The sequence below is a fragment of the Streptomyces sp. GL_148 genome (genome assembly GCF_057834205.1).
The window spans coordinates 4,979,586-5,035,648 of sequence record NZ_CM174396.1 but is presented as its reverse complement, the minus strand read 5'-3'; the positions used below and the strand labels follow the sequence as shown (position 1 = coordinate 5,035,648).

52 protein-coding genes, 3 rRNA genes and 2 pseudogenes (2 of these 57 cut by a window edge) are annotated in these 56,063 nt (G+C 69.9%); 23 read left to right on the top strand and 34 right to left on the bottom strand.

All coding sequences use genetic code 11. The features are described from left to right. From AC3IYI_RS23245 to AC3IYI_RS23230, 4 genes and pseudogenes are all read right to left on the bottom strand, one after another. A protein-coding gene (locus AC3IYI_RS23245) for a calcium-binding protein (protein ID WP_489411629.1) crosses the window boundary here: on the bottom strand, positions 1 to 111 show its 5' end (the start). It extends 270 nt beyond the left edge of the window; 111 of the gene's 381 nt are visible here — the first part of the coding sequence; it begins with the start codon at positions 109 to 111; the stop codon falls past the left edge of the window. 30 nt (positions 112 to 141) lie between these two features. Then, positions 142 to 768, bottom strand: a pseudogene (locus AC3IYI_RS23240) (delta-60 repeat domain-containing protein); the annotation flags it as partial. A 68-nt stretch (positions 769 to 836) separates the two neighbouring features. Beyond that, a pseudogene (locus AC3IYI_RS23235) lies at positions 837 to 1,622 on the bottom strand (delta-60 repeat domain-containing protein); the annotation flags it as partial. 445 nt (positions 1,623 to 2,067) lie between these two features. After that, positions 2,068 to 2,964, bottom strand: a complete 897-nt coding sequence (locus AC3IYI_RS23230; protein ID WP_489411628.1) for an NADP-dependent oxidoreductase — start codon at positions 2,962 to 2,964, stop codon at positions 2,068 to 2,070. A gap of 169 nt (positions 2,965 to 3,133) precedes the next feature. Here AC3IYI_RS23230 and AC3IYI_RS23225 point away from each other — a divergent pair, with 169 nt between their 5' ends. Further along, the gene (locus AC3IYI_RS23225) at positions 3,134 to 3,556 is read left to right on the top strand and encodes a winged helix-turn-helix transcriptional regulator (protein WP_489405587.1); all 423 of its coding nucleotides are present in this window, start codon (positions 3,134 to 3,136) and stop codon (positions 3,554 to 3,556) included. A gap of 115 nt (positions 3,557 to 3,671) precedes the next feature. Beyond that, positions 3,672 to 4,421, top strand: a complete 750-nt coding sequence (locus tag AC3IYI_RS23220) for a Mut7-C RNAse domain-containing protein (RefSeq protein ID WP_489405586.1) — start codon at positions 3,672 to 3,674, stop codon at positions 4,419 to 4,421. A gap of 119 nt (positions 4,422 to 4,540) precedes the next feature. Here AC3IYI_RS23220 and AC3IYI_RS23215 read toward each other — a convergent pair whose 3' ends face one another. Continuing rightward, on the bottom strand, positions 4,541 to 5,053 hold the full coding sequence (locus AC3IYI_RS23215) for a hypothetical protein (protein WP_489405585.1): 513 nt from the start codon (positions 5,051 to 5,053) through the stop codon (positions 4,541 to 4,543). Between the two features lie 193 nt (positions 5,054 to 5,246). Here AC3IYI_RS23215 and AC3IYI_RS23210 point away from each other — a divergent pair, with 193 nt between their 5' ends. Then, positions 5,247 to 6,008: an SDR family oxidoreductase gene (locus AC3IYI_RS23210; protein WP_489405584.1), complete on the top strand. Its 762-nt coding sequence runs from the start codon at positions 5,247 to 5,249 to the stop codon at positions 6,006 to 6,008. A 12-nt stretch (positions 6,009 to 6,020) separates the two neighbouring features. On the opposite strand, the gene AC3IYI_RS23205 is transcribed toward AC3IYI_RS23210, so the two are convergent. Continuing rightward, entirely contained in the window at positions 6,021 to 6,725 is a 705-nt protein-coding gene (locus AC3IYI_RS23205; RefSeq protein WP_489405583.1) for a polysaccharide deacetylase family protein, read from the bottom strand. A 225-nt stretch (positions 6,726 to 6,950) separates the two neighbouring features. Here AC3IYI_RS23205 and AC3IYI_RS23200 point away from each other — a divergent pair, with 225 nt between their 5' ends. Continuing rightward, the gene (locus AC3IYI_RS23200) at positions 6,951 to 7,520 is read left to right on the top strand and encodes a Uma2 family endonuclease (RefSeq protein WP_489405582.1); all 570 of its coding nucleotides are present in this window, start codon (positions 6,951 to 6,953) and stop codon (positions 7,518 to 7,520) included. A 189-nt stretch (positions 7,521 to 7,709) separates the two neighbouring features. Continuing rightward, positions 7,710 to 8,543, top strand: a complete 834-nt coding sequence (locus AC3IYI_RS23195) for a hypothetical protein (RefSeq protein WP_489405581.1) — start codon at positions 7,710 to 7,712, stop codon at positions 8,541 to 8,543. A gap of 49 nt (positions 8,544 to 8,592) precedes the next feature. Here AC3IYI_RS23195 and AC3IYI_RS23190 read toward each other — a convergent pair whose 3' ends face one another. Next, on the bottom strand, positions 8,593 to 9,786 hold the full coding sequence (locus AC3IYI_RS23190) for an RtcB family protein (RefSeq protein ID WP_489405580.1): 1,194 nt from the start codon (positions 9,784 to 9,786) through the stop codon (positions 8,593 to 8,595). Between the two features lie 171 nt (positions 9,787 to 9,957). On the opposite strand from AC3IYI_RS23190, the gene AC3IYI_RS23185 reads away from it, so the two are divergent. From AC3IYI_RS23185 to AC3IYI_RS23175, 3 genes are all read left to right on the top strand, one after another. Next, positions 9,958 to 10,827: a DUF3558 domain-containing protein gene (locus tag AC3IYI_RS23185; RefSeq protein WP_489405579.1), complete on the top strand. Its 870-nt coding sequence runs from the start codon at positions 9,958 to 9,960 to the stop codon at positions 10,825 to 10,827. Positions 10,828 to 10,973: 146 nt separating this feature from the next. Then, a complete protein-coding gene (locus AC3IYI_RS23180) occupies positions 10,974 to 11,783 on the top strand; it encodes a DUF3558 family protein (RefSeq protein WP_489405578.1) in 810 nt (269 codons plus the stop codon). A gap of 133 nt (positions 11,784 to 11,916) precedes the next feature. Beyond that, positions 11,917 to 13,326: a DUF2637 domain-containing protein gene (locus tag AC3IYI_RS23175; protein ID WP_489405577.1), complete on the top strand. Its 1,410-nt coding sequence runs from the start codon at positions 11,917 to 11,919 to the stop codon at positions 13,324 to 13,326. An 85-nt stretch (positions 13,327 to 13,411) separates the two neighbouring features. Here AC3IYI_RS23175 and lysS read toward each other — a convergent pair whose 3' ends face one another. Next, complete coding sequence (gene lysS / locus AC3IYI_RS23170) at positions 13,412 to 15,151, bottom strand: lysine--tRNA ligase (RefSeq protein WP_489405576.1); 1,740 nt, start codon at positions 15,149 to 15,151, stop codon at positions 13,412 to 13,414. A 201-nt stretch (positions 15,152 to 15,352) separates the two neighbouring features. Here lysS and argS point away from each other — a divergent pair, with 201 nt between their 5' ends. Beyond that, a complete protein-coding gene (gene argS / locus AC3IYI_RS23165) occupies positions 15,353 to 17,137 on the top strand; it encodes an arginine--tRNA ligase (RefSeq protein ID WP_489405575.1) in 1,785 nt (594 codons plus the stop codon). Positions 17,138 to 17,232: 95 nt separating this feature from the next. Further along, positions 17,233 to 17,433: a hypothetical protein gene (locus AC3IYI_RS23160; protein ID WP_489405574.1), complete on the top strand. Its 201-nt coding sequence runs from the start codon at positions 17,233 to 17,235 to the stop codon at positions 17,431 to 17,433. A 44-nt stretch (positions 17,434 to 17,477) separates the two neighbouring features. Here the strand turns inward: AC3IYI_RS23160 and AC3IYI_RS23155 are convergent, their stop codons facing one another. Continuing rightward, positions 17,478 to 17,708: a FitA-like ribbon-helix-helix domain-containing protein gene (locus tag AC3IYI_RS23155; protein ID WP_489405573.1), complete on the bottom strand. Its 231-nt coding sequence runs from the start codon at positions 17,706 to 17,708 to the stop codon at positions 17,478 to 17,480. A gap of 151 nt (positions 17,709 to 17,859) precedes the next feature. On the opposite strand from AC3IYI_RS23155, the gene AC3IYI_RS23150 reads away from it, so the two are divergent. The 4 genes from AC3IYI_RS23150 (at position 17,860) to AC3IYI_RS23135 (ending at position 20,230) form a co-directional block, all read left to right on the top strand. Beyond that, positions 17,860 to 18,654, top strand: coding sequence for a VOC family protein (locus AC3IYI_RS23150; protein ID WP_489411627.1), 795 nt, complete (start codon positions 17,860 to 17,862; stop codon positions 18,652 to 18,654). Positions 18,655 to 18,774: 120 nt separating this feature from the next. After that, positions 18,775 to 19,230, top strand: coding sequence for a DUF3995 domain-containing protein (locus tag AC3IYI_RS23145; protein WP_489405572.1), 456 nt, complete (start codon positions 18,775 to 18,777; stop codon positions 19,228 to 19,230). Then, positions 19,227 to 19,769: an RNA polymerase sigma factor gene (locus tag AC3IYI_RS23140; protein ID WP_489405571.1), complete on the top strand. Its 543-nt coding sequence runs from the start codon at positions 19,227 to 19,229 to the stop codon at positions 19,767 to 19,769. Before AC3IYI_RS23145 ends, AC3IYI_RS23140 begins: the two co-directional genes overlap by 4 nt. Beyond that, on the top strand, positions 19,766 to 20,230 hold the full coding sequence (locus AC3IYI_RS23135; RefSeq protein ID WP_489405570.1) for a hypothetical protein: 465 nt from the start codon (positions 19,766 to 19,768) through the stop codon (positions 20,228 to 20,230). The genes AC3IYI_RS23140 and AC3IYI_RS23135 overlap by 4 nt, the downstream gene beginning before the upstream one ends. Here the strand turns inward: AC3IYI_RS23135 and AC3IYI_RS23130 are convergent. The 3 genes from AC3IYI_RS23130 to AC3IYI_RS23120 are packed head-to-tail and all read right to left on the bottom strand — an operon-like array spanning position 20,211 to position 23,452. Next, positions 20,211 to 22,652: an ATP-binding protein gene (locus AC3IYI_RS23130; RefSeq protein WP_489405569.1), complete on the bottom strand. Its 2,442-nt coding sequence runs from the start codon at positions 22,650 to 22,652 to the stop codon at positions 20,211 to 20,213. The two genes, AC3IYI_RS23135 and AC3IYI_RS23130, sit on opposite strands and share 20 nt — an antisense overlap. Next, positions 22,649 to 23,020, bottom strand: coding sequence for a hypothetical protein (locus tag AC3IYI_RS23125; RefSeq protein WP_489405568.1), 372 nt, complete (start codon positions 23,018 to 23,020; stop codon positions 22,649 to 22,651). Before AC3IYI_RS23125 ends, AC3IYI_RS23130 begins: the two co-directional genes overlap by 4 nt. A 36-nt stretch (positions 23,021 to 23,056) precedes the next feature. Further along, positions 23,057 to 23,452 carry an ATP-binding protein gene (locus tag AC3IYI_RS23120; protein WP_489405567.1) on the bottom strand — a complete coding sequence of 132 codons (396 nt, stop codon included), beginning with the start codon at positions 23,450 to 23,452 and terminating at the stop codon, positions 23,057 to 23,059. 152 nt (positions 23,453 to 23,604) lie between these two features. On the opposite strand from AC3IYI_RS23120, the gene AC3IYI_RS23115 reads away from it, so the two are divergent. Further along, positions 23,605 to 24,390, top strand: coding sequence for a helix-turn-helix domain-containing protein (locus AC3IYI_RS23115; RefSeq protein ID WP_489405566.1), 786 nt, complete (start codon positions 23,605 to 23,607; stop codon positions 24,388 to 24,390). Then, entirely contained in the window at positions 24,387 to 24,635 is a 249-nt protein-coding gene (locus tag AC3IYI_RS23110) for a DUF397 domain-containing protein (protein ID WP_489405565.1), read from the top strand. The genes AC3IYI_RS23115 and AC3IYI_RS23110 overlap by 4 nt, the downstream gene beginning before the upstream one ends. Positions 24,636 to 24,659: 24 nt before the next feature. Here AC3IYI_RS23110 and AC3IYI_RS23105 read toward each other — a convergent pair whose 3' ends face one another. Both AC3IYI_RS23105 and AC3IYI_RS23100 read right to left on the bottom strand, forming a co-directional pair. After that, positions 24,660 to 25,508, bottom strand: a complete 849-nt coding sequence (locus AC3IYI_RS23105; RefSeq protein ID WP_489405564.1) for an alpha/beta fold hydrolase — start codon at positions 25,506 to 25,508, stop codon at positions 24,660 to 24,662. 64 nt (positions 25,509 to 25,572) lie between these two features. Then, entirely contained in the window at positions 25,573 to 26,349 is a 777-nt protein-coding gene (locus tag AC3IYI_RS23100) for a TetR/AcrR family transcriptional regulator (protein WP_489405563.1), read from the bottom strand. Positions 26,350 to 26,471: 122 nt separating this feature from the next. Between AC3IYI_RS23100 and AC3IYI_RS23095 the strand changes: the two genes are divergently transcribed. Together AC3IYI_RS23095 and AC3IYI_RS23090 are read left to right on the top strand one after the other, a co-directional pair. Further along, positions 26,472 to 27,431, top strand: coding sequence for an ABC transporter ATP-binding protein (locus AC3IYI_RS23095; RefSeq protein WP_489405562.1), 960 nt, complete (start codon positions 26,472 to 26,474; stop codon positions 27,429 to 27,431). Between the two features lie 32 nt (positions 27,432 to 27,463). After that, entirely contained in the window at positions 27,464 to 28,228 is a 765-nt protein-coding gene (locus tag AC3IYI_RS23090; protein WP_489411626.1) for an ABC transporter permease, read from the top strand. Between the two features lie 99 nt (positions 28,229 to 28,327). Here AC3IYI_RS23090 and AC3IYI_RS23085 read toward each other — a convergent pair whose 3' ends face one another. Then, entirely contained in the window at positions 28,328 to 28,597 is a 270-nt protein-coding gene (locus AC3IYI_RS23085; protein ID WP_489405561.1) for a DUF1876 domain-containing protein, read from the bottom strand. Positions 28,598 to 28,696: 99 nt separating this feature from the next. On the opposite strand from AC3IYI_RS23085, the gene AC3IYI_RS23080 reads away from it, so the two are divergent. Further along, the gene (locus AC3IYI_RS23080) at positions 28,697 to 29,278 is read left to right on the top strand and encodes a MepB family protein (protein WP_489405560.1); all 582 of its coding nucleotides are present in this window, start codon (positions 28,697 to 28,699) and stop codon (positions 29,276 to 29,278) included. Between the two features lie 31 nt (positions 29,279 to 29,309). On the opposite strand, the gene hemB is transcribed toward AC3IYI_RS23080, so the two are convergent. From hemB to AC3IYI_RS23045, 7 genes are all read right to left on the bottom strand, one after another. Further along, the gene (hemB, locus tag AC3IYI_RS23075; RefSeq protein WP_489405559.1) at positions 29,310 to 30,311 is read right to left on the bottom strand and encodes a porphobilinogen synthase; all 1,002 of its coding nucleotides are present in this window, start codon (positions 30,309 to 30,311) and stop codon (positions 29,310 to 29,312) included. Positions 30,312 to 30,425: 114 nt separating this feature from the next. Beyond that, on the bottom strand, positions 30,426 to 31,727 hold the full coding sequence (locus tag AC3IYI_RS23070; protein ID WP_489405558.1) for a HEAT repeat domain-containing protein: 1,302 nt from the start codon (positions 31,725 to 31,727) through the stop codon (positions 30,426 to 30,428). A 73-nt stretch (positions 31,728 to 31,800) separates the two neighbouring features. Continuing rightward, complete coding sequence (locus tag AC3IYI_RS23065; protein WP_489405557.1) at positions 31,801 to 33,468, bottom strand: bifunctional uroporphyrinogen-III C-methyltransferase/uroporphyrinogen-III synthase; 1,668 nt, start codon at positions 33,466 to 33,468, stop codon at positions 31,801 to 31,803. Beyond that, positions 33,465 to 34,433, bottom strand: coding sequence for a hydroxymethylbilane synthase (gene hemC, locus AC3IYI_RS23060; protein ID WP_489405556.1), 969 nt, complete (start codon positions 34,431 to 34,433; stop codon positions 33,465 to 33,467). Before hemC ends, AC3IYI_RS23065 begins: the two co-directional genes overlap by 4 nt. After that, positions 34,430 to 36,304: a glutamyl-tRNA reductase gene (locus AC3IYI_RS23055; RefSeq protein WP_489405555.1), complete on the bottom strand. Its 1,875-nt coding sequence runs from the start codon at positions 36,302 to 36,304 to the stop codon at positions 34,430 to 34,432. Before AC3IYI_RS23055 ends, hemC begins: the two co-directional genes overlap by 4 nt. After that, on the bottom strand, positions 36,301 to 37,119 hold the full coding sequence (locus AC3IYI_RS23050; RefSeq protein WP_243340123.1) for a redox-sensing transcriptional repressor Rex: 819 nt from the start codon (positions 37,117 to 37,119) through the stop codon (positions 36,301 to 36,303). Before AC3IYI_RS23050 ends, AC3IYI_RS23055 begins: the two co-directional genes overlap by 4 nt. Positions 37,120 to 37,392: 273 nt before the next feature. Continuing rightward, on the bottom strand, positions 37,393 to 37,671 hold the full coding sequence (locus AC3IYI_RS23045) for a glutaredoxin family protein (RefSeq protein ID WP_489405554.1): 279 nt from the start codon (positions 37,669 to 37,671) through the stop codon (positions 37,393 to 37,395). A gap of 116 nt (positions 37,672 to 37,787) precedes the next feature. Here AC3IYI_RS23045 and AC3IYI_RS23040 point away from each other — a divergent pair, with 116 nt between their 5' ends. The 3 genes from AC3IYI_RS23040 (at position 37,788) to AC3IYI_RS23030 (ending at position 41,477) form a co-directional block, all read left to right on the top strand. Beyond that, a complete protein-coding gene (locus AC3IYI_RS23040) occupies positions 37,788 to 38,798 on the top strand; it encodes an HAD family hydrolase (protein ID WP_489405553.1) in 1,011 nt (336 codons plus the stop codon). Positions 38,799 to 39,159: 361 nt separating this feature from the next. Then, on the top strand, positions 39,160 to 39,978 hold the full coding sequence (locus AC3IYI_RS23035; protein ID WP_243340126.1) for an ECF subfamily RNA polymerase sigma factor, BldN family: 819 nt from the start codon (positions 39,160 to 39,162) through the stop codon (positions 39,976 to 39,978). A 287-nt stretch (positions 39,979 to 40,265) separates the two neighbouring features. Beyond that, a complete protein-coding gene (locus AC3IYI_RS23030) occupies positions 40,266 to 41,477 on the top strand; it encodes a DUF5667 domain-containing protein (protein WP_489405552.1) in 1,212 nt (403 codons plus the stop codon). Positions 41,478 to 41,557: 80 nt separating this feature from the next. On the opposite strand, the gene AC3IYI_RS23025 is transcribed toward AC3IYI_RS23030, so the two are convergent. From AC3IYI_RS23025 to AC3IYI_RS22975, 11 genes are all read right to left on the bottom strand, one after another. Next, entirely contained in the window at positions 41,558 to 42,553 is a 996-nt protein-coding gene (locus AC3IYI_RS23025; protein ID WP_489405551.1) for a lysophospholipid acyltransferase family protein, read from the bottom strand. Further along, complete coding sequence (locus tag AC3IYI_RS23020) at positions 42,553 to 43,608, bottom strand: NAD-dependent epimerase/dehydratase family protein (protein ID WP_489405550.1); 1,056 nt, start codon at positions 43,606 to 43,608, stop codon at positions 42,553 to 42,555. The genes AC3IYI_RS23025 and AC3IYI_RS23020 overlap by 1 nt, the downstream gene beginning before the upstream one ends. A gap of 95 nt (positions 43,609 to 43,703) precedes the next feature. Then, positions 43,704 to 43,802 (bottom strand): 30S ribosomal protein bS22, encoded by a 99-nt coding sequence (locus AC3IYI_RS23015; RefSeq protein WP_003948845.1) that lies wholly within the window; start codon positions 43,800 to 43,802, stop codon positions 43,704 to 43,706. A 141-nt stretch (positions 43,803 to 43,943) separates the two neighbouring features. After that, entirely contained in the window at positions 43,944 to 44,153 is a 210-nt protein-coding gene (locus AC3IYI_RS23010) for a helix-turn-helix domain-containing protein (RefSeq protein WP_162688852.1), read from the bottom strand. 114 nt (positions 44,154 to 44,267) lie between these two features. Beyond that, positions 44,268 to 45,098, bottom strand: coding sequence for a phosphatase (locus AC3IYI_RS23005; RefSeq protein ID WP_489405549.1), 831 nt, complete (start codon positions 45,096 to 45,098; stop codon positions 44,268 to 44,270). Between the two features lie 98 nt (positions 45,099 to 45,196). Then, positions 45,197 to 46,369 carry an acetoin utilization protein AcuC gene (locus tag AC3IYI_RS23000; RefSeq protein WP_489405548.1) on the bottom strand — a complete coding sequence of 391 codons (1,173 nt, stop codon included), beginning with the start codon at positions 46,367 to 46,369 and terminating at the stop codon, positions 45,197 to 45,199. Then, positions 46,320 to 47,540, bottom strand: coding sequence for an MFS transporter (locus AC3IYI_RS22995; protein WP_489405547.1), 1,221 nt, complete (start codon positions 47,538 to 47,540; stop codon positions 46,320 to 46,322). Before AC3IYI_RS22995 ends, AC3IYI_RS23000 begins: the two co-directional genes overlap by 50 nt. A 59-nt stretch (positions 47,541 to 47,599) precedes the next feature. Further along, on the bottom strand, positions 47,600 to 48,298 hold the full coding sequence (locus AC3IYI_RS22990; RefSeq protein ID WP_489405546.1) for an HAD family hydrolase: 699 nt from the start codon (positions 48,296 to 48,298) through the stop codon (positions 47,600 to 47,602). A gap of 177 nt (positions 48,299 to 48,475) precedes the next feature. After that, positions 48,476 to 48,593: ribosomal RNA gene (gene rrf, locus AC3IYI_RS22985) — 5S ribosomal RNA — on the bottom strand. Positions 48,594 to 48,667: 74 nt separating this feature from the next. Continuing rightward, a 23S ribosomal RNA gene (locus AC3IYI_RS22980) occupies positions 48,668 to 51,791 on the bottom strand. A 286-nt stretch (positions 51,792 to 52,077) separates the two neighbouring features. After that, positions 52,078 to 53,602: ribosomal RNA gene (locus tag AC3IYI_RS22975) — 16S ribosomal RNA — on the bottom strand. The 16S, 23S and 5S rRNA genes sit together here, the layout of an rRNA operon. A gap of 925 nt (positions 53,603 to 54,527) precedes the next feature. On the opposite strand from AC3IYI_RS22975, the gene trpS reads away from it, so the two are divergent. Next, positions 54,528 to 55,526 carry a tryptophan--tRNA ligase gene (trpS, locus tag AC3IYI_RS22970; protein ID WP_489405545.1) on the top strand — a complete coding sequence of 333 codons (999 nt, stop codon included), beginning with the start codon at positions 54,528 to 54,530 and terminating at the stop codon, positions 55,524 to 55,526. Positions 55,527 to 55,588: 62 nt separating this feature from the next. On the opposite strand, the gene proC is transcribed toward trpS, so the two are convergent. Further along, on the bottom strand, positions 55,589 to 56,063 hold the 3' portion of the coding sequence (gene proC, locus AC3IYI_RS22965; protein ID WP_266956141.1) for a pyrroline-5-carboxylate reductase. 335 nt of this gene lie beyond the right edge of the window; the window shows 475 of its 810 coding nt (coding positions 336-810); its start codon lies off the right edge, out of view; the stop codon is at positions 55,589 to 55,591.

Sequence of the window (56,063 nt, the reverse complement as noted above, 5' to 3'; positions counted from 1 at the left end):
GTCGTTGAAGTAGCCCCCGGTCAGGGTGTCGGCGCCGCTGGTGCCGATGATCGTGCAGCCCCGCGCGTTGTTGACCGTGCTGGTCGCCGTCGCCGTGTTGTTGGCGGGCACCGGATCGGTTTGCGCGGCAGCGGCCGTGGCCGTGTCGGACAGGGTGCCCGTGGCCCGGGGTTCGGCGACCACCGTCACCGTGGCCCGGGCACCCGGGGCGAGGGAGCCCAGAGCGCAGCCGGCGCTGGTGGACGTGGTGGTGCAGGTGCCCTGGCCGGGCGTGGCGGACAGCAGGGAGCCGGGTCCGGTGAGGGTGTCGGTCAGCGTGACGCCGGTGGCCGCCGTCGTGGTGCTCGTATTGGTCACCGTCACCGTGTAGGTGGCCTGGTCGCCGATGCTCACGGAGGCAGGTCCGGTCTTGGTGACGGACAGGTTCACTCCGGGCGGGGGCGGCGGGGTCGCGGCGACCTGGTAGCGGACCAGTCCGCGTTCGTCGCCGGTGTTGCCGGAGAGGACGATCTTGCCGTCGGACTGCAGCGCCACCGCACTGGCGGTGTCGAAGAAGCCCAGGTACACGTCGGTGGTCACCTTGCCGCCGGTTCCGAAACCGCCGTCCAGGGTGCCGTCGGTGTTGTAGCGGGCCACCGCGAAGTCGGTCTGGCTGATGCCCGCGGCGACGATCTTGCCGTCGGACTGCAGCTCCAGGTCGGAGCTGCCGTCCAGGGTGCCGGCTGCGAAGTCGGTCGTGACCTTGCCGTCGCCGCTGAAGCCGCTGTCGAGGCTGCCGTTGGTGTGGTAGCGGGCAGCGCGAAGTCGAAGGCGCTGCTCCCGGCTACGACGACCTTTCCGTCGGGCTGCAGCTTCACCCCACCGGCCACGTCGGCCTCGGCGAAGGCAGTGGTCACCCTGCCGTCACCGTCGAAGCCGGTGTCGAGGCTGCCGTTCGCGTTGTAGCGGGCGACCGCGAAGTCGGAGGCGTTCGCTGGGTAGTTGTACCCGGCACGACCTGCGACGACGATCTTGTCGTCCGCCGGCGACAACGCCACGTCGAAGGCGGTCGCGGAGCCGCCCGCGAAGGCGGTGGTGACCTCGCCGTCGCCGTCGAACCCGGTGTCGGCGCTGCCGTCGGGGTTGTAGCGCGCCACCGCCACCTCGGCCCCGCTCATTCCGGCGGCGACGATCTTCCCGTCGGTCCGCACCGCTACCGCGTAGGCCTCCTGCGAGGTGCCCGTTCCGAAGTCGGTGAGCACGGTGCCGTCGCCGCCGAAGCCGGTGTCGAGGCTGCCGTCGGTGTTGTAGCGGACCACCGTGAACGCGTACCAGCCGCTCACGGGATCCACGCTGCGGCCGACCACGACGATCTTGCCGTCCGGCTGCACCGCCACCCCGTTGGCCACGTCCTCGTTCTCGTTGCCGCCGCTCACGTCGGTGAGGACCCGACCGGCGTCGCCGAAGGTGGCGTCGAGGCTGCCGTTGGTGTTGTACCGGGCCAGCGCGAAGTCGGCCGCGCCGCCCGGCGCAGGTTCAGCGAGACCGACGGTGACGATCTTGCCGTCCGGCTGCAACGCCATGTCACGGCTCTCGTCGTATCCGCCGAAGTCGGTGACGACCTTGCCGTCGCCGTCGAAGGTCGGATCGAGGTCGCCCGGCGGGCGAAGTCGGCCGCGCCGCCCGGCGCAGGTTCAGCGAGACCGACGGTGACGATCTTGCCGTCCGGCTGCAACGCCATGTCGCGGCTCTCGTCGTATCCGCCGAAGTCGGTGACGACCTTGCCGTCGCCGTCGAAGGTCGGATCGAGGTCGCCCGGCGCGGCGAGAGCCGCTCCCGGCAGGGTCAGGACCAACGCCAGGCCGGTGGCGGCCGCAACCCCGGTTCGCTCCAGCGTTCTTCTCAGACCGGCAGTGAATGTGGACATGGAGGCCTTTCGTCTGCACGCCGCCGGCGCCCGGCCGGCCGCCGCCTTCAGTGACGGGCCACAGCCTGTTGGCACCTGCCCGGCCGAGCAGCTACGGCAGGCCACCCTGAGCCCACTGGCTGCCCCGATCCACCCGCACGGGTGAGGCCCCCGGGGTGACCTCAGGCCGTCAGGACGATGCGGCCCCGCGTGCCGGGGTCCGCGAGGTGGGCGTGGGCCTTGGGGGCCTCCGCCAGGGGGAAGGTCCGCGCCACCCGGAGCGTCAGCTCCCCCGCGTCCACCAGCGCCACCAGACGGGCCAGGTGCGCACCGTCCGCCGCGACTTCCTGTTCCACCACGCGGACGCCCCGCTCCGCCGCCGGGGCCGCGCCGGGGATCAGGCCGACGTAGGCGCCGCCGTCGCGGACGAAGGCCAGGGCCGGACCACCGAGGACCGCCGTGTCCACGACGCCGTCCACGGGGGCGGCCGGAGCCGAGCCGCGCGGGACGAAGTGGGCCGCGCCCAGGGACCGTACGAGTGCCTCGTCATCGGGTCCCGCCAGGGCCGTCACCACGTAGCCGGCCCGCGCCGCCAGTTGGACCGCGAGCCCGCCGACCGCCCCCGCCGCGCCCGTGACCAGGACCGTGGCCCCGGCCGGGAGTTCCAGCAGGTCCACCGCGCGGGCCGCGGTCAGGCCGCTCAGCGGCAGCGCCGCCGCCGTCACCCGGTCGACCGAGACCGGGGCCGGAGCGAGCGCCGACGCGTCGAGCACCGCGTACTGCGCGTGCGTGCCGAGCGGCTTCACCGTCCCGTAGTGCAGGCCGACCACCTCATCGGACACCGCCCAGCCGTCCACGTCCGCGCCGAGCTCGTCGATCTCGCCCGCCAGGTCCCAGCCGAAGCCGAGGCGCTGCCCCTCGCCGCCGAAGACCCCGGCCCGTACCGCGCCGTCGACCGGGTTCAGACCGGCCGCCCGGACCCGTACGCGGACCTGCCCGGCGGCCGGCCGCGGGACCGGCACCTGTACGACCTCGACCTGCTCGGGACCGCCGAAGCCTGCGGCCACTGCCGCCAGCATCGTCGTCGGGCCGTTCGTCCGCTTGGTCTCGCTCATGGCCATCGCCTCTTCCGCAGGCTCGTTCTCCGGTTCCGGTGTTCCCGGTGAGAACTAACCTAGGGAGAGTTACTCTCGATTCGTAAGTACGTACCTCGGAGTGCGTACCCGACCCGGAAGTGGGGCAGCACCCATGGCCACCCGTACCGCCGAGGCCCGCCGCGAAGAGGCCCGCGCCGCCTACGACGCCTTCCTCAAGGAGTGCCCCACCAGCCAGCTCCTGGCCCGCATCAGCGACAAGTGGGTCGGCCTCATCGTCAGCGCGCTCACCGAGGCCGAGAACCGGACCATGCGCTACAGCGAGCTCGGCCGCAGGATCCCCGGCGTCAGCCAGAAGATGCTGACCCAGACCCTGCGCTCCCTGGAGCGCGACGGCCTCGTCGACCGCACCGTCACGCCTACCGTCCCGGCCCGGGTCGACTACCGGCTCACCGACCTCGGCGGCAACCTCGGCTGCCTGCTCAGCTCCGTGAAGGAGTGGGCCGAGAACCACTTCGACGAGGTCAACGCCCACCGCGAGCTGCACGACGCGGCCGCCGCGGCGGTGGACGCGTAGGACCACCGGCCGTACGGGACCGGGCTCCCGGCCCGTACGGGCCCCGCCGTACGCGCCTGCGCGCGGCCGGGTAAATCCGCCGCGGGCCCCCGCCCCGCGATGGCATGCTGGGCCCGTGAACGGACCCGGTATTCAGCTCACCCTCGCCCCCGAACTGCACGTGTTCGCCGCGCCCGCGCGCCGCGGCACCCGCGTACCGACGACCACCGACGGCGTCTCCAGCCTCGGCCACGTCGTCGAATCGGCCGGCGTCCCGCTCACCGAAGTCGGCCGGATCCTCGTCGACGGCGCCGAGACGCCCCTCGCCCACGTGCCCCGGGCCGGCGAATCCGTGGAGGTCTTCGGCGTCGACCGCCCCCAGCACCTCCCCGGCGTCCCCGGGACCACACCGCTGCGCTTCCTCCTCGACGTCCACCTCGGCACCCTCGCCCGCCGCCTGCGACTGCTGGGCGTGGACGCGGCGTACGAGAACGAGGACATCGGCGACCCCGCCCTGGCCACCCGCTCCGCCGCCGAGCAGCGCGTCCTGCTCTCCCGCGACCGCGGACTGCTGCGCCGCCGCGAGCTGTTCGCCGGCGCGTACGTCTACAGCACCAACCCCGACGAGCAGGTCCGCGACATCCTGGGCCGGTTCGCCCCGGCCCTCGCGCCGTGGACCCGCTGCACCGCGTGCAACGGCACCCTGCGCGAGGCCGACAAGGACAGCGTCGGCGACAGGCTGGAGGGCGGCACGCAGCGCTCGTACGACGTCTTCGCACAGTGCGGCGACTGCGAGCGCGTCTACTGGCGCGGCGCCCACCACGCCCGGCTGGAGCGGATCGTCGACGAGGCCGTGGCCGAGTTCGGCGGCATCGGCACCCCGTAGCCGCGCACGCGCCGGGACCGGTACGGGGCCTGCGCCGCAGACGCAGACGCAGGCGCAGCCGCGCCGGGACCCGTAGGCGGCCTACGGGCCACTCCGCAGCCGGGCAATCCGCAGCCGCGTCAGAACGCGTACGTGTCCCCCGTGTCCAGGGCCAGCACCACGTGCTCGTTGTTGGTGTGGTTCCGGTCGGTGGCGCCGCCGTTCCACCACGTGTCGACCCGCACCACCACCTCCGCGGCCGGCTCCTTCAGCCGCAGCACCAGCCCGATGTGCCGCCCCCGTCCGCGCAGCGGCAGCTCCCCGGTCTCGCACACCACCTCGCGCAGCCCGGCCCGCGCGCAGCCCTCCGCCAGCTCCTGTCGGTCCGCGAGGTCGGCCGACAGGCGCAGCCGTAGGGTCGCGTTCACCAGGGCGGACGGCCCCTCGTTCTCCGGGACCAGCAGGATCCGCAGCCGGCCCCCGGTCAGGGCGACCCGCCCGTGATAGGCCACATCGGCCTCGGCCTCGGCCTCCGGCCCGGCCCCGGCCTCGGGCCCGGACCCGGCGCGGGCGCTCCCCACACCGCTGCCCAGCCCGCCGAGCAGCACCAGCAGCCCGGCCATCACCACACTCCGTACGGCACCTCGGCGCACGAGACCACCTCCACGCGCGGACGCTAGCCCTCCCACCCGTCTGATGGTCGGACCATCACACGAATGAGGGCGAGCCTTCGTCCACCTCGCCCGCACGGCCGTGATCACGCACGCCCCGCGCGGCCGGTGACCTGCGCGGCGACCCGCCTATGCTGGCCAGTACTCACCCCGTACGACCGCACGAGGAGCCAGCATGAGCACGGCCACCCGAACCGCCGTAGTCACCGGCGCGAGCAGCGGCATCGGCGCGGCCACCGCCCGGCAGCTCGCCGCGGCCGGCTACCACGTCGTCCTCACCGCCCGCCGCAAGGACCGCATCGAGGCCCTCGCCGCCGAGCTCACGGCCGCCGGCCACGAGGCGACCGCCCACGCCCTCGACGTCACCGACCGCGCCGCCGTCAACGCCCTCGCCGCCTCGCTCCAGCGCTGCGACGTGCTCGTCAACAACGCCGGCGGCGCCATCGGAGCCGACCCCGTCGCCACCGGCGACCCCGCCGACTGGCGCACGATGTACGAGGTCAACGTCATCGGCACGCTCCACGTCACCCAGGCCCTGCTCCCGGCCCTGACCGCCTCGGGCGACGGCACGGTGGTCATCCTGTCCTCCACCGCCGGCCACGCCACGTACGAGGGCGGCGCCGGCTACGTGGCCGCCAAGAACGGCGCCCGCGTCCTCGCCGAGACCCTCCGCCTGGAGATCGTCGGCCAGCCCGTCCGCGTCATCGAGATCGCCCCCGGCCTGGTCAAGACCGAGGAGTTCGCGAAGACCCGCTTCCGCGGCGACGCCGAACGGGCGGAGAAGGTCTACGCCGGCGTGGCCGAGCCCCTCTCCGCCGACGACGTGGCCGACACCATCACCTGGGCGGTGACCCGTCCCAGCCACGTCAACATCGACCTCCTGGTGGTCCGCCCCCGCGCCCAGGCCTCGAACACGAAGCTCCACCGCGAGCTGTAGCCCCCACGGGCCCTACTTCACCAGCCCGGCACTCTTCAGGTGCGGCATCAAGGCCGCCGGCTTCAGCCCGGCGGCCTTCGCCGCGTCCAGGGCCCGCTTCAGGTCCGCGCCGAGCGTCGGCGTGAAGTGCAGCAGCACGATGTCGCCGGCCTGCAACTGCGGCGTGGCCGGCGTCTCGCCCCACGTCGTGAAGTCGTGCGTCCACGTAATGAGCGCCTTGACCCCGCACGCCTTGGCGGCCAGCCGCACGTCGTCGTTGACGGCCCCGTACGGCGGCCGCAGCAGCTTCGGCTCTCGCCCGAAGGCCGCGGCGACCTGCTCCCCGGCCCCGCACACCTCGGCGTCCTTCCCGGCGGCGTCGAGAGCGGTCAGATCAGGGTGATTGACGGTGTGGTTCTCCACGTTCACCGCCCGCCCCTGCGCGACCAGCCCGGTGAAGTACTGGGCGTCGTACGAGAACGCCCCCGGCAGCAGGAACAGCGAAGCGGGAACCCGCTGCTCGACAAGCGTCTGCGCAACAACGGGATCGTGCACCCACCCGTCATCAATGGTGATGAACACGACCTTCTCACCGGTCGGCACATGCGACACGACGGGCGGCAGCCCCACGCCCCGCGAGCCCGAGACAGCGGCCGGAGCCTCAGCCTCGGACCCGACGGCACCAGCAGCCTGAGCTCCGCCAACGGTGAGCGACAACGACGCGAACGCGGCAAGCACCGCACGAGATCTCCACATGCCGCACACCTTGGTCTAGACCAACTCCCAGCGTCAAGACCCCGGACGCCGACTCCCTCCAGCCGAACCCACCTACGCCTTAACGGAGTTGACGATTCCGGCCCCCCGGCGGGCCGGATGTGCCCGTACGGGTGAAGTCGAGCGAAATGTCGACGCCCAGGACCACACCCCGGCAGCGTGAGCCGCCAGAAGGAGGTACCCACGCCCATGCCCCACCACAGGACCCCGATCGCGGAAGCCGCCGACCGCCTCTCCAGGGAACTCCCCGGACACCGAGTGGAGATCCTCCAGGGGAGGCTCACTGCGGCACCACCACCAGCCGACGGGCGGCACGCCCGGACCCTGACCCGGCTCACCGCGGCCCTCCATGAAGCCGGGACCGAGAAGGCCGGCCTGGAAATCCTCCAGGGCATCCGCATTTCACTCCCCACCGGCGAGGACGACTACGCGGTCCCGGATTTCTCCCTCGTCGAGGCCGACTTCCTTGACCACGAGATCACGAAGAACCGCTTCCGACCCGACGCCTTCCGCATGATCCTGGAGGTCACCTCCTCGAACTGGGCGAACGACACCAGCACCAAGGTGGAGAGCTACGCCCGGGCCGATGTTCCCGTCTACGTCATCGCCGACCGCCGACACGACGAAGTCGTGATCTACACGGACCCCCGCGCCACGAGCTACCGCCTGCGCAGAACCTTCAAGCGCGGCATGACGCTCCCCCTCCCCGACCACCTCGGGGTGTCCCTCGAACTACCGGTGGACATGCTCCTCGACTGACGGCTCCACGCAGCCGGATTCATCACCCTTCAGCCACATGTGACACTCCACCATACGTTCGAGTGAAGCCTTCCCGAGCGCCCCAAGTCACCTGTATTCACGCCTAGGTTCGGCAGCAACAGAAACGGCCCCCGCCCGGGATGGCAGTCCCGGGCGAGGGCCTCACCGACAAGGAAGAGTGACTTCCTCATGGCTGACCAGGACCCTAGCGCCCCCGCGCGCTTCATGGACCTCCAAGACCCCCGCTACGCCTACATGTTCGGCTTCCTCCAGGCCGACGGACACCTGTCCCAGCAGAGTCGACAGCGCGGCCGCCTCGCGGTGGAGCTGAACGTGCGAGACATCCACATCCTCCGCGAGTTCCAGCAGCTCACGCCCTACAACAGCTCCATCACCGAGCGCGTCCGCAGCACGAACTTCGCCGAGACGATCCACTCGGCAACCTGGTCCGTCCACTCCCTCGAAGCCCGGACCATCGTCAACGAGCTCGGCATCCCCTACGGGAAGAAGTCGCTGACCATCAGGCCACCACGCACGGACTTCTCGCGTCCCGATTATCTCCGCGGAATCATCGACGCGGACGGGTCCCTCGGCTGGACCGCCCAGGGATGGCCCTACCTCTCCCTGGTTTCGGCGAGTACGGCCATCGCCGCCTACCTGTGCCACTACGGCAAAAAGCTCACGGGAACAGAGCGCACCACGTCACGCAACACGCGAGACGGCGTCTACAACGTCTGCTACTACAAGGAGACAGCGCAGCAGCTTGCCGCACACCTCTACTACGACGGCTGCCTCGCCCTCGACCACAAGAAGGCCAAGGCGGACGCAGTCCAAGGCTGGGTCCGCCCTGCGGATATGAAAATCGCCCCACCGCGACGCCGCTGGACCGTGCGGGACGACCAGGAACTGGTCCGCCTCAATGACCCGGCTGCAGCAGCAGCCACCCTGGATCGGACCGAACAGAGCTGTGCGATGCGGCTCTGGCGGATGCGCAGCGGCCGCGTCATCACCCCACCGCAGTAGACGAGGGCACCGCGAGAGGGGCACCGCATGTGCGGTGCCCCTCTCGGGTTCAACCCTTGATGCAGACGACCTGTCGAAGCTTGGCGACAACCTCCACGAGGTCCCTCTGCTGCTCCATGACCTGCTCGATCGGCTTGTACGCCGCCGGGATCTCGTCCACGACGCCCGAGTCCTTGCGGCACTCCACACCCTTGGTCTGGTCCGCCAGATCCTGTGCCGTGTACCGCTTCTTGGCCGCCGTCCGGCTCATCCGCCGTCCCGCTCCGTGCGAGGCCGAGTTGAAGGCGGCCTTGTTGCCGAGGCCCTTCACGATGTACGTACCGGTGGCCATCGAGCCCGGGATGATCCCGTACTCGCCGCTGCCGGCGCGGATGGCGCCCTTACGGGTGACCAGGAGGTCCACTCCGTCGTACCGCTCCTCCGCCACGTAGTTGTGGTGACAGCTGATCTCCTGCTCGAAGGAGACCTTGGCCTTCCGGAACTGCCGCCGGACGACTTCCTTCATGAGGCTCATCATCACCGCGCGGTTGTACTTGGCGTACTCCTGCGCCCAGTAGAGGTCATGCCGGTAGGCGGCCATCTCCGGCGTCGCCGAAAGGAAGACCGCTAGGTCCCGGTCGACCAGCCCTTGGTTGTGCGAGAGCCCTCGCGCGATGCCGATGTGATGATCAGCGAGTTGGTTGCCGATTCCCCGGGAACCGGAGTGCAGGGTCAGCCACACAGCCCCCTCATCATCGATGTTGATCTCCTGGTGGTGGTTGCCCGATCCGAGCGTCCCCATTTGTCGCAGCGCCCGCTCCCGCCGGAACTTCACCGCATCCGCGACATAGTCGAACCGCTCCCACAGATCCCCGAACCCCCGGTCCGAGAACCCGTACAGCCGCCCCGGATCCACCGCCTCCCGGTGCATCCCCGCCCCCACCGGGATCGCCTTCTCGATCTGCGAGCGCAGTCCCGACAGGTCCCCCGGGAGGTCGTTCGCGGTCAGTGAGGTCTTCACCGCCGACATGCCGCAGCCGATGTCCACGCCCACCGCCGCCGGACAGACCGCGTCCTTCATGGCGATGACCGAGCCGACCGTCGCGCCCTTGCCGTAGTGCACGTCCGGCATGACGGCGAGGCCCTTGATCCAGGGAAGGCCGGCGGTGTTCTGGAGCTGGCGCATCGCGCTGTCCTCCACCGACGCCGGGTCGGTCCACATCCGGATCGGGACGTTCGCCCCGGGCACCTCTACATACGACATTTTGGCCTCAACACCCCGTTAACCGCAGAAAAGTCTCCATACGCAAAAAGCCTCGCTCATAGCCTCAAATACGACATGAGACCGGCGCCGGCACCAGCGTGTGCGATAGACATTGTGTCCATCCGCGCCCAAGCCGCGGCAACGCATTTTCCCGAAGGGAGCCGGTGGAACGTGCAGCGCAAGACGGTACGAGTACGTGGAGTCCTGCCAGCCGTCGCGATGCTCGCCGCCCTCACGGCCGGCCTCACCGCCTGTACCGACGGCGGCGGCGGAATCGGAACCACCAGCGACGAGAAGCCCGGCACGAACGCCGGTCCGGGCGCCCAGCCCGGCAAGTACCGCAGCCTGCCCATGCCCTGCAAGGCCGCCGACTCCAAGAAGCTCAAGGCGATGCTCCCGGCCGCCGAAGGCCTCACGCCCGAGGCCCTCGAAGCCCTCTACGCCGGGGTCGCGGACGCCTCGTACGACGCCGACCGGCGCGTCGGCTGCCGCTGGACCGCGCAGACGCCGACCGAGACCCGGCTGCTGTCGGTGGACTTCGAGCGCGTGGTCTCGTACGACCGGGCCACCACGAGCGACGACGACAAGGCGCGGCAGGTCTACGGCCGCCAGCTCACCGCCGCCAACCTGCCCGCCCCGGTGCCGTCGGCGAGCCCGACACCCTCCGGGTCCGGGGCGCCGACACCCGGGGCCCCCGGCGCGACGCCGAGCCCCGCACCCACGCCGAGCACGGGTGCGAGCAGCGCCGGCCCGGGTGCGAGTGCGAGTGCGAGCACCAGCCCCTCCGCCCCGCCCGAGCTCGGCTCCCGCGTCCTCGAAGGGCTCGGCGACGAGGCCTTCCTCGACGACGACCTCGCCGCGGCCGGCGCCACCGCAGCGCAGGCCCGCACGGTCCGCATTGTGTTCCGTACCTCGAATGTCATCGTCACCGTCGAGTACAGCGTCCAGCCCGCGCTCCCCGGCACGGTCCCGCCGAGCGGTGAAACCCAGGACAGGGCACGGCAGTTGGCGCAGGCGCTCGTGGAGCGGTTCGACGACTAGCCGGTCCCGTCCCAGGGGGGCGTGCGGGCCCGTCGTGACGGCGCGCACAGCAGCCGGGCGCCGGGTCGGGCTACCGTTGCTCGGGTCCCGCGCCCGTAAGAGGGGCCACACGAGCCCGCACGAAGACCCACAACGTTGAAGGAATCATGCACCGATCAGCCTCGCGCCTCACCCGCGTCCTCGCCTGCGCAGCCGTCCCGGTGATCCTCACGGTCGCCGGCTGCTCGTCCGACTCGGGCGAGAAGTCGGGCGCCGACAGCGGCAAGAAGTCCGGAGCGTCCTCGTCCGCCCAGCCGAGCTCCAAGCCCTCCAAGGAGGCGCTGGAGAAGGCCGTCTACGCCACGCTGCCGGAGCCGTGCAAGGTGGTCGCCGCGAAGACCATCGAGACGATCGTCCCGAAGGCGAAGGACGCGGGCGGCACCGCCGCCAAGTCCAACGACCTCACCAGCCGTGCCACCTGCACCTGGAACGGTCTGGACGAGGCCGGCCTGAAGGGCTCGCAGTACCGCTGGCTCTCGATCTCCCTGGTCCGCTACGACTCCCTCGCCTCGGTCGGCACCGGCACCAAGCGCGCCGAGGACGAGTACGCCAAGCAGGTCGAGAAGGCGAAGGCCATCGAGGGCGCGGAGAACGTGAAGCCGCAGGAGGCGGGCGACATCGGCGACCAGGCCACGTCCGTCACCTTCACCACCAAGAAGGACGGCGACTTCTTCAACACGTCGGTCATCGCCCGCACGCACAACGTCGTCATCACCCTCGACTACAACGGCACGGCCTACGAGGGCGCGGCCGCTCCGGACCAGGCCAAGCTGCTCCAGGCCGCCATCGCGGCGACGAAGGAGACCGTCGCCTCGGTCGCGGCCACCAACGGGGCGCAGCAGCCGGAGCAGTCCGCGCAGCCGGGGCAGTCGGCCCAGCCCGGGCAGCCGACTTCGCCCTCGCCTTCGAACTCCTAGGACGTCAGCGCGCACTGCGCCGTCGGCGGTCCGGCCGGAGCCCCGAGCCCCGGTTGCGGACCGCCGACGTCCCTTTCCCCGTACGCGCGTACGCTGTGCCCTGCCGTAGCTCGACAAGGGGAGGGGATCGCGGGTGGCCGCGATGCAGCTGACTCGTACGCACCGGATATTGATCGGTGTGGTGGTCGCCGGAGCCGTCGTCATCGCGGGGATCGGATTCGCCGGTTCTTACTCCGCCGTGCGCGCCCTGGCCTTGAAGAAGGGCTTCGGCTCCTTCTCGCTGGTCTTCCCGATCGGCATCGACATGGGCATTTGCGTCCTGCTCGCGCTGGACCTGCTCTTGACGTGGATCCGGATCCCGTTCCCGCTGCTGCGCCAGACGGCGTGGCTGCTGACGGCGGCGACGATCGCCTTCAACGGCGCCGCCGCCTGGCCCGACCCCCTCGGGGTCGGCATGCACGCCGTGATCCCGATCCTCTTCGTGGTCACGGTGGAGGCCGCCCGCCACGCGGTGGGCCGGATCGCGGACATCACCGCCGACCGGCACATGGAAGGCGTCCGCCTCACCCGCTGGCTCCTCTCGCCGATCCCCACCTTCAAGCTGTGGCGCCGGATGAAGCTGTGGGAGCTGCGCTCCTACGAGCAGGCCGTCGGCATGGAGCAGGACCGTCTGATCTACCAGGCCCGCCTGCAGGCCCGCTACGGCCGCGCCTGGCGCCGCAAGGCCCCCGTCGGCGCCCTGATGCCGCTGCGCCTCGCCCGCATAGGCGTCCCCCTCTCGCAGACCGCCCCCGAAGGCCTGGCCGCGGCGGGCATCGACCCCCTCCTCATCCCGCCGCCCCCGGTCCAGGACCCGGCGGCCGCGGCCCTCCCGGCGGGCGCCGCCCACGTCCCGGGGGACGCCGGGGGTGCGCAGCAGCCCTTGCCGGGGACGGCTGTGGCCGTCACCGGCCCCGCCTCCGCTCCCGCCTCCGCCTCCGCTCCCGCCTCCGCTGATGCCGCGCAGCAGCAGCACCAGCTCGCCGGGCCGCAGCCCCAGTACGTCCAGGGCCCGGGCGGGGCGCAGGCTCCGCAGGGCCACCCCGACGCCGCGCCCTTCGTGGTGGACCCGACCGCGATGCCGGCCGCGCACAACAGCGCGTGGTTCGCGGCGCCCCGCGCGCCGCAGGCCGCGTACGAGGGCGGTTACAACCCGCAGTACGTGGAGGGCCTGGAGCCGACCCCGGTCATGCCCCCGACGGGCCCGGAGCAGCCGGAGCCGGAGGAGCAGGAGCCGGCGATACCGGGTCCCCGCCGGGAGGAGGCCTTCCCGGAGGGCGAGCCGCCGAGCGATGACGACGTGAAGTTCGCGGAGGCGGCGTACGAGGTCTTCCGCTCCCACCTGGAGGAGAACGGCGAGGTCCTGACCGCCGAGCAGCTCGACATACTGCTGGCCGACCGGTACGGAGTGGTACATCCGCGCAGCGCCTCGCTGATCCGCAAGATCTTCCCGCAGCTCAAGCAGCGCTACCAGACCGAGCTGGAGAACGAGCACATCGCGTAGCCCGGACACGTGACCCGGACATGAGAAGGGCCCGCATCCCCCGAGGGGGTGCGGGCCCTTCTCCTGTCCACGCGTACGCGGAACCTCAGACGGCGAGCAGCTTGCGCACCCGCTCCGCCCCCACCGCGAGCAGCAGTGTGGGCAGGCGCGGCCCGGTCTCCCGGGTCACGAGCAGGCGGTACAGCAGGGCGAAGAAGGTCCGCTGCGCGACCTTGAGCTCCGGCGTCGGCTTGGCGTCCGGCTCCAGGCCGGCCATCACCTTCGGCACGCCGTAGACGAGGGTGGTGAGCCCGTCGAGGGACCAGTGCGAGTCGAGCCCGTCGATGAGGCGGCGCAGCGATTCGCGTCCCTCGTCGTCCAGGGAGGACAGGAGCTCTACGTCGGCCTCCTCGCGCACCAGCGTCCGCTGGTCGGCGGGGACCTGGGTGGTGATCCAGTTCTCGGCGCGGTCCAGGCGCGGGCGTACCTCGTCGAGCGAGGTCAGCGGCCGGTCCGGCTCCAGGTCGCTGAGGATGCGCAGGGTCTGCTCGTCGTGTCCGCCGGTGATGTCCACGACCGAGGCGAGCGTCCGGTACGCCATCGGGCGCGGGGTGCGCGGCAGCTCGTGGGAGGCGACGCGTACGGCGCGGGCGTGGGCGGCGGCGTCGGCGGGCAGCACGGAGCCGTCGGCGACCTTGGCCTCCAGCTTGTCCCACTCGTCGTAGAGCCGCTGGATCTCCTGGTCGAAGGCGATCTTGAAGGACTGGTTGGGCTTGCGGCGGGCGTAGAGCCAGCGCAGCAGCTGCGGCTCCATGATCTTCAGCGCGTCGGCCGGGGTCGGGACCCCGCCCTTGCTGGAGGACATCTTGGCCATGCCGCTGATGCCGACGAACGCGTACATCGGTCCGATCGGCTGCTCGCCGCCGAAGATGCCGACGATCTGGCCGCCGACCTGGAAGGAGGAGCCGGGCGAGGAGTGGTCGACGCCGGAGGGCTCGAAGATCACGCCCTCGTAGGCCCAGCGCATGGGCCAGTCGACCTTCCAGACCAGCTTGCCGCGGTTGAACTCGCTGAGCTTGACCGTCTCGGTGAACTCGTCCTCGGTGCAGACGTAGGTCAGCTCGGTGGTCTCGTCGTCGTAGGACGTCACCTTGGTGAAGTCCTTGCCGCACTCGCCGCAGTACGGCTTGTACGGGAAGTACTCCGTACCCTCCGTGCTGCCGTCGTCCTCGGCGGCCGCGCCCGAGCCCTCGGCGGCTTCGAGCTCGGCCTCGTCGACCTGCTTCTGCTGCGGCTTCTTGCCGCCCGGCTTCTGCTTCGTGCGGTACTGGTCGAGGATCGCGTCGATGTCGCCGCGGTGCTTCATCGCGAACAGCACCTGCTCGCGGTAGGTACCGGCGGTGTACTGCTCGGTCTGGCTGATCGGGTCGTACTCGACTCCGAGCTCGGCCAGCGCCTCGACCATGGCGGCCTTGAAGTGCTCGGACCAGTTCGGGTACGCGGAGCCCTCGGGCGCGGGCACGGCGGTCAGCGGGCGGCCGATGTGCTGGGCGTGGGACTCCTCGGTGACGCCGGGGATGCCCTTGGGCACCTTGCGGTACCGGTCGTAGTCGTCCCAGGAGATCAGGTGCCGGACCTCGTGGCCCCGGCGGCGGATCTCGTCCGCGACCAGGTGCGGGGTCATGACCTCGCGGAGGTTGCCCAGGTGGATGGGGCCGGAGGGGGAGAGACCGGACGCGACGACGATCGTTTTGCCCGGGGCTCGGCGCTCCGCCTCGGCGATGACCTCGTCCGCGAAACGGGAGACCCAGTCGGTCTCGGTGCTGCTCGGGGCGCTCTGACCCACGACACGTCCTTCTCTCTCGAATGCTGGCTTCTCGCCATTCTCCCAGACGGAAGGGAGCGCTCCGATGTTTGTCGGCGGGTTACCGGTCCGGCCCGATCCCCGATATATCCCGGGATGTGGACAGCCCTCGCGTGGGATACTCGGTCCTTGTCGGAAACCCCAAGTGCACGCATCGGCACGACCTCACAGGAACGGCAGCTCATGGCCTCGGTCCCTTCCCTCGCTTCCTCCGTCAACCAGCGCGTCGCCGACGCACTCGCCTCCGCCCTGCCGGACGCCGGTGCGAGCGACCCGCTGCTGCGACGAAGCGACCGGGCCGACTTCCAGGCCAACGGCATCCTGGCGCTCGCGAAGAAGGCCAAGGCCAACCCGCGCGAGCTCGCGACGACCGTGGTCGAGGGCATCGACACCGCCGGCCTGATCCAGGAGATCGAGGTCTCGGGTCCCGGCTTCCTCAACATCACGATCACCGACAAGGCGATCGTGGAGACCCTGGCGGCCCGCGCCGCGGACGACCGCCTCGGCGTGCCGCTCGCCGCGAACCCGGGTACGACGGTGATCGACTACGCGCAGCCGAACGTGGCCAAGGAGATGCACGTAGGCCACCTGCGCTCGGCGGTCATCGGCGCGGCGATGGTGGAGATCCTCGAGTTCACCGGCGAGAAGGTGGTCCGGCGCCACCACATCGGCGACTGGGGCACCCAGTTCGGCATGCTCATCCAGTACCTGCTGGAGCACCCGCACGAGCTGGACCACAAGGCGGAGGACGGCGGTGAGGTCTCCGGCGAGGAGGCCATGTCCAACCTGAACCGCCTCTACAAGGCCTCGCGCACGCTCTTCGACTCCGACGAGGAGTTCAAGACGCGGGCCCGGGCCCGGGTGGTGGACCTCCAGGCGGGCGAGCCGCAGACGCTGGCGCTGTGGCAGCGGTTCGTGGACGAGTCGAAGATCTACTTCTACTCCGTCTTCAACAAGCTGGACATGGACATCCAGGACCCCGACGTCGTCGGCGAGTCCGGCTACAACGACATGCTGGTGGAGACCTGCAAGCTGCTGGAGGACTCGGGCGTGGCCGTCCGTTCCAACGGCGCGCTCTGCGTGTTCTTCGACGACGTCAAGGGCCCGGACGGCAACCCGACCCCGCTGATCGTGCAGAAGTCGGACGGCGGCTTCGGCTACGCGGCGACCGACCTCTCGGCGATCCGCGACCGGGTGGGCACGCTGGGCGCGACCGAGCTGATCTACGTGGTCGACGCGCGGCAGTCCCTGCACTTCAAGATGGTCTTCGAGACGGCGCGCCGGGCGGGCTGGCTGAACGACGAGGTCAAGGCCGTGCAGCTGGCCTTCGGCACCGTGCTGGGCAAGGACGGCAAGCCGTTCAAGACCCGTGAGGGCGAAACGGTGCGGCTGGTGGACCTGCTGGACGAAGCCGTCGAGCGGGCGACCGCCGTGGTCCGCGAGAAGGCGGAGAAGATCGGCCTGACCGAGGCGGAGATCGTCGAGAACGGCCAGTACGTGGGCATCGGCGCCGTGAAGTACGCGGACCTGTCGACGTCGGCCGCGCGCGACTACAAGTTCGACCTGGACCAGATGGTCTCGCTGACCGGTGACACGTCCGTGTACCTGCAGTACGCGTACGCCCGTATCAAGTCGATCCTGCGCAAGGCGGGCGAGGCGGGCGACCGCAAGCCGGTCGCGCACCCGGAGCTGGAGCTGGCGCCGGCCGAGCGCGCGCTGGGCCTGCACCTGGACCACTTCGGCGAGCTCATCGCCGAGGCGGCCGCGGAGCACGCCCCGCACAAGGTGGCCGCGTACCTCTACCAGCTGTCCTCGCTGTTCGCGACGTTCTACGAGCAGTGCCCGGTCGTGAAGCCCGAGCCCGAGCTCGTCGTCGGCGAGAACCGCCTGTTCCTGTGCGAGCTGACCGCCCGCACCCTCAGCAAGGGCATGTCCCTCCTCGGCATCCGCACCCCCGAGAAGCTCTGACACCGGGCGCACGGCACGACGGCGGCCCCCGTCTCCCCTACCGGGAGACGGGGGCCGCAGCGCTACCCACGAGAGTGAAGGAGCACGCCGACGTCATGGAGATCAACGAGGACATCCTCGTGACCCGTCGTTTCGCGGACATCGACGCGGACATCGCGGCAACCGAGGCGATGGCTCCGCCGCAGGGCCACGACGAGGAGTTCGACGAGGCCGACATGGCCGTCGTACGGGCCGGCATCGCCCGGGCCCTCACGCCCGAGGCGCGGGACTCCACGGGCAAGCACGCCCTGCGCTGAGCCGCACGACCGTACAGACCTGCCCGCGCTCGCGTCGATCACGATCACTCGCGCCGCCGTCCGGCGTCGAGGTCGCCGAGGACCTCGTCCACGCTCAGTTCGGCCGACGGCCGGGGACGGGTCGGCGCGCCGGCGTTCCCCAAGGAAGCCGTCCTGGCCACGTCCTCCAACAAGGTCCGCACGTAGGACTGCAGCGACTGGCCACTGCGGGCGGCTCGTACGCTCAGCTCGGCGAGCACTTCCTCGGACACGCCACGGACTCCCAAGTCGGCCATGCGACAAGCCTGGCCCCCAGGCGACGTTCTGGCGGCGGATACCGCGTCGCCCACCCCCAGTTCACCCGTACGGTCCGATTTCGGCCACGCGGCCCGGGTAGGGGACGGGCCGTCCTTCCCCTACGCACCCCCGGAGGGCCCCGTGCCCGACATGAACGGCCCCTACAAGCCCGGCACCCCCTGCTGGATCGACCTGATGGTTCCCGACCAGCAGGCCGCCATCGACTTCTACGCCGACCTCTTCGGCTGGCAGGGCGAGATCGGGCCGCCCGAGACCGGCGGGTACTCCGTCTGCACCCTCAAGGGCAAGCCGGTCGCCGGGATCATGAAGGCGATGAACCCGGACGGCACCACCCCCGACCCGATGCCCCCGACCGTGTGGACCTCGTACCTGGCCACGGACTCCCTCGACGCCACCCTCAAGTCCGTCACCGACGCGGGCGGCACGGTCATGATGGACGCGATGGACGTCATGGACCTCGGGCGGATGGCCGTCATCGTCGACCCGACCGGCGCGGTCGTCGGCCTGTGGCAGGCGGGCACCTTCGACGGAGCGGGCATCGTCAACGAGCACGGCGCGCTCATCTGGAACGAGCTGAGCACCGGCGACGTCCCCGCCGCGTCCGCGTTCTACTCCGCCATCCTGCCGGTCACCACGACCCCGTCCGAGATGCCGGAGGCCGCGGGGTACACGGAGTTCCAGGTCGGCGGCCGCGCGGTGGCCGGAATGATGGACCTGAGCAACCTCCCGCCGGGCACCCCGCCGAACTGGGTCCCGTACTTCAGCGCCGACGACGTCGATGAGATCCAGGCCGCGGCCACCCGCGCCGGAGGCTCCGTCATGGCCCCGGCCTTCGACATGGCGGCCGGCCGCATGGCCGTCCTGGCCGACCCGCAGGGCGCCGTCTTCGCGGTGATCAAGGCCCGCCCGGAGATCGTCGACTGACGGACACCCCACGTGCGTGACGGGGCTCACAGGGAACGTTTCCCCTGTGAGCCCCCTCCTCTGTGTGCCGGAGCTTTGCCGGAGCGTTGCCGGAGCGTTTCACCACCGAGGGGGCACGCCGTGCAGGACACGGTGAAGGGCACCATGAAGGACACGACACGCAGGCGCACCGGGCGGGCGCTCGCCGCGCTGCTCGCCGCCGACGGGCTGGTCCACCTGTACTGGGCCACCGGCCTGACCTGGCCCGCCCCCGACGAGCGGACCCTGTCGCTGGCCGTGCTCGGCTCCGAGGTGTCCTTCGGCCCGCCCGTCGTCCTGCCGCTCGCCGCCCTCACCCTGACCGGAGCCGCCGCCGTGCTCGCGCACGCGCACGGCCGGGCCGGGCGGCCCGCCCGCCTGGTGACGGCCGCCGTCGCCGCGGGGCTGGCCGTACGGGGCCTCGCGGGCCTGGGCTGGGCCGCCGGTCTCCTCGACAGCCCCGCCGACGGCCCCTTCCGCACCCTCAACCTCGCCCTGTACACCCCCGCCTGCCTCGGCTTCGGCTGGGCCGCCGCCCGGCTGGCCAGAGCCCGGTGAGCGCGCCCGGCAGCCCCGCCGCGGGGCCCCTCAGCCAGGCCGCCCGCGACCGCGGAGTCGCCCTCGCCCGCGCGGCCCGGGCCGGAGACACCCTCGCGCTGCACGACCTCCTCGACCACCTGACCCCGTACCTCGCCCGGATCTGCCACCCGATCGCCCTCGCGGACGGCCCGGACGCCACGCAGGAGGCCCTGCTCGCGATCTTCCGCTCCCTCCGCGCCCTCCGCGACCCCGAGGCCCTGTACGGCTGGGTCCGGTCCATCGCCGTCCGCGAGGCCGTCCGCACCGCCCGGCGCGCGTCCCGCGACCGCCCGGCCGAACTGGCCGACGTACCCGGCCCGGACGACCCGCAGCTGGCCGCCGACATCGAGGACGTCCTGGCCCGCCTCTCCCCCGCCCACCGGGCCGTCCTCGTACTCCGTGACGTCGAAGGCCTCGACGAGGAGGCCGCCGCCGCCCTGCTCGGCGTCCCGCCGGGCACCGCCAAGTCCCGGCTGCACCGGGCCCGTACGAGCTTCCGGAAGGCGTGGTCCGCATGACGACACACCCGCACGCGATGGACACCGTCGCCCGCCTCCGCATCATGGCGGCCGCGATCCCCGGGGCGAAGGTCGTGGAGGACGTGCTCCCCATCCCCCTGCCGGAGGTCTGGGCGGTGATGTCGGACCTGGAGGGCGAGTTCGGCCGCTTCCAGCCCGACATGCGCACCGTGCGCGTGCTCCGGGTCACGGGCGACCGCGTGGAGGCCCTGGCCCGCAGCAAGTACGGCCTGCGCGCCCACTTCCACGGAGTCCTGCGCCCCGGCTGGTGCTGGCTCCAGAGCCGCTTCCTGATCATCGGCATGGCCGCCGCCCCGACCCCTGAGGGCGGCACCCGAGTAGCCCTGACGGGCGGCGTCCGCGTCCCGGGCCGCGCGGCGATCGTCCCCCTGGGCGCGCAGCGGGAGCTACGGGTGGCGATGGCCCGCCTGGCGGGCCGGGTCAGCGGCGGCGGGGCCTGAGGCGATCGCGCCAGCGGCGGGGCGGCGCGGCTTCTGAGAGCAGGCGGAGCCGCCCTGCCTCGCCACATGCCGCTACTGCCCCTTCGGCATCGCCCGCAAGGGCGAACAGAGCGGCCGCCCGATCGAAGGCTTCGACAGACTCGGCCCGGCGCCTCAGGCCGTACAGCGCGGCCCCCCGACCCATTTCCGCCTCGGCTTCGTGTCCCCACTGCTCCGTGCAGGCCAGGAGGGACGCAGCCCTCTCGTACAACTCCAGCGCCTCCGTGAACCGGTGCTCCAACAGGCAGATCGCGCCCAGGTCGCCCGTCGTCGCCACCTCGCCCTGCTGGTCCCCGGTGGCCTCGAACAGGACCAGTGCTTCCGCGTAGCGCACGCGCGCGCCAGTCAATTGCCCGTCGTCCAACAGCGCTTTGGCCAGTCCCCTGAGCACAATTGCCACTGCTGTTCTGTTCCCCAGGCCGCGCAGCATCGAGAGCGCCTCATCCCATACGGCCTGGGCCTCCGCCCGCTCCCCGACCCTCCACAGCACTTTCGCAAGAAGCTGCAATCCGGACGCCTCCCGGTGGCGGTCGCCGGTCTCGCGCATGCAGCTCACCACCTGTCTGCACATATCGACGGCCTTGGCCTGCTCCCCCAGATCGTCCAGAACGCTGGCGAGATGGAACAGTGCGAACCCCTCCCCCTGCCGGTTCCCCAGCTCCCGGAAGATCTTCAGAGCCTCCTCGCCCCTTGCTCTGGCCTCTTCGAGTCGCCCCGTTTTCCAGAACACGGCAGACAAGTTGTCCAGGGCATTGGCTTCCCCTTCTCGCCCCTCAACCTCACGGAAGACGGCGAGAGCCTCCGTCAACGGTCCGATCGCCTCCTCGGCCAGCCACTCCTCATTGAGCGCGCCGCCGAGGTTCACCAGCATGATTCCGGTCAACCAGCGATCACCGGCTGCTCGTGCCACGTCGAGGGCCTTCCTCGCCACCATCACCGCGTCCGGTGCATGACCGTAGACAACGAGGTAGGGGCCCAACGCGTCGGCCAGCGCGAAGGCGGCATAGGGCCGACCAGTCTGTGCGGCCCACCCCACAGCGGCGACCAGCACGGCGCGTTCCGCGTCCAGCCAGCGAAGCGCCGCAGCCATCGGGGGAAGCTCCTCGCCCTCGGCCTCCGCAGCGCCGATACCCAACGAGCGGACCGCCTTGCGAGTGGTGCCGAGGAGAGCGCCCATGAGCCGCTCGGCCGCCACTTCCCGGCCGTCCTCCTCCGCACACTCCTCCGCCCGGTCCCGGGCGTACAGCCGCACCAAGTCGTGCATGCGCCAGCGCCCCGAACCGACCGGCTGCTCGGAGAGCAGGCTGGCCCCCACGAGAGCGGCCAGGGACGGTCTCACCTCGGCGTCGGCCGTGGACGCCCCCTCGCACCCGGCAAGCACCCGAGCGAACCCGGTGGAACAGTCCGGCCCCGGCACCACCGTCAACAGTCGGAAGAGCCGCGCCTGGTCCGCCGGAAGCCGCGCGTACGAGAGGTCGAACGCGGCCTGGACCCCGACCGGCACGTCTCCGTCGATGTGCAGCCTCTCCAGCCGGGTCCTCGCCTCGGCCAGTTGCCGCGCCAACTCCCCCGCCGCCAGCCCCGGGTCCCCCGCCAGCAGCGCGCCCGCCACCGTCAGCGCGAGCGGCAGCCGCCCGCAGAGGTCCGCCACCCGGGCCAGCGCCTCCGGCTCCCGCGCCGACCGCGGATCCTCCGGCCAGGTCCGCAGCAGCGCGCCGGCGATCATTTCCGCCGCGGGCTCCGCCGCCAGCTCGTCCAGGCCGACCAGCCTCGCGGCGAAGCCCGGCGCGACCAGGCGGTGCCGCGAGGTCACCAGCAACCGGTGTGTGCCGTCCGGCGGTACGAGGTCCTGCACCTGGGACACCGCCCCGGCGTCGTCCGCAACGATCAACACCCGTTGCCCGGCCCGCGCCAGCGAGCCCAGCCGGGCCCGGTACAGCGCCACCTGCCCGTCCGGGGACGGCGACACTTCCGCGTCCCCGACCCCGAGATAGCGGAGCATCTCCCGCACCGCCTGCGCACCGCTCACCGCGCCGTTCGAGGCGTAGCCGTGCAACTGGAGGAAGAACACCCGGTCCTCGAACCACCCGTACTCCAGAGCCCGATGCGCCGTCGCAACGGCCAGCGCGCTCTTGCCGACCCCCGGAAGCCCGGCCACGACCATCACCGGAGCCCCGCCCTCATCGAGCAGGTCCGTCAGCACCTTGACCGGGGCGTCCCGCCCCACGAGCGCGGCGGGCGGAGCGGGCAGCCCGGATGCGGCCGGGGGTGGGGGTGGAGGTACGGGACCGGCACCGGGCGGGTGCGCAACGTAGTCCCCCGCCACCGTCACCTGCGTGATCCGCGCCTGCCCCTCGGCCCGCGCCCGCTGCTCGGCGCTCACGGGGCCGGGTCCGGGTCCGGCTGCTCACCGCCGCCGGCGGCCGTCTGCTGGACGCGGGAGTCCCCGTCGGCGCGCGCCCACTGGTCCACCGGGCCGGAGGCTCCGCCCCCGGTCTGCGTGACCCGGCTGGTGCCGGAGGCGCGGGCCCGCTGCCTCAGGGAGCTCTCCCCGCCGCCACCGGCCCACCAGCCGCCGACCAGCGCGCACACCGCGGCCATGGCCCCGCCGAACCCGGCGGCGGCCGACACCCGGTCGGAGTCCTTCTCCGGCAGCCAGCCGAAGGGGTCCCAGACCCCCAGCCGGAACCCGATCAGGAAGGCGATCCCCGTCCCCCCGACGACCACAACCCACCGCAACGGACGCGACATTGATCCCCCTCGGACGAAATTCTCCGAGAGCCGAAGCTAGCAGCCGAGCCCCCGGAATTCGCACCAGACGACCTTCCCGGGAGCCCGGGGCAGCACCCCCCAGGCATCGGCCAGCGCCCCGACCAGCAGCAGCCCCCGCCCGCACGTCCGCTCCCCGATCCGCGACAGCCCGGGCCCGCTGTCATGCACCTCGACGCGGACCGTCCCGTCGTAGGTGAGCAGCCGCAGCAGGTACCCCCGCCCGCGCGGGACCCCGTACCGCAGCGCGTTGGTCGCCAGCTCGCTCACGCAGAGCAACACGTCGTCCCGCCGGGAAGCCCTGCCCCACGCATCCAAGGTGTCACGTGTGAAGTGTCGTGCGGCGCTGATGGTTTGGGGTGAGCGCAGGTAGAGGCGCTCCTGAACCAGGGCGGGTTGAGTATGTAGATTCACCCGCCGATCGTCGCGTTACGTGACTAGCGTGGAGCAGTACGGCAACCCGTACTCAGTGATGAGTACGGGTTGGCACGGGGTAGTGCAGCCGCAAGGGTGGGGAGTTCATCGTCATGCCACCGAGGAAACGCGCACGGCCGAACGCGACGACCATGAAGATGGTCGGCAAGCAGGTGGCCGCGGCCCGGATCGCCAAGAACCTGACGCAGACACAGCTCGGCGAGCTGGTCCGCCTGGACGCGGAGACCATCGCCTCCATCGAGCAGGGGCGGCGGGCGCTGATGCCGAACGTCGCGGAGTTGATGGATCAGGTTTTGGGGTTGCCGGGCCTGCTGGCCGTGGCAGCCAACGAGATGCCCTCCATCGACGCGACACCGCCGTGGGCGGAGGAATACATGGATCTGGAGAGCCGCGCCATCACGCTCTCCTGGTACGAGTCCATGCGCATTCCGGGCCTACTCCAGTCCGAGAACTACGCGCGGGCGCTGTTCCGAAACCGTGTCCCGGCGTACGCGGAGGAGGAAATCGAGGCCCTGACCGTTCGACGCATCGCCCGGCAGTCGATCCTGCATCGCAAGGTCCCGCCCAGCCTCAGCTTCATCCTCTGGGAGGCCGCGTTCGAGATTCGGATCGGCGGGGACGAGGTCTACAAGGAACAGCTACGCCATCTGCTGGCTTGCGCCGATCTCCCAAACATCACATTGCAGATTCTGCCCTTCCGGCAGACCACCCACGCAGGACTCAACGGCCCGTTCATCCTCCTGGAAACCCCGGACCACGAGCACCTCGGATACGCAGAAACCCAACGTGGCAGCCTGCTGGTTTCCAGCCCAGACGAGGTCAGCATCCTCGCGCGCAAATATGCGATGCTGCGGACTCAGGCCCTGAACACCGAGCAGACACAAGGCCGGTTGGACCGCCTGCTAGGAGAGACATGAGCACCACCGCACTGACGTGGTTCAAGTCCAGCTACAGCGGTGACGAAGGCGATGCCTGCCTGGAGGTGGCCATCGCCTGGCGCAAGTCCACGTACAGCGGCAGCGAGGGCGGCGACTGCGTCGAGGTCGCCACCTGCGCGACCCAGGTCCACGTCCGCGACTCCAAGCTCGCCGACGGCCCCGTCCTGGACTTGGCCCCCGCCACCTGGGCGACGCTCACCGACTGGGCGCGCTCGGCGCGCTGAGGCATGGCCGACTGAAGGTCAAGGTCACCGCTCCGCGAGGAAGAACGCGGTGGTCGCCGCCGCGATGCCCGCCGGGTCCTGTTCCGGGCCGAAGTGGTCCAGCTTCGGGAACAGGGCGAGTTCCGAGTCCGGGAGGACACCGTTGAGGTGCGCCGCCGCGCGCCCGGCGCCGGTGGACTTGACGTCCTTGCCCGCCATGAGGAGGACCGGGGCCTTGAGGCCGGAGTAGTTCGGGTAGGTGTTGTCCAGGCAGGCCGATTCCTGGTGCTCGCGGATCATCTCGGCCAGCAACGCGTGCTTCCGCAGTCGCTCCTCCTTCTTGATCGCGACCGGGAGGATCATCCGCATCAGCCACCGAGGCGCCTTGCCGGAGGTGTCGGGGTTGATGCCCTGGACGAAGGTCAGGAAGGCCTCCGCCGGCTTGCCCTCCGCCAGCTCGCGCCGGCACCTCGGCATCCAGTCCGTCGTGACGGAGCCGTCTATGGACACCCCGGGCTCGTACAGCGCCATGCGCTCGAACGCCGAGCCGCGCAGGGCTGCTTCGAGGCTGAGGAACGCGCCGAAGCTGTGGCCGAAGACGTAGCGGGCGCCCGTGGCCGCGCGTACCGCCTCGATGTCGGCGCATTCCGGGCCGACCCCGTACGCGTCGCCCTGGGGGCCGCTGGCCCCGCGGCCGCGTCGTTCCACGGTGTGGACGGTGAAGTGCGGTGCGAGGGCCTGCGCGAGGCCGTCGAAGTCGCTGGCGGTCGCGAGTGCGCCCGGCACGACGAGCAGGCCCGGTCCGGAGCCGGTGGTGCGGTAGCCGATGAGCGTGCCGTCCGCCGAGTGCACCGACCCGGTCGTGACCTCGTACGTCGTCCCCTGAATTGTCATGGGGCGCACGGTACGGGGCAGTTGGGGTCGCGCGCGCATATTTCCACGGCGTGGGCGGCGGCCCTCACCGGCCCGGTGCGCCCCGCTCGGCGATCAGTTCGGCCAGCCCGTCCAGCAGGCGGCCCAGCCCGAAGCGGAACTGGAAGTCCGGCTCGTCGGAGCCGGTGAACGCGTCGGACTCCAGCAGTCGGGTCACCGCCGGATGCGTGTCCGGGCCGGTGAGCAGCCGCAGCGTGCGTACGTACTGACCGACGACCTTGTCCGGTGAGACCCCGGACTTCACGATGGCGTCCATCATGTCCGCGGCCATCGTCGCTTCGTTCCGCACGAGGCCGCCGACCAGGATGATCGTCGAAAGCTTCTCGCTCTCCCGCAGGCCGGTCCCGGCCATGGAGGCGAGCCCGCGGTCCATCCAGGCGAGCTGGTTCGGGGTGGCCGGCGGGGCCGTGATCGGGATGCGCAGGATCCACGGCCTGGTCATGAGGAGCGTGCGCTGTGCGTACGCCCAGTGCGACAGGAGCTCCCGCCACCCCCAGCCGTCCGCGTCCGGCGGGAGCTGCGGCGGAGTGCCGACGCCCGCGTCCGACATCAGGATGTAGAGCTCTTCCTTCGCCGTGACGTACCGGTAGAGGGACATCGTCGAAACGCCCAGCTCCTTGGCCACCCGGCCCATGGAGACGGCGTCCATCCCCTCCGTAGCGGCCAGCGCCACCGCCGCGTCCACGATCCGCTGGAGGGTCAGGGTGGGGCGCGGGCCCTTGCCGGGGCGCTCGCGCAGACCCCAGGCCATGGCCAGGCTCGCCGGGAGCCCGGTGCCGTCGTCTTCGTCTTCGTTCGCCATCGCCGCCACCTCCCTCCGCCCCTCCGTCCCTCCGTCATGAGTCGTTGACGCACATCCTAGTTCTGTGTATTACTTACGCAATGGCGCGTAACCCATACGCAGAACCTAGAACGGAGACCGGCATGGACGACTTCGGCATCCACGCCACTGCCCTGACCAAGTCCTACGGCGCCCTGCGCGTCCTCGACGGCATCGACCTCGCCGTCCCGCGCGGCAGCGTCCTCGCGCTCCTCGGCCCCAACGGCGCCGGGAAGACCACCACCGTCCGGATCCTCGCCACCCTCACCGAGCCCGACTCCGGCACCGCGCGGGTCGCCGGCCACGACATCGCGTCCGAGCGGGCCCTCGTACGCCGCTCCATCAGCCTCACCGGGCAGTCCGCGGCCGTCGACGAACTCCAGACCGGCGCCGAGACCCTCCGCATGATGGGCAGGCTCCGCGGACTGCGGCCGCGCGCGGCCCGGGCGCGGGCCGACGAACTCCTCGCCCGCTTCGGGCTCGCCGAGGCCGGCGGGCGCACGGCGAAGACCTACTCGGGCGGCATGCGCCGCCGCCTCGACCTCGCCGCCACCCTGGTCGCCCGGCCCGAAGTGATCTTCCTGGACGAGCCGACCGCCGGGCTCGACCCGCGCAGCCGCCAGGACCTGTGGGAACTCGTACGGGAACTACGCGCCGACGGCACGAGCGTGCTGCTCACCACCCAGTACCTGGAGGAGGCCGACCGGCTCGCCGACCGCGTTGCCGTCCTGGCCGGCGGGCGGATCGCAGCCGAAGGCACCCCTTCGGAGCTCAAGTCCCGCGTGGCGGGCCACCGCCTCGACCTGACCCTCGCCAGCCGGGCCGCCTACGAAGCCCTGACCCCGCGCGCGCTCCGCCTCGCGGCGGGGGAAAGCACCTCCACGGAGGGGCTCACCCTCGCGCCGGAGGAGCTCGGCCTCAGCCTGCCCACCGACGGCAGCGCCGCCCACGTCCGGTCCGTGCTCGACGAACTCGACCCGGACCGCACGGCCGTGGACCGCTTCGCGGTCCGCGGCGCCACCCTCGACGACGTGTTCCTCACCCTGACGGGAGCCGCTCCGTGACCACTTCCTTGGCCAGTTCAGCGACCACGTACGTGACGACCCGCCCCGGCGTCATCGTGGCGGCCCACGCCCTCGCCGGGCGCAGCCTGCGCATCAGCAGCCGTCAACCGGACGCCCTGATCACGGCGTTGATGCTGCCGGTCATGCTGATGCTCATCTTCGTCTACTTCTTCGGCGGAGCCATCGACACCGGGACCGCCTACGTGACCTACGTGGTCCCGGGAGCGATGCTGCTCTGCGCGGGCTTCGGCGCGGCGAGCACCGCCGTCAGCGTCGCCACCGACATGAAGGAAGGCGTGATCTGCCGTCTCCGGTCCCTGGACATCGGCGGCGTCCCGATCGTGGCCGGGCACGTCGCGGCCTCGGTCCTGCGCAACCTCGTCTCCACCGGCCTGGTCCTGGCCGTCGCCCTCGCCATCGGCTTCCGCCCCCGGGCCTCGCTGGCCGGCTACCTCGCCGCGGCCGCGCTCCTGGTCGCGTACATCACCGCGATCTCGTGGCTGGCCGCGACGCTCGGACTGCTCGCCAGCACACCGGAGGCGGCGGGCGGCTTCACCTTCCTGATGATGTTCCTGCCGTACCCGTCCAGCGCGTTCGTCCCCATCGACACCATGCCCGGCTGGCTCCACGGCTTCGCCGACCACCAGCCGCTGACCCCGGTGATCGAGTCTCTCCGAGCCCTGCTCCTGGCCCAGCCGGCGGGCGACGCCCCCTGGGTGGCCCTGGCCTGGTGCGCGGCCATCGGCGCGGTGTCCATGACCCTGGCGGCCGTCGTCTTCGAACGGCGGACCCGGTAGGCGCGGACGGGCACGTGCAGGCGCGGTGCGCCACTACGGCGCACCGCGCCCGTATCTCGACGCGTCAGTCAATCAGTCACATCAGCCACATCCGCCACATCAGTGCAGCGGATACGAGTGCCGGCCCGTCTCCGCGTCGATCTCCGAGTGGGCCTTCTGCAACATCTGGGACGCGATGTCCATGAGCGCGCGAGCGCCCGCGATCTCTTCCCCGACCCTCAGCTGCTCAGGGTCGGAGGGGTGACGCATGGCGTAGCCGTGCGCCCGTATCTCGGAGCCGTCCCCGAGTCTGACCAGGGCCGCCGCACTGGTGCGGTGGCCCTCCTCGGTGAATTCGAGCTCCACATGCCACCCGACGAGCGTGGACATGATCCATCACCTCCAGGGGGTCACCCTGCTCCCAGGATGCGCCCCACCGCGGGTGTGCGCGAACGGGGGCGGGCGTGTCCGGGTGACAAGCTGGGCGTCATGCCGACGCCCCCCGCGCACCCGCCCGGTCCCCGCGCTCCCCACCCCGTCCACGGCGATCTCCTCGCGGCGAAGGCCCTCGTCTACGACCCCTGCGGATTCACCGTCTCGCAGCCGGTCCCCGAGCCCGAGAGCGCCGAGTACGCCGCCTACGCGTTCACCCTCGACGGGCTCCGCGTCCGGTTCCGCGCGGCCAGGACGACGCCCACCAAGGCCGGCCAGTTCGTCACCCTCTGGCAGCGGTCCGCCCCGGGCGGGCCCATCCGGCCCTTCGACACCGCCGACCCCGTCGACCTCTTCGTGGTCGGCGCCCACGACGGCGACCACTTCGGCCAGTTCGTGTTCTCCCCGGAGGCGCTCCGGCGCCGCGGTGTCGTATCGGCGCAGGGCTCGGGCGGGAAGCGGGCCTTCCGCGTCTACCCGCCCTGGGTGACCACCACCAACCGCCAGGCCGGCACCGCCCAGGCCTGGCAGTCGGCCCACTTCCTGCACCTGCCCGCGCACCCGATCCCGGCCGCGACCCCGGGCGGGCCTGTCGACCTGGCCCGCGCCCGGGAGCTCTACCTCTCCCCCGCCGGCTAGGACCAGCCCCACCCGCCCACAGCGGTCAGCGTCAGCGCTCAGCCCGCAGCCACCCCGCGACCTCCGTCGCCCAGTACGTCAGGATCGTGTCCGCGCCCGCCCGCTTGATGCCGAGCAGGGTCTCCAGGATCGCCCGGTCGCGCTCGATCCAGCCCTTCTCCGCCGCCGCCTCGATCATCGCGAACTCGCCGCTGATCTGGTACGCCGCCACCGGGACGTCCACCGACTGCGCGACCCGGTAGAGGATGTCCAGGTAGGGCCCGGCCGGCTTGACCATCACCATGTCGGCGCCCTCCTCCAGGTCGAGGGCGAGCTCGCGCAGCGACTCCCGGGCGTTCGCCGGGTCCTGCTGGTAGCTCTTGCGGTCGCCCTGGAGCGAGGAGGCGACGGCCTCGCGGAACGGGCCGTAGAAGGCGGAGGAGTACTTGGCCGTGTACGCGAGGATCGAGACGTCCTCGTGGCCCGTCTCGTCCAGCGCGTCGCGGATGACGCCGACCTGGCCGTCCATCATCCCGCTCGGGCCCACCACGTGGACGCCCGCGTCGGCCTGGACCTGCGCCATCTCGGCGTAACGTTCCAGCGTCGCGTCGTTGTCGACACGCCCGTGCTCGTCCAGCACCCCGCAGTGGCCGTGGTCGGTGTACTCGTCCAGACACAGGTCGGACATGATCACCAGATCGTCGCCCACCTCCGCCTTCACGTCGCGGATCGCGACCTGGAGGATCCCGTCCGGCTCCGTGCCCGCCGTGCCCCGCGCGTCCTTGTTCTCGTCGGCCGGCACGCCGAAGAGCATGATCCCCGAGACCCCTGCCTCGACCGCCTCCACGGCGGCCTTCCGCAGCGTGTCCCGGGTGTGCTGGACCACGCCCGGCATCGCCGAGATGGCGAGCGGCTCGCTGATGCCTTCCCGGACGAACGCCGGGAGGATCAGGTCCGAGGGGTGCAGCCGGTTCTCCGCGACCATCCGCCGCATCGCCGGGGTGGTGCGCAGCCGACGGGGCCGCGAGCCGGGGAAGGATCCGTACGTGCTCATCTTCTAGTCGCCTCTTCGAGCTTCGACAGCAGTCGGGACAAGCCTAGGCCCCGCCCTCGGCCCGGCCCGCCCCGTTGCGCTTGCCGGGGAACGCACCACGCCATCGGGGGTGCGCTACGAGGGTTCGCGGTCGGGCTCGGGTTCGGCCCGGTTCCGCACCTTCCACCGCCACAGCCCGTCCGGCCGGTGGTCGTTCTCGTACTCGGAGCCCAGCGGGCCGACCTTCGCATAGGCCTCCGGGGTGCGCGGGTCGTCCCGTACCGCCAGGCCGTGGGCCGCGCTCAGCCGGACGTCCGGATCCTCCGAGTCGAGGCACCGCACCAGCAGTTCGGCGACCTCCGGCACACTGCGCGTGACGGACCCGAGGCCACGAAGGGTCCGGCGCACGACCTCCGGGTCCGGGTCCCGCAGCAGGTCCGGCAGCAGCTCCAGGTCCTCGGCCTCCGGCTCCTCGCCGGCCAGCACCCCGGCGGCCGCGGCCCGTACCTCGCCGTCCTCGTCGCGGCACAGCTCCCGCAGCGCCCGCCGCACGTCCGGGGACAGCACCCGCGACGCGGCCTCGGACGGCCACCAGTCGAAGAGGCCCGGCACCCAGCGCCGCACCCCCGGGTCCGGATGCCCGGCGCGCCGCAGGCCGATGGCCTCCCGGGTGGGCACCTCCGCCTCGCCCAGGGCCTCCAGAACCCGGCCCAGTACGTCCGCGTCGGTCTCCTCGGCCTCCCACTCGACGAGGATCCGGCCGCACTCCTTCTCGTACCAGCCCGCGTGCGCGGTCTCGGCCCACCCCCACAGCCGGTAACGGACCACGTCGACCACGAAGGCCCGCCGCAGCGGATCCGGATCGTGCCGGAAGGCCACCGCCTCGGCCCAGGTCTGCGCGCTGACACGACTGTTGAGGACGTACAGCGCCGCGCTCCGGTCCGCGTGGTCCCTCCTCGGGGACCGGACCCCGCGGGCCACCAGCTCCGCCACCGGCGCCAGGATGCGGAACGCCCACTCCAGATCGGTCAGGACCGCGCCGTGTCCGTCCCGTACGCGCCGCCCTCCGAGGGTGATCTCGGGGACGGTGTCGTACTCCGAGTCCGTCACCCACGCGACGTCCGCCGGGCCCGCCGCCCCCGTCAGCCGCCGCAGCTCAGCCTCCGCGCCCGCCCCGTACCAGCGCCGGGCCGCGTCCAGCAGCCGCCCTCGCTCCGCCTCCGGCAGCCGCGGGCGGGCGTCGTGGCCGAGTAGCGCCGTCACCATCTCCGGAGAGCCGCCCTCAACGGCCCGCAGCAGCGGGGTCGACCCGTCGGGCAGCACCCGGTCGGGGTCCGCGCCGGCCTCCACCAGCGCCTCGGCCGCCTCCTGGTCGTAGGCCGCCACGGCCCCGCACAGCGCCGCCACCGCATCATCGGGATCCGTGGGTTCCGTCATGGCCCGAACATGCCACAGGGCCCGGGTGCGCATCGCACCCGGGCCCTGCCACGTAACACCGCTAAGGCGGCCATCAGGTCGTACGACGCCTGCGCGCCCCCGGCCGCCGCTCGCTCGGCCGGTACACGCTCTCCCCGGCCTCCTTCGCGGCCTCGCGGCGCGCCGCCCCGTACTCCGCCAGGGCCTCCGCCAGCTTGCCCACGCTCGGCTCCGGCGACAGCACGTCGACCCGGAGCCCGTGCTCCTCGGCCGTCTTGGCCGTGGCCGGGCCGATGCACGCGATGACGGTGACGTTGTGCGGCTTGCCGGCGATGCCGACCAGGTTGCGCACGGTGCTCGACGAGGTGAAGAGCACGGCGTCGAAGCCGCCGCCCTTGATCGCCTCACGGGTGTCCTGCGGCGGCGGCGAGGCGCGCACGGTCCGGTAGGCGGTGACGTCGTCGACCTCCCACCCGAGCTCGATCAGCCCGGCGACCAGGGTCTCGGTGGCGATGTCGGCGCGCGGCAGGAAGACGCGGTCGATCGGGTCGAAGACCGGGTCGTACGGAGGCCAGTCCTCCAGCAGTCCGGCCGCGGACTGCTCGCCGCTGGGCACGAGGTCGGGCTTGACGCCGAACTCCACCAGCGCGGCGGCGGTCTGCTCGCCGACGGCGGCGACCTTGATGCCGGCGAAGGCACGGGCATCGAGCCCGTACTCCTCGAACTTCTCGCGCACGGCCTTGACCGCGTTCACCGAAGTGAAGGCGATCCACTCGTAACGTCCCGTCACGAGCCCCTTGACCGCCCGCTCCATCTGCTGCGGGGTGCGCGGCGGCTCCACGGCGATGGTCGGCACCTCGTGGGGCACCGCACCGTACGAACGGAGCTGGTCGGAGAGCGAGGCTGCCTGCTCCTTGGTGCGCGGGACGAGCACGCGCCAGCCGAACAGCGGCTTCGACTCGAACCAGGACAGCTCCTCGCGGCGCGCGACGGCGCCGTGCTCCCCGACCACGGCTATGACGGAGCGCGCGCCCTCGGGCGACGGGAGGATCTTGCCCTGCTTGAACACCTGGGCGATGGTGCCCAGGGTCGCGCTCCACGTCCGCTGGCGGGTCGTCGTACCGGCCACGGTCACGGTGAGCGGGGTGTCGGGCTTGCGCCCGGCGCCGATCAGCTCGGCCGCGGCCGCCGAGACGGTCTCCAGCGTCGCGGAGACGACGAGGATGCCGTCGCTGGCGCCCACCTCGGTCCAGCAGCGCGCGGAGGCGGTCCGCGCGTTCACGAACCTCACGTCCGCACCCTGCTTGCCGGCCAGCGGAACACCGGCGTACGCGGGCACGCCGACGGCCGTCGCGACACCGGGGACGACCTCGAAGGGGATGCCGCCGGTGGCGCAGGCGAGCATCTCCTCGGCCGCGTTCCCGTCGAGTCCGGGGTCGCCGGTGACGGCACGGACGACCCGCCTGCCGGAGCGCGCGGCCTCCATGACAAGATTGGCGGCATCTCGGATGACCGGGACTCCGGCGGCTGCTGACTTCTCGTCAGCAATCGTCAGCTGTGGCGTGTCCACCCCCGCGCGCGCATGCGTACGTACGACCTCGAGCACCTCGGGCTCCGCGATCAGTACGTCCGCGGCGGCCAGGGCCTCCACGGCGCGAAGCGTCAGCAGTCCCGGGTCGCCCGGGCCGGCACCGAGGAAGGTGACGTGCCCCTGGACGGCGACGGCCGCAAAAGCGGAGGTGGTTGGGCTTGTGGGGTTCAAAGCGACCGCTCCCCCATCAGACCGGCTGCGCCCTTGGCCAGCATCTCGTCCGCGAGTTCGCGGCCGAGCGCCATGGCCTCGTCGTACGACTGGGGCACGGGACCGGTGGTGGACAGCTGCACCAGCGTGGAACCGTCGAGGGTTCCCACGACTCCACGCAGGCGCATCTCATTGACAATCTGCCCGTCGGCCAACAGGTCGGCGAGCGCGCCCACGGGGGCGCTGCAGCCGGCCTCCAGGGCGCCGAGCAGGGCGCGTTCGGCGGTCACGGCGGCCCGGGTGTGAGGGTCGTCGAGCTCGGCGAGCGCGGAAATCAGGTCCGTGTTGGATGCCAGGCACTCCACGGCCAGGGCACCCTGGCCGGGTGCGGGCAGCATGTTGTCCACGGAGATCAGGTCGGTGGCCTCGTCGCCGCGGCCGATCCGGTTGAGCCCGGCGGCGGCCAGCACGACCGCGTCGAGCTCACCGTCCCGCACGAAACCGATCCGGGTGTCGACGTTGCCGCGGATGGCGACGGTCTCGATGACCTTGCCGAGCGACTTGGCGTAGGCGTGCAGCTGCGAGGTGCGCCGCGGCGAACCGGTGCCGATGCGCGCACCGTCGGGCAGCTGCTCGAAGGTCAGGCCGTCGCGGGCGACGAGCGCGTCGCGCGGGTCCTCGCGCTGTGGCATGGCCGCGATGACGAGCTCGTCGGGCTGCGTGGTGGGCAGGTCCTTCAGCGAGTGCACGGCGAAGTCGACTTCACCGCGTACGAGGGCCTCGCGCAGGGCGGTGACGAAGACGCCGGTGCCGCCGATCTGCGAAAGGCTCTCGCGGGACACGTCACCGTAGGTCGTGATCTCCACGAGCTCGACGGGTCGGCCGGTGATCGCCCGTACCGCCTCGGCGACATGCCCGGACTGGGACATGGCCAGCTTGCTGCGCCGCGTGCCGAGCCTCAGCGGCTGGTCGAGACGTGGATTCATGATGCCCGTCCTGAGTCGTGGTTCTTGTCAGCCTCGTCGGCCCGGCTGACGGAGGCCACCGTCTGCGGGTCGAGATCGAAGAGTTCGCGCAGCGCCTCGGCGTACCCGGCGCCGCCGGGCTCGCTCGCGAGCTGCTTGACGCGCACGGTAGGCGCGTGGAGGAGCTTGTCGACGACGCGCCGCACGGTCTGGGTGACCTCGGCCCGCTGCCGCTCGTCGAGATCGGGCACCCGCCCGTCGAGCCGTGCCACTTCCATGGCGACGACCTCGGCGGCCATGGCGCGCAGGGCGACCACGGTCGGCGTGATGTGCGCGGCCCGCTGAGCCGCCCCGAAGGCGGCCACTTCCGCGGCCACTATCCCGCGGACGGCGTCGACGTCGGCGGCCATGGGCGCATCGGCGGATGCCTCGGCGAGCGACTCGATGTCGACCAGCCGAACGCCCGGGATCCGGTGCACGGCGGCGTCGATGTCCCGCGGCATGGCCAGGTCGAGCAGCGCGAGCCGTACGGGCGCGCCGTCCTGACTCCGTACAGTCCTACGAGGCTGCCGCTGCGCGGCGGCCTCGCCCTGGTCGGCCCAGGTCCCGTGCAGCTCCAGCGACCCGGCATCCACCCCGGCCAGCGCGGCCCGCCCATCGGCGTTCCGCCCCGGATCCGAAGCCAGCGCGTCGAGCCCCACAGGGCACCCGTCCCGCTCCTCGACGACAACCTTGCTCCGCACGGCCCCGGCATCGGCAAGCCTGCGCCCACCGGCAGAGGCGGCGGCAAGGCGCGCCACAAGCTCGGCGTCCACCAGCCCCGCCGAATCCAGCCGCACGGCCGGCTCAGCCGAATCCAGGCCCGCCGAATCCAGCCGCAGGGCCGGCTCAGCCGAATCCAGCCCCGCCGGCGTTTGAGGCGCGGGGGTCCGGGGGCTGGCCCCCGGCAACGGCGCCGCACCGGCATCGGGTCCGGGGCGAAGCTCCGGCTGGGGGTCCCCCCGGACGAAGTCTGGGGGATGGTGGAAGGGCGGGTAGGGGACGGCCCCCGCAGGGCGCTCCTCCATGGCCACGGCCACGTCATCCCCGGTCAGCACCAAGCCCGTGGCCCCGGTACACGACACGACGACGTCGACCCGAGCCAGCTCACCCGCGACAGCAGACATCGGCACGGCGCAAGCCGTAACCCCGGTGCCCGAGGCAACCAGAATCTCGGCCAACCGCTCCGCCCGCTCGGCGGTCCGGTTGGCAACCACAACCTCGGCGACACCAACCCGCGCCAACGTCGCCGCGGCCAGCGACGACATCGACCCGGCCCCGATGACGAGCGCCCGCTTCCCCGCGGCCCACTCCTCCACCGGCACCCGCACCGCGAGCTGCTCCAGCCCGAAGGTCACCAGCGACTGCCCCGCCCGGTCGATCCCGGTCTCGGAGTGCGCCCGCTTCCCGACGCGCAGCGCCTGCTGGAACAGATCGTTGATCAGCCGCCCGGCCGTGTGGAGCTCCTGCCCCAGCGCCAGCGCGTCCTTGATCTGCCCGAGGATCTGCCCCTCACCCACGACCATCGAGTCCAGCCCGCACGCCACCGAGAACAAATGGTGGACGGCCCGGTCCTCGTAGTGCACGTACAGATAAGGAGTGAGCTCCTCCAGCGCGACACCACTGTGCTGCGCCAGCAACGTCGACAGCTCGGCGACACCCGCGTGGAACTTGTCCACGTCGGCGTACAGCTCGATCCGGTTGCAGGTGGCGAGGACCGCCGCCTCCGTCGCCGGCTCCGCGGCCAGCGTGTCGTGCAGCAGTTTGACCTTGGCATCGGCGGCCAGCGAAGCGCGCTCCAGCACGCTCACCGGCGCACTGCGATGGCTCAGCCCTACGACGAGCAGACTCATGCCGGCATCACCGCCGGGACGTCCCCCTCGGGGCCGCCCTTCCGTGCGACGGCGGCGGCCCGTCCGGCGGGCGGCACGACGGCGGCGGCCGGAGCCGCCCCGGTGCCGGTGCCCGCGGCGGGACCGCCGGCGGCAGCCTGGGCCGCGGCTTCCTCGCCGGCCTTGCGCTGCTCGTGGAAGGCCAGGATCTGCAGCTCGATCGACAGGTCGACCTTGCGCACGTCGACGCCCTCGGGCACGGACAGCACGGTCGGCGCGAAGTTCAGAATGGAGGTCACGCCGGCGGCGATGAGCCGCTCGCTGACCTGCTGGGCGGCCCCCGCCGGGGTCGCGATGACCCCGATCGAGACGCCGTTCTCCTCGATGATCTTCTCGAGCTCATCGGTGTGCTGCACGGGCATCCCCGCCACCGGCTTCCCGGCCATGGCCGGGTCGGCGTCGATGAGCGCCGCCACGCGGAAACCGCGCGACGCGAAACCGCCGTAGTTGGCCAGCGCGGCGCCGAGGTTGCCGATGCCGACGATGACGACCGGCCAGTCCTGGGTCAGCCCGAGCTCACGGGAGATCTGGTAGACGAGGTACTCCACGTCGTACCCGACCCCGCGGGTCCCGTAGGAACCGAGGTAGGAGAAGTCCTTGCGGAGCTTCGCGGAGTTGACTCCGGCGGCCGCGGCCAGCTCCTCGGAGGACACCGTGGGCACCGATCGCTCGGAGAGCGCGGTGAGGGCGCGCAAGTACAGCGGAAGCCGGGCGACAGTGGCCTCGGGAATACCTCGGCTGCGGGTCGCCGGTCGGTGAGTTCGGCCAGTTGCCACGATGCTCCTGCGGGATGAGCGGGGCTGCAGGTGGCCTCTTGTCCCAGGACCACCCCGTCGAATGCAGGCTATGTCTTTGTGAACGCGTGCACAAAGATTGTGTCCGCTTTGTCCGAGCAAAGTGACCGGGGTCACGCGCCTTGGGCGTATGGACCGGGAACCGACGACACGCCGAACCCGTTCAATTCCCGAAGGGGGCAAAACGGTACACACTCCTCACCAATACGCCCCCGAGACCCCATAAATCGCCCATGATGGTAACCGCCCGACGGCTCAAGCCTGCAATGCCCGTCGGAGCCGGTCAGGGTTCACCCTCCAGAACGTGTGCTGTTCGCCGTCCACCAGCACGACCGGAATCTGCTCCCAGTGCAGGCGGTACAACTCCTCGTCCTGCGAAATGTCCTTCTTCTCCCACTGTGCACCGATCTCGGCACAGACCTTCTCGACCACTTCCTGGGCGTCGTCACAGAGATGACACCCCGGCTTCCCGATGAGCGTGACCACCCGCTCCTCCGGACGCTTCTTTTCGGCACGGCGCAGCAAAGGACTCATGCACCCATTCTCCCGCGCCCGCACCCCAACCGGCCCGGCCCCGGCGCACCGAAGAGTTCACACCACCGATTCCCATCGGTTCGGGAACTCCCGAACACAGTGGCTATGCTCGCGTCATGGCCGCTCTGGGATGGCTCACCCCCCGTAGGCGCTCCGCCACCGCGCGGAGCGTGCTGGCAGGCGAGGCCTCGGCCGAGGCCGCCCGCAAGACCGCACTGGCCGACGAACCGCCGGGCGGCCAGGACTTCCCCGGCGCGACGGAAGCGGAACGCCCGGCGGAACCCGAGGCCCCGCAGGAACCCGCCACACCCGCCGCACCCGCCACACCCGCCGTGCCCGAGTTCCCCGTAGCCGGCGACGATCTGGCCGCCGCCTTCTTCGACCTCGACAACACCGTCATGCAGGGCGCCGCGATCTTCCACTTCGGCCGCGGCCTCTACAAGCGGGAGTTCTTCCGCCGCCGCGAGCTCGCCCGCTTCGCCTGGCAGCAGGCCTGGTTCCGGCTCGCCGGGGTCGAGGACCCCGAGCACATGCAGGACGCCCGCGACAGCGCGCTGTCCATCGTCAAGGGACACAAGGTCTCCGAGCTGATGTCCATCGGCGAGGAGATCTACGACGAGTACATGGCGGTGCGCATCTGGCCGGGCACCCGCGCCCTGGCCCAGGCCCACCTCGACGCCGGCCAGAAGGTCTGGCTCGTCACGGCCGCCCCCGTCGAAACCGCCACGATCATCGCCCGCCGGCTCGGCCTGACCGGAGCCCTCGGCACCGTCGCCGAGTCCGTGGACGGCGTCTACACCGGCCGGCTGGTCGGCGAGCCGCTGCACGGCCCCGCCAAGGCGGAGGCCGTACGCGCCCTGGCCGCCGCCGAGGGACTGGACCTCGAGCGCTGCGCTGCGTACAGCGATTCGCACAACGACATTCCGATGCTGTCGCTGGTCGGACATCCGTACGCGATCAATCCCGACACAAAACTGCGCAAGCATGCCCGCACCAACGACTGGCGCCTGCGCGACTATCGGACCGGCCGCAAGGCCGTGAAGATCGGCGTCCCGGCCGCCGCGGGCGTCGGCGCGATCGCGGGCGGTACGGCCGCCGCGATCGCCCTGCACCGCCGGCGCAAGTAGCGGCTACGGGGCCCTGACCGGCCTCCCGCCCCACCACGCCCGGCACCCTCCCCCGCCCGGGACATTCGCTCACCTCTACCCGCGCCCCCGGCGCGGCACTCCGCCCTGCCCCACTCGGTCGCGAGCCACCGTGGAAGCAGGCATTCCGCGCACCCAAGTGATCAAGAATCGATCACCATCCGTGCCTGAATATGCCCTCGACACGCAACAGAAGTGTCGTAACCGGTGATTTGAGCAACTGGGTGTAGCGCTGCCTGTACGAAGCGTTATTCTCCTCAAACGCATGCCACCGCCATCTGTCGCTACGACGGGTGAACGGTCCCGCACTGCACGTGATGGAAGCTCTGCCTCTGGGAGTCCCGTGTACCCACCTGTCGGGGTTGACGCCTCGGGCCTGGCTACGCTGCGCGCAACGGTCCTCGACCAGCTGCGCGGCTTCGTCCCCACCGCGTACACCGTCCCCGCATTCGCCACCGCGGTCCCCGCCGGACTCGGCCCGGCCGGTCCCTGCTATGCCCTGACCGACGGCGGAGCAACGGTGGGCAGACGCGGTCGCGCCGGCGGCTCGTCCGCCGGGGGCGCAGCCGCCGGGACCACCGCGCCCGCCGCCCGCCGCCCCACCGCGGACAGCGACCAGGCCCGCATGATGGACCTGGTCGAACGCGCCCAGGCCGGCGAGGCCGATGCCTTCGGTCGCCTGTACGACCAGTACAGCGACACCGTCTACCGCTACATCTACTACCGCGTCGGCGGCAAGGCGACCGCGGAGGATCTCACCAGCGAGACCTTCCTGCGTGCGCTGCGCCGTATCTCCACCTTCACCTGGCAGGGCCGCGACTTCGGCGCCTGGCTCGTGACGATCGCCCGCAACCTGGTCGCCGACCACTTCAAGTCGAGCCGCTTCCGCCTGGAAGTCACCACCGGCGAAATGCTCGACGCCAACGAGGTGGAACGGTCCCCCGAGGACTCCGTCCTGGAGTCCCTCTCCAACGCGGCCCTGCTGGAAGCCGTACGGAAACTCAATCCGCAGCAGCAGGAGTGCGTGACCCTGCGCTTCCTGCAGGGCCTCTCGGTCGCCGAGACGGCCAGGGTGATGGGGAAGAACGAGGGTGCCATCAAGACCCTCCAGTACCGGGCGGTCCGCACCCTGGCCCGCCTGCTCCCCGACGACGCCCGCTGACGCCGCCCTCCTCTCACATTTCGGTACCCCTCCCTGATGACCTTGATGACACCGACGACCCCACCGACAACGACGCCACCTCCAGCAGGGTCGAATCCAACGACGCTGTGGTCCGATCATCCTTCGTCCGTAACCCAAGTGCCGCGCCGCTCGTTGTGGGGAATGCAGGCTCCCTGTGGACAAGCCCTGACCGAAGCCGCTCACTCGAAAGTGTGGATGTGCTCAAGGAAGGCAACCTTCCGGACACCTTGGGGAGTCGATCGTCATGACGAGAGGAGGTGCCGCCAGTGATCGCGAACGTGACTCCGCACCGGCGGGCGAACGCCTTCGCCCAGGCCCTGGAGGAGCGGACCCCGTCCGACCTTTCGGAACCGGACCCGGCGGCCGAGCAGTCCGAGGCACCTGCCGAACCTGCCGACCACGACCGGTTGTTGGCCCTGGCGAGCGTGCTCGGCGAAAGAATGCCGCGCCCGGTGCTGGACCCCGAGGTCAAAGTGGTGCAACGAGCCCAGCTCATTGCCGCCATGGAAGCCAAGGTGATGCAAGAGAGGGCCGGGGGCGGCGTGGCCGCCGACCCTCAAGTGCCCGAACAGCGGACCGGCCGCGGCGCCCACCGGGCGACCTCGCTCCGGAAATTGCGGCCCCGCTCCCGCTGGTCCAAGGGCATCGCGGCGGGCGGTCTCACCGTAGGTGTGGCCGCGGGGGCCTTCAGCGGCGTGGCCGCTGCCAGCACGGACGCCCTGCCGGGTGACCACCTGTACCCCGTGAAGCGAGGCATGGAGGACATCCGGCTCGGGATGGCCGACGACGATTCGGACCGGGGCGAGCTCTATCTCGACCAGGCCTCGAGCCGCCTGTCGGAAGCCCGCCGGCTCATGGAGCGCGGCCGTCTGGGCGCACTCGACCACGAGTCGCTCGGCGAGATCCGCCGAGCCCTCGCGGGCATGAAGCACGACGCCTCGGAGGGCCATCGGCTGCTCCAGGCCGCCTACGAACGGGACGGCTCGCTCGGCCCGATCCAGGCGCTGTCCTCGTTCTCCCGTTCACACCGGGACGCGTGGGCCAAGCTCCGGGGCAATCTCCCGGCGCAGCTCACGGACGTGGGCGGTGAGGTGGAGTCGGTCTTCCAGGCCATAGACCACGACGTGGCGCCGCTCCAGAGTCTGCTCCCGAAGCCTCCGGAACAGACCCGCGGCTCCGGCCCCTCCACGAAGCCGAGCGCCCCGGCGGGCAAGCAGCAGGCGACGCCCCCTCAGGGCGCCCCGTCCGCGGCCCCCAACCCGCCCACGGACCAGAGCTCGGGTTCCCCGAAGACCCCGCCCCCCGGCGGCGGTCTCCTGGGCGGCACGGGCAACCTCCTGAACCCGCCCACGGACCAGTCCACCCCGTCCACCGAGCCGGGCGGCACCCCGACCCCCGCCCACCCGGACATCACCCTCCCGCCCCTCCTCCCCGGCCTCCTCCCAGGCCTGGGCATCAACGCGGAGGACGCCGAGTAGCACCGAACAACGAAAAACGCCGGTGGGGCTGGATCACTCCAGCCCCACCGGCGTTTTCTTCGCGCTCAGCCAACGGCGCATCAGAAGAAGACGGACCTCCGCTGCACCAGCAGCTTGTACAGCGTGTGCTGGATCTGCTCCCGCACCTGATCCGTCAGGTTGAACATCAGCATCGGATCCTCGGCCGCCTCCGCCGCGTACCCGTCCGTCGGAATCGGTTCCCCGAACTGGATCGTCCACTTCGTCGGCAGCGGCACCGCCCCCAGCGGCCCCAGCAGCGGAAACGTCGGCGTGATCGGGAAGTACGGAATCCCCAGCAGCCGCGCCAGCGTCTTCGAGTTGCCGATCATGGGGTAGATCTCCTCCGCCCCCACGATCGAGCACGGCACGATCGGCGTCCCCGCCCGCAGCGCGGTCGACACGAACCCGCCCCGCCCGAACCGCTGGAGCTTGTACCGCTCTCCGAACGGCTTCCCTATCCCCTTGAAGCCCTCGGGCATCACGCCCACCAGCTCCCCGGCCTCCAGCAGCCGCTGCGCGTCCTCCGCGCACGCCAGCGTGTGCCCGGCCTTGCGCGCCAGCTCGTTCACCACGGGCAGCATGAACACCAGGTCCGCCGCCAGCAACCGCAGGTGCCGCTGCGCCGGGTGCTGGTCGTGCACCGCGACCTGGAGCATCAGGCCGTCCAGCGGCAACGTCCCGGAGTGGTTCGCCACGATCAGCGCGCCACCCTCCTTCGGGATGTTCTCGATGCCCTTGACCTCGACCCGGAAGTACTTGTCGTACAGCGGCCGCATCAAGGACATCAGGACCTGGTCCGTCAGCTCCTTGTCGTAGCCGAAGTCGTCGACCTCGTACTCCCCGGTGATCCGGCGCCGCAGGAACGCCAGCCCGCCGGCGATCCGCCGGTCCCAGCCGTCCCCCGCCGCCGCAGGCTCCGGTACGGCCTCCAGTGCGGCCCCCACCACCGGCTCCGGCCCGGCCGGCGGCTCCGGCGCGACCCGTACCCGCCGGGCAGGCGAAGACCGCCGTCGCGGCCGGTCCTCGTCGAACGGAATGACCTTGGCGTCCGCCACTATCGCTTCGCTCCATCCATGTCCACGTCCAGCAACCCGGCCACCCGGTCCACGGCCCGCCCCACCCGTTCCGGCGGCAGCAGCCCGCCGCCCCGGCTCCGCGTGAAGTCGGCGAAGGTCTCGGCGGTCGTATACATCGGCGCGAATCCCAGGACCTCGCGCATCTGCGTGGTCTCCACGACCCGTCCGTGCGTGAGGAGCCTTATCTGCTCGGGCGAGAAGTCCGTCGCCCCGACCGCCCGCAGCGCCGCGCCGACCCAGGTCACCGCGGGCAGCAGCAGCGGCACCGTCGGCCGTCCCAGCCGCCGCGCGCACTGCGACAGCAGCAGCACCCCGTCGCCGGCGATGTTGAAGGTGCCGCTGAGCCCGCCCGGCCCGCTGGTCTGCGAGGCGAGGCGCAGCACGTCCAGTACGTCGTCCTCGTGCACGAACTGCAACCGCGGGTCGTAGCCCAGCACGGTCGGGATCAGCGGCATCGAGAAGTACGCGGCGAGCGCCGAGTCGGCGAAGGGCCCGAGGATGTTGGCGAACCGCAGCACGCACACGGCGACGTCGGGCCGCCTGCGCGCGAAGCCCCGTACGTAACCCTCGACCTCGGTGGCGTCCTTGGCGAAGCCGGCGGCGGGCAGCGACTTCGGCTGCGTGGTCTCGGTGAAGACGGCCGGATCCCGCGAGGTGCCCCCGTACACACTGGTACTGGACTTCACCACGAGCCGCCGTACCGTCGGGGACTTCTGGCAGGCTCCCAGGAGCTGCATCGTCCCGATGACGTTGGTTTCCTTGACGGTGCTGTACGAGCCGGAGCCCGCGCCCGTCGCCGCTCCCCCGGTGACCGCGAGATGGACCACCGTGTCGACGGCGTTCTCGGCGAGCACCCGGGCGATGGCCGACTGTCTGATGTCCGCACGGACGAACTCGGCCGAGCCGAGCCGGTGCGGCGGGGTCACCGCGTCGACCGCGATCACCCGCTCCACTTCCGGGTCCCGCTGGATCCGCCGCACGAAGCGGCCTCCCAGTTGCCGGGCAGCCCCGGTGACCAGCACGACCTTCCCCACGAGCTCAGCGCCTCCCTCGAAGAAGTCCCCCGGCTGCACCGCAGCCCCTCCACCAGAATGGTGGAGGGGCTGCGGAATACACGTACAGCTGCCGTTTACTTCTTGTTACGGCGCTGGACGCGGGTGCGCTTGAGCAGCTTGCGGTGCTTCTTCTTAGCCATCCGCTTGCGCCGCTTCTTAATAACAGAGCCCACGACTACCCTCGCTCACTTCTCTTATTCGGTGCGGGGCGTCGGGGCCCACACGACCTACGTCGGCCTAGCCTACCCGCCCGAGCTCTGAGCTTGTAATCCGCGTGCCCCCGAGGGGTAATCGCGGGCTCCCGACCCTCGCCCTCAGGCCGATTCCACCCCCACGAAGGACTCGCGGAGGTACTCGTGCACCGCGTTTTCCGGGACCCGGAAGGACCGGCCCACCCGGATTGCGGGCAGATGTCCGTTGTGCACCAAGCGGTACACGGTCATCTTCGACACTCGCATCACCGAGGCGACCTCCGCCACGGTCAGGAACTGAACCTCACTGAGAGGCCTCTCGCCAGCAGCCATGACACACCTTGACCTTCCGCGCATGACGGGCACCGGCTTCCCCTCCGGTTACGCCCCGTCGTCGCACGCTCACTCACCAGAGTAGGGGCGTGTGATACGAGTGGGGAAGAGGAGCTACGTCCACTCCTGCCGACCCGACAGACTCGCCCGATTGAGTACATAGCGAGTAAGGGGCCGGTAGTAGTCCGCGCGCACCGCGTCATCAAGCGGAACCGCCACCGACACCTGTCCCTCGGCTTCCCCCACGAACAGCGCGGGATCATCGGTATCGGCCAGCCCGATCGCCTCCACACCGAGCTGACCTGCACCGCAGACCCACCCGTGGTCCCCCACCACCAGCTCCGGCAACGGCCCGCCGGCCTCCGCCAGCGCCCCGAGCGCGATCCGAACCGGCAGCGGCGAATGGGAGTGCGCGCCGGTGTCACTCCCGTCCGGCCGCGCGCCGTCTTCCCGCACCAGTGCGACCCCTCGTACGTAATCGATGCGGTGCGTGCGTACGCCGAACCGGGTCTGCATGTCGACGCGCACCCCCCGCGCCGGAGTGAGGACATCACATCCCGCCGCCGACAACGCCCCCGCCAAGGTGGCGTAGAAGCCCAGGAGCCGGTGCGGGTGCCCGGTCCCGAACAACACCGGCGCCCGCGCCCCGGCCGCCGCCCGCAGCCTCCCCGCGAAGGCCTCCAGCCCCGCCACCGTCAGCTCGGGATCGATCACGTCCGGCCCGCTGACGTGCGCGGGATCCGCCGAGACCCCGCACTTCTGCGCCATCAGCCGCAGCAGATCACCCTCGCCCCACGCCCACGCCGGATCCAGCCCCAGCAGCACCCGCGGATCCCGCGCCGCGAACAGCCGGTAACTGCGCAGGCTTTCCTCCCGAGAGGTCGCGACGGGCCCGGCCAGGCGGGCGGCCAGCAGATGCGCACGCAACGCGCCGGTACTCAACACCCTCCCGATGCTCCCGCACCCACCCTGACGGATCGCCAGTTCCGGCCAATCCCCCCACCGTTGGCGTAACCCCTCCAGCAGACTGGGCCCCGCAGGGCTCAGGCCAGCAGCCCGCGCAGCGGGAACACCGCCCGCCGGGTGGCCAGTACGGCCTGGTCGATCCGGTCCGCAGGGTCGTACCCGGCATCCCAGTCCCGCCAGCCCGGCACCCGCCCATCCGTCATCCGCCCGGGCGCCAACAACCGCGTCCGCGCATACACCGCATCCCGCCAAGACCCCGGCACAGCCGTCTCGGGATCGATAGGCCGATGCCCGGCGATAGCCACCAGATGCGTCCACGACCGCGGCACGACGTCGACCACGGCGTACCCGCCCCCACCGAGCGCCAGCCACCGCCCGCCCTCCCCACAGGAGTGGGCCAGCTCGTGACAGGCCTCCATCACCGCCCGCTGCGCGTCCAACGACACCGCCAGATGCGCGAGCGGGTCCTCGAAGTGCGTATCGGCCCCGTGCTGCGTCACCAGCACCTGGGGCCGGAAGTCCTCCAACAGCTCCGGCACCACCGCGTGGAAGGCCCGCAGCCACCCCTCGTCCCCGGTCCCCGCGGGCAGCGCGATGTTCACCGCCGACCCCTCCGCCGCCGGCCCGCCGGTCTCCTCCGGCCAGCCCGTCTGCGGATACAGCGTCCGCGGATGCTCGTGCATCGAGATCGTCAGCACCCGGGGGTCGTCCCAGAACGCCGCCTGCACCCCGTCCCCGTGGTGCACGTCCACATCCACGTACGCGACCCGCTCGGCCCCCAGCTCCAGCAGCCGCGCGATCGCCAGCGCCGCGTCGTTGTACACACAGAACCCCGCCGCCCCACCGGGCATCGCGTGGTGCAGCCCGCCGGCGAAGTTCACGGCGTGCTCGGCCTCCCCGCGCCAGATCGCCTCGGCCGCCGCCACCGACTGCCCGGCGATCAGCGCGGACGCCTCGTGCATCCCGTGGAACGCCGGATCGTCCGCCGTCCCCAGCCCGTACGAGCCGTCGGCGGCCCCGGGGTCGGCGGACACCGCGCGCACCGCGGCGACGTAGTCCTCGCGGTGCACCAGCCGCAGCGTCGAGTCACCGGCCGGCCGGCCCGACCGTACCTCCAGCTCCCGGTCGAGCCCGAAGGCCCGTACCAGGCCCATGGTCAGCTCCAGGCGCACCGGGTCCATCGGATGGCCCGGCCCGAAGTCATACTTCGTTACCGCCTCGTCCCACATCAACAACCCGCGGCCGCTCATGCCGGACACCGTATCGGGCGGGCTCCGAAGCGAACGAGCGGGCATAGAAAAGAGTGACGAGGACCAGCACCATCGGCACGAGCATCGCCCCCCGGTAGCTCCAGGCGTCCCCGATCCCGCCCACGAGCGGCGCCCCGATCAGGAATCCGACGTAGTTGAAGATGTTGAGCCGCGCGATGGCGGTGTCGGAGGATCCCGGGAACAGCCGGCCCGCCGCGGCGAAGGTCTGCGGGACGATCACGCACAACCCGAACCCCAGCAGGGTGAAGCCGAGCATCCCCACCCACGCCCCGGGCGCCACCGCGACCACGGCGAACCCGCCCGCCGCGACGACCGTCCCGATCCGTACGACGGCCACGGCCCCGAAGCGCCGCACCCCGAGGTCGCCCACGGCCCGCCCGAGCAGGGTGGTCACCATGTAGACGTTGTAGGGAACGGTGGCGAGCTGCTCGGAGCTGCCGAGCACGTCCTGGAGGTACTTGGCGCTCCAGTTCGACACCGTCGAGTCCCCGATGTACGCACAGGCCATCACCAGGCACAGCGGCAGCAGCAGCTTGAACCCGCCCGGCCCGAGCCCCTTGGCCTCGGCGGAGCCGGCCGCCTTGGCGTCCTGGTCCACGTAGAACCGGCTGGCGAGGAGCGCGAGCGGCAGCAGGACCACCACGGCGGGCAGGTAGGAGCTGAACAGCGAGAGGTGCCAGTGCGCCCCGGCCCATGCGGCGGAAGCGCCCAGGATCCCGCCGAGGCTGTAGGAGGCGTGGAACCCGAGCATGATGCTGCGCCCGTACGCGCCCTGCAGGCTCACCCCGAGCATGTTCATGGAGGCGTCGAGCGCCCCCACGAACAGCCCGAACGCCCCGAGGGACAGCGCCACGTGCCACATCTCGCTGCCCGCGCCGACTCCGAGCAGCGCGAGCAGCACGAGCGGCTGCGCCCACCGCAGTACGGTGCTGGGCGCGACCCGCTTCACCAGGTGCTCGGTGGCCACGCTGGACACACCGGCGAGGATCGGCACGGCGGCCAGGAAGACGGGCAGCAGTGCGTCGGATATCCCGTACCGGTCCTGAATGGCGGGGATCCGCGTCACGAGGAGCGCGAAGGCCACGCCCTGCACGAAGAAACTGAACCCCAACGCCCCGCGCCCGCGGCGCAGCCGCACGTCTGCTGTCATGGCGGCTCAGCGTAGGCGCCGGTCCTACCGGTGGGTAGAGCGATCACATATCGATTGGGTCAGTGCGAGAACCCACCGCTGTGGCCGGTGTATCCGGAGCCGGCGCCCTCCGCCAGCCCCAGCAACCCGGCCAGTTGGTTCATGTCGCCGAAGTACCCGGTGGCGCCGGGCAGCCGGTCGGCGGGCACCATCGCGGTGTACCCGAGCACGTCCATCCCCGCGGCCAGCGCGGCCTGGATACCCAGCGGGCTGTCCTCGACGACCACGCACCGGGAGGGCGCCACACCCATCTGGTCCGCCGCGTGCAGGAACAGGTCCGGGGCGGGCTTCCCCTGCCCCACGTCCTCCGAGCTGAAGAGCCACTCTTCCTCGAACCATTCGTCGAGCCCGGCCGCCCGGTGCCCGACCCGGATCCGCTCGTGGCTCCCGGAAGACGCGAGGCAGTACGCGGTCCCGCTCTCGACCAGAGCCGCCAGCACCCCCTCGACCCCGGGCACCGGCTTGAGCTCCCGCTCGAAGGCCGCGAAGGTGCGCGTGTACAGCGTGCTGTCGAAGTCGGCCGGCAGCGCCTGCCCGGTCCGCTCCCGTACGAGGTCGTGGATCCGGTGGACCGCGCCCCCCATGTAGTCGCGGAGCGACTCCTCGTACGAGGTCGGGTGCCCCAGCTCGGTCAGGTACCCGGCGAGGATGCTATTGGCGAGCGGCTCACTGTCCACCAGCACGCCGTCGTTGTCGAAGATGACGAGGTCGTAGCCCATGCGACAACCCTACGAGCCGTCAGGGCCAATCCAGCCGGACCCCATGCCGGGCATCCGCAGGACATCCAAAGATCCTGGCCGGCTCCCGCTCACCCTCAGCTAAGTTTTGGCCCAGAACGCAGAAAAGCCCCGCACCGAACCCTATAAGGGTTGGTGCGGGGCTTTCCCACAATGATTGTTCGGCGGCGTCCTACTCTCCCACAGGGTCCCCCCTGCAGTACCATCGGCGCTGAAAGGCTTAGCTTCCGGGTTCGGAATGTAAACCGGGCGTTTCCCTAACGCTATGACCACCGAAACACTATGAAGTTAACCAAACCGGATATGACACAGTTCGTTACTTCAGAACTAACACAGTGGACGCGAGCAACTGAGGACAAGCCCTCGGCCTATTAGTACCAGTCAGCTCCACCCGTTACCGGGCTTCCACATCTGGCCTATCAACCCAGTCGTCTACTGGGAGCCTTACCCTCTCAAGGAGGTGGGAATACTCATCTTGAAGCAGGCTTCCCGCTTAGATGCTTTCAGCGGTTATCCCTCCCGAACGTAGCCAACCAGCCATGCCCTTGGCAGGACAACTGGCACACCAGAGGTTCGTCCGTCCCGGTCCTCTCGTACTAGGGACAGCCCTTCTCAATATTCCTACGCGCACAGCGGATAGGGACCGAACTGTCTCACGACGTTCTAAACCCAGCTCGCGTACCGCTTTAATGGGCGAACAGCCCAACCCTTGGGACCGACTCCAGCCCCAGGATGCGACGAGCCGACATCGAGGTGCCAAACCATCCCGTCGATATGGACTCTTGGGGAAGATCAGCCTGTTATCCCCGGGGTACCTTTTATCCGTTGAGCGACGGCGCTTCCACAAGCCACCGCCGGATCACTAGTCCCGACTTTCGTCCCTGCTCGACCCGTCGGTCTCACAGTCAAGCTCCCTTGTGCACTTACACTCAACACCTGATTGCCAACCAGGCTGAGGGAACCTTTGGGCGCCTCCGTTACTTTTTGGGAGGCAACCGCCCCAGTTAAACTACCCATCAGACACTGTCCCTGATCCGGATCACGGACCGAGGTTAGACATCCAGCACGACCAGAGTGGTATTTCAACGACGACTCCACAACCACTGGCGTGGCCGCTTCAAAGTCTCCCACCTATCCTACACAAGCCGAACCGAACACCAATATCAAACTATAGTAAAGGTCCCGGGGTCTTTCCGTCCTGCTGCGCGAAACGAGCATCTTTACTCGTAGTGCAATTTCACCGGGCCTATGGTTGAGACAGTCGAGAAGTCGTTACGCCATTCGTGCAGGTCGGAACTTACCCGACAAGGAATTTCGCTACCTTAGGATGGTTATAGTTACCACCGCCGTTTACTGGCGCTTAAGTTCTCAGCTTCGCCACACCGAAATGTGACTAACCGGTCCCCTTAACGTTCCAGCACCGGGCAGGCGTCAGTCCGTATACATCGCCTTACGGCTTCGCACGGACCTGTGTTTTTAGTAAACAGTCGCTTCTCGCTGGTCTCTGCGGCCACCCCCAGCTCACGGAGTAAATCCGATCACCAGTGATGGCCCCCCTTCTCCCGAAGTTACGGGGGCATTTTGCCGAGTTCCTTAACCATAGTTCACCCGAACGCCTCGGTATTCTCTACCTGACCACCTGAGTCGGTTTAGGGTACGGGCCGCCATGAAACTCGCTAGAGGCTTTTCTCGACAGCATAGGATCATCCACTTCACCACAATCGGCTCGGCATCAGGTCTCAGCCTTATATGAGGGACGGATTTGCCTACCCCTCGGCCTACACCCTTACCCCGGGACTACCACCGCCCGGGCTGGACTACCTTCCTGCGTCACCCCATCGCTTACCTACTACAAGTCTGGGTCACCGGCTCCACCACTTTCCTTTCCCCGAAGGGTCCGGAACGGCTTCACGGGCTTAGCATCGCCTGATTCGATATTGGGCGTTTCAAAGCGGGTACCGGAATATCAACCGGTTGTCCATCGACTACGCCTGTCGGCCTCGCCTTAGGTCCCGACTTACCCTGGGCAGATCAGCTTGACCCAGGAACCCTTAGTCAATCGGCGCACACGTTTCTCACGTGTGTATCGCTACTCATGCCTGCATTCTCACTCGTGAACCGTCCACAACTAGCTTCCGCTGCTGCTTCACCCGGCACACGACGCTCCCCTACCCATCACAGCGGGCGTTGGCCCTATTGCTGCAATGACACGACTTCGGCGGTACGCTTGAGCCCCGCTACATTGTCGGCGCGGAATCACTTGACCAGTGAGCTATTACGCACTCTTTCAAGGGTGGCTGCTTCTAAGCCAACCTCCTGGTTGTCTCTGCGACTCCACATCCTTTCCCACTTAGCGTACGCTTAGGGGCCTTAGTCGATGCTCTGGGCTGTTTCCCTCTCGACCATGGAGCTTATCCCCCACAGTCTCACTGCCACGCTCTCACTTACCGGCATTCGGAGTTTGGCTAAGGTCAGTAACCCGGTAGGGCCCATCGCCTATCCAGTGCTCTACCTCCGGCAAGAAACACGTGACGCTGCACCTAAATGCATTTCGGGGAGAACCAGCTATCACGGAGTTTGATTGGCCTTTCACCCCTAACCACAGGTCATCCCCCAGGTTTTCAACCCTGGTGGGTTCGGTCCTCCACGAAGTCTTACCTCCGCTTCAACCTGCCCATGGCTAGATCACTCCGCTTCGGGTCTAGAGCGTGCAACTCAATCGCCCTATTCGGACTCGCTTTCGCTACGGCTTCCCCACACGGGTTAACCTCGCTACACACCGCTAACTCGCAGGCTCATTCTTCAAAAGGCACGCAGTCACGACCGTTATTCCGAAGAATAACGGCGACGCTCCCACGGCTTGTAGGCACACGGTTTCAGGTACTATTTCACTCCGCTCCCGCGGTACTTTTCACCATTCCCTCACGGTACTATCCGCTATCGGTCACCAGGGAATATTTAGGCTTAGCGGGTGGTCCCGCCAGATTCACACGGGATTTCTCGGGCCCCGTGCTACTTGGGAGATTCTTAAGCAAGCCGCTGATGTTTCGTCTACGGGGGTCTTACCCTCTACGCCGGACCTTTCGCATGTCCTTCGACTACATCAACGGTTTCTGACTCGCCGACCGGCCGGCAGACCGATCAAAAGAATTCCCACAACCCCGCATGCGCAACCCCTGCCGGGTATCACACGCATACGGTTTGGCCTCATCCGGTTTCGCTCGCCACTACTCCCGGAATCACGGTTGTTTTCTCTTCCTGCGGGTACTGAGATGTTTCACTTCCCCGCGTTCCCTCCACACTGCCTATGTGTTCAGCAGTGGGTGACAGCCCATGACGACTGCCGGGTTTCCCCATTCGGACACCCCCGGATCAAAGCTCAGTTGGCAGCTCCCCGGGGCCTATCGCGGCCTCTCACGTCCTTCATCGGTTCCTGGTGCCAAGGCATCCACCGTGCGCCCTTAAAAACTTGGCCTACAGATGCTCGCGTCCACTGTGTAGTTCTCAAGCAACGACCAGCCACCCATCACCCCACCAGACAAGCTGGCGAGTTCACTGGGGCCGGCATCACGAAGATAAAGCCTTACGGCCGTACCCTCAGATACCCAACAACGTGCCAAGCACGATCCCCCGTCAGTGAGTCACTTTCCACGCCGAAGCAGTACTTGTGATCCATCCAGGAAACCGTGCCAACTAATCAACGTTCCACCCTGAGCTGACCGTGCAGAACGTTTGTCTGCAATCGGTACTGTGCTCCTTAGAAAGGAGGTGATCCAGCCGCACCTTCCGGTACGGCTACCTTGTTACGACTTCGTCCCAATCGCCAGTCCCACCTTCGACAGCTCCCTCCCTTACGGGTTGGGCCACCGGCTTCGGGTGTTACCGACTTTCGTGACGTGACGGGCGGTGTGTACAAGGCCCGGGAACGTATTCACCGCAGCAATGCTGATCTGCGATTACTAGCAACTCCGACTTCATGGGGTCGAGTTGCAGACCCCAATCCGAACTGAGACCGGCTTTTTGAGATTCGCTCCACCTCACGGTATCGCAGCTCATTGTACCGGCCATTGTAGCACGTGTGCAGCCCAAGACATAAGGGGCATGATGACTTGACGTCGTCCCCACCTTCCTCCGAGTTGACCCCGGCGGTCTCCTGTGAGTCCCCATCACCCCGAAGGGCATGCTGGCAACACAGGACAAGGGTTGCGCTCGTTGCGGGACTTAACCCAACATCTCACGACACGAGCTGACGACAGCCATGCACCACCTGTATACCGACCACAAGGGGGGCACTATCTCTAATGCTTTCCGGTATATGTCAAGCCTTGGTAAGGTTCTTCGCGTTGCGTCGAATTAAGCCACATGCTCCGCTGCTTGTGCGGGCCCCCGTCAATTCCTTTGAGTTTTAGCCTTGCGGCCGTACTCCCCAGGCGGGGAACTTAATGCGTTAGCTGCGGCACCGACGACGTGGAATGTCGCCAACACCTAGTTCCCAACGTTTACGGCGTGGACTACCAGGGTATCTAATCCTGTTCGCTCCCCACGCTTTCGCTCCTCAGCGTCAGTAATGGCCCAGAGATCCGCCTTCGCCACCGGTGTTCCTCCTGATATCTGCGCATTTCACCGCTACACCAGGAATTCCGATCTCCCCTACCACACTCTAGCTAGCCCGTATCGAATGCAGACCCGAGGTTAAGCCTCGGGCTTTCACATCCGACGTGACAAGCCGCCTACGAGCTCTTTACGCCCAATAATTCCGGACAACGCTTGCGCCCTACGTATTACCGCGGCTGCTGGCACGTAGTTAGCCGGCGCTTCTTCTGCAGGTACCGTCACTTTCGCTTCTTCCCTGCTGAAAGAGGTTTACAACCCGAAGGCCGTCATCCCTCACGCGGCGTCGCTGCATCAGGCTTTCGCCCATTGTGCAATATTCCCCACTGCTGCCTCCCGTAGGAGTCTGGGCCGTGTCTCAGTCCCAGTGTGGCCGGTCGCCCTCTCAGGCCGGCTACCCGTCGTCGCCTTGGTGGGCCATTACCCCACCAACAAGCTGATAGGCCGCGGGCTCATCCTTCACCGCCGGAGCTTTTAACCCCCGCCCATGCAGGCAGGAGTGTTATCCGGTATTAGACCCCGTTTCCAGGGCTTGTCCCAGAGTGAAGGGCAGATTGCCCACGTGTTACTCACCCGTTCGCCACTAATCCACCCCGAAGGGCTTCATCGTTCGACTTGCATGTGTTAAGCACGCCGCCAGCGTTCGTCCTGAGCCAGGATCAAACTCTCCATGAATGTTTACCGGTTATCCGGTGCACACGCACTTAGAGCGGGACAGTCATGTCGGAATAAGACCGACCGTCCACTGCGTCCTCGCTGTGTAATTGCCTGCAAGTATCAGGGCCGAAGCCGCGACCTCACAGGTCTTTTTCAAAGGAACCTCATCCACCGAAATGGACGGGGTATCAACTTTTTGGCGTTGATTTTTGGCACGCTGTTGAGTTCTCAAGGAACGGACGCTTCCTTTGTACTCACCCTCTCGGGCTTTCCTCCGGGCTTTCGTTCTGTTCTGTTCTTGCGTTTCAGACTCTATCAGAGTCTGTCTCGCTTGTTTTCCGCCTTCCAGTTCTTCGCTTTCGCGTTTCCCTTTCCGGCGAGTTCGACTCTATCAGATCCTTTCGGGCCTGACTCCCAGTCAACGGGGTTTGTCGTTCGGACTGTTGGGCCCTTGCGACGAGTGAGACAGTAGCGGATTCCTTGCCCCCGAACCTAATCGGCGGCTGCGTCCGTGGACGCGGATTCCTCATTCGCAAATACGCATGAAAACGGGACGACAAAGTGAGTCGTTCGTTCGAATGTGTGGTGCGGGATGGCTGTCCGGGGACCGACCGGGGTCGGATGCTCACTTCGGACAACTCGAAGAACCTTACGGATCCGGCACAGGTGTGTCAACTCCAGGCTGACCCGCGTCACGGAGCGCGCAAACCTGACGCCTTCCTCACCCCTCAGGGTCTAGCCTCTCCCCCATGACTACGCGTGCGCTCACGCTCGACCTTCGCTGGTGGGCCGCCTGACGGCGGCCGACCATCCACGCGAGCACGTACGCGCTCGACGGCCGCCGATCTCGGCGGCCGTTTCTGTTTCTCCCCTCCCGGGAGTGGCTCGGTCGCCCGACGCGGTGGCGTCGACGCCCACACCGACACGAGCAGGGAGCAGGGACATGACGAGGATCTTCAGTGGGGTCAAGCCGACGGGGCATCTGACGCTGGGGAACTACCTGGGGGCCGTACGGCAGTGGGTCGCCGCCGAGCAGGAGCCCGACGAGGCGCTGTTCTGCGTGGTCGATCTGCACGCCTTGACCGTCGAGCACGATCCGGCCCGGGTGCGCCGGCTCAGTCGGCAGGCGGCGACGCTGTTGCTCGCCGCCGGGCTGACTCCGGAGAAGTGCACGCTGTTCGTGCAGAGCCACGTGGACGAGCACGCCCGGCTCTCGTACCTGCTGGAGTGCACGGCTTCGGACGGGGAGCTGCGGCGGATGGTGCAGTACAAGGAGAAGGCGGCGAAGGCGCAGGGCTCGGGGGAAGGCGTGCGGTTGTCGCTGCTCACCTATCCCGTGCTGATGGCCGCCGACATTTTGGCCTACCGGACCGGTGAGGTGCCGGTCGGGGAGGACCAGCGGCAGCACGTCGAGTTGACCCGGGATCTGGCGGTGCGGTTCAACCAGCGGTACGGGTACATCTTCACCGTGCCCAAGGCCACGCATCCGGTGGTGGCGGCGCGGGTCATGGACCTGCAGGACCCGCGGTCGAAGATGGGGAAGTCGGGCGACACGGGGCCCGGGGTGGTGTTCATCCTCGACGAGCCCGAGGTGGTGCGGAAGAAGGTGATGCGGGCCGTGACGGATAGCGGAAACGGTGGGGTCGTCTACGACCCGGCCGCGCGTCCCGGGGTCGCGAACCTGCTGGACATCCTCGCCGCCTGCACCGGGGGTGAGCCGGCCGCGCTCGCCGACGGGTACACCGGGTACGGGGCGCTGAAGCGGGACGTGGCCGACGCCGTCGTCGAGCTGCTGCGGCCGGTCCGCGTACGGCACGCGGAGCTGGCGGCCGATCCGGGGACGGTGGAGGCGGTGCTGCGCGCGGGTGCCGGGCGGGCGCGGGCGATCGCGCGGCCCGTCGTCGATTCGGCGTACCGGGCCATCGGGCTGCTGGAGCCCTGAGGGGAGAGGGGCGGGCCGTCGTTACGGGGCTGCGCGCGCAGCCCCGTAGCGGCCGGCGGGTGTCAGCTGTTGCCGGAGGCGAGTTCGCGGCTGCGGTCGCGGGCCGCTTCGAGGGCGGCGATCAGAGCTGCTCGTACGCCGTGCTTCTCCAGCTCCACGATCGCGTTGATGGTGGTGCCGGCCGGGGAGGTGACGGCCTCGCGGAGCTTGACCGGGTGTTCGCCGCTGTCGCGGAGCATGACGGCGGCGCCGACGGCGGCCTGGACGATGAGGTCGTGGGCCTGGGCGCGGGGCAGTCCGAGGAGGATGCCGGCGTCGGTCATGGCTTCGACGAGGTAGTAGAAGTAGGCCGGACCGGAGCCGGAGAGGGCGGTGGCCGCGTCCTGCTGGGATTCCGGGACGCGCAGGGTCTTGCCGACGCCGCCGAAGATCTCCTCGGTGTGCGCGAGGTGCGCGGCGGTGGCGTGGCTGCCGGCCGAGATGACGGACATGGCCTCGTCGACGAGGGCGGGGGTGTTCGTCATGACGCGGACGACG

What these genes read in the sequence shown, in the direction of transcription:
- AC3IYI_RS23210 (WP_489405584.1), top strand. Translation starts at nt 5,247, where the DNA reads ATGAGCACGGCCACCCGAACCGCCGTAGTCACCGGCGCGAGCAGCGGC.
- AC3IYI_RS23225 (WP_489405587.1), top strand. Translation starts at nt 3,134, where the DNA reads ATGGCCACCCGTACCGCCGAGGCCCGCCGCGAAGAGGCCCGCGCCGCC.
- trpS (WP_489405545.1), top strand. Translation starts at nt 54,528, where the DNA reads ATGACGAGGATCTTCAGTGGGGTCAAGCCGACGGGGCATCTGACGCTG.
- AC3IYI_RS23080 (WP_489405560.1), top strand. Translation starts at nt 28,697, where the DNA reads ATGCCGACGCCCCCCGCGCACCCGCCCGGTCCCCGCGCTCCCCACCCC.
- AC3IYI_RS23195 (WP_489405581.1), top strand. Translation starts at nt 7,710, where the DNA reads ATGGCTGACCAGGACCCTAGCGCCCCCGCGCGCTTCATGGACCTCCAA.
- AC3IYI_RS23135 (WP_489405570.1), top strand. Translation starts at nt 19,766, where the DNA reads ATGACGACACACCCGCACGCGATGGACACCGTCGCCCGCCTCCGCATC.
- AC3IYI_RS23040 (WP_489405553.1), top strand. Translation starts at nt 37,788, where the DNA reads ATGGCCGCTCTGGGATGGCTCACCCCCCGTAGGCGCTCCGCCACCGCG.
- AC3IYI_RS23100 (WP_489405563.1), bottom strand. Translation starts at nt 26,349, where the DNA reads ATGGCGAACGAAGACGAAGACGACGGCACCGGGCTCCCGGCGAGCCTG.
- AC3IYI_RS22995 (WP_489405547.1), bottom strand. Translation starts at nt 47,540, where the DNA reads ATGACAGCAGACGTGCGGCTGCGCCGCGGGCGCGGGGCGTTGGGGTTC.
- AC3IYI_RS23160 (WP_489405574.1), top strand. Translation starts at nt 17,233, where the DNA reads ATGGAGATCAACGAGGACATCCTCGTGACCCGTCGTTTCGCGGACATC.
- AC3IYI_RS23010 (WP_162688852.1), bottom strand. Translation starts at nt 44,153, where the DNA reads ATGGCTGCTGGCGAGAGGCCTCTCAGTGAGGTTCAGTTCCTGACCGTG.
- AC3IYI_RS23095 (WP_489405562.1), top strand. Translation starts at nt 26,472, where the DNA reads ATGGACGACTTCGGCATCCACGCCACTGCCCTGACCAAGTCCTACGGC.
- AC3IYI_RS23110 (WP_489405565.1), top strand. Translation starts at nt 24,387, where the DNA reads ATGAGCACCACCGCACTGACGTGGTTCAAGTCCAGCTACAGCGGTGAC.
- AC3IYI_RS23000 (WP_489405548.1), bottom strand. Translation starts at nt 46,369, where the DNA reads ATGAGCGGCCGCGGGTTGTTGATGTGGGACGAGGCGGTAACGAAGTAT.
- AC3IYI_RS23230 (WP_489411628.1), bottom strand. Translation starts at nt 2,964, where the DNA reads ATGCTGGCGGCAGTGGCCGCAGGCTTCGGCGGTCCCGAGCAGGTCGAG.
- AC3IYI_RS23115 (WP_489405566.1), top strand. Translation starts at nt 23,605, where the DNA reads ATGAAGATGGTCGGCAAGCAGGTGGCCGCGGCCCGGATCGCCAAGAAC.
- hemC (WP_489405556.1), bottom strand. Translation starts at nt 34,433, where the DNA reads ATGAATCCACGTCTCGACCAGCCGCTGAGGCTCGGCACGCGGCGCAGC.
- AC3IYI_RS22990 (WP_489405546.1), bottom strand. Translation starts at nt 48,298, where the DNA reads ATGGGCTACGACCTCGTCATCTTCGACAACGACGGCGTGCTGGTGGAC.
- AC3IYI_RS23070 (WP_489405558.1), bottom strand. Translation starts at nt 31,727, where the DNA reads ATGACGGAACCCACGGATCCCGATGATGCGGTGGCGGCGCTGTGCGGG.
- AC3IYI_RS23125 (WP_489405568.1), bottom strand. Translation starts at nt 23,020, where the DNA reads ATGTCGCGTCCGTTGCGGTGGGTTGTGGTCGTCGGGGGGACGGGGATC.
- AC3IYI_RS23045 (WP_489405554.1), bottom strand. Translation starts at nt 37,671, where the DNA reads ATGAGTCCTTTGCTGCGCCGTGCCGAAAAGAAGCGTCCGGAGGAGCGG.
- AC3IYI_RS23150 (WP_489411627.1), top strand. Translation starts at nt 17,860, where the DNA reads ATGAACGGCCCCTACAAGCCCGGCACCCCCTGCTGGATCGACCTGATG.
- AC3IYI_RS23105 (WP_489405564.1), bottom strand. Translation starts at nt 25,508, where the DNA reads ATGACAATTCAGGGGACGACGTACGAGGTCACGACCGGGTCGGTGCAC.
- AC3IYI_RS23200 (WP_489405582.1), top strand. Translation starts at nt 6,951, where the DNA reads ATGCCCCACCACAGGACCCCGATCGCGGAAGCCGCCGACCGCCTCTCC.
- argS (WP_489405575.1), top strand. Translation starts at nt 15,353, where the DNA reads ATGGCCTCGGTCCCTTCCCTCGCTTCCTCCGTCAACCAGCGCGTCGCC.
- AC3IYI_RS23085 (WP_489405561.1), bottom strand. Translation starts at nt 28,597, where the DNA reads ATGTCCACGCTCGTCGGGTGGCATGTGGAGCTCGAATTCACCGAGGAG.
- AC3IYI_RS23180 (WP_489405578.1), top strand. Translation starts at nt 10,974, where the DNA reads ATGCACCGATCAGCCTCGCGCCTCACCCGCGTCCTCGCCTGCGCAGCC.
- AC3IYI_RS23055 (WP_489405555.1), bottom strand. Translation starts at nt 36,304, where the DNA reads ATGAGTCTGCTCGTCGTAGGGCTGAGCCATCGCAGTGCGCCGGTGAGC.
- hemB (WP_489405559.1), bottom strand. Translation starts at nt 30,311, where the DNA reads ATGAGCACGTACGGATCCTTCCCCGGCTCGCGGCCCCGTCGGCTGCGC.
- AC3IYI_RS23155 (WP_489405573.1), bottom strand. Translation starts at nt 17,708, where the DNA reads ATGGCCGACTTGGGAGTCCGTGGCGTGTCCGAGGAAGTGCTCGCCGAG.
- AC3IYI_RS23190 (WP_489405580.1), bottom strand. Translation starts at nt 9,786, where the DNA reads ATGTCGTATGTAGAGGTGCCCGGGGCGAACGTCCCGATCCGGATGTGG.